Annotated in this window: 57 protein-coding genes and 1 pseudogene (1 of these 58 cut by a window edge); 27 read left to right on the top strand and 31 right to left on the bottom strand. The window is 74.0% G+C overall.

Translation table 11 applies throughout. The features are described from left to right. From dnaE to AB0637_RS06795, 3 genes are all read right to left on the bottom strand, one after another. Positions 1 to 1335 carry the 5' portion of a DNA polymerase III subunit alpha gene (dnaE, locus tag AB0637_RS06805; protein ID WP_366170636.1) on the bottom strand. The gene continues 2679 nt to the left of window position 1, outside the view, so 1335 of the gene's 4014 nt are visible here — the first part of the coding sequence; its start codon is at positions 1333 to 1335; its stop codon lies beyond the left edge, outside the window. Positions 1336 to 1427: 92 nt separating this feature from the next. Continuing rightward, a complete protein-coding gene (locus AB0637_RS06800) occupies positions 1428 to 1865 on the bottom strand; it encodes an SAV_6107 family HEPN domain-containing protein (protein ID WP_366170634.1) in 438 nt (145 codons plus the stop codon). A 46-nt stretch (positions 1866 to 1911) separates the two neighbouring features. Next, a complete protein-coding gene (locus AB0637_RS06795; RefSeq protein WP_366170632.1) occupies positions 1912 to 2328 on the bottom strand; it encodes a DUF6504 family protein in 417 nt (138 codons plus the stop codon). Between the two features lie 358 nt (positions 2329 to 2686). On the opposite strand from AB0637_RS06795, the gene AB0637_RS06790 reads away from it, so the two are divergent. The 8 genes from AB0637_RS06790 to crtI (AB0637_RS06755) all read left to right on the top strand — a co-directional run bounded on the left by AB0637_RS06790 (position 2687) and on the right by crtI (AB0637_RS06755) (position 9861). Then, complete coding sequence (locus tag AB0637_RS06790; RefSeq protein WP_366170630.1) at positions 2687 to 3343, top strand: DUF6318 family protein; 657 nt, start codon at positions 2687 to 2689, stop codon at positions 3341 to 3343. 344 nt (positions 3344 to 3687) lie between these two features. Then, positions 3688 to 4185 carry a PKD domain-containing protein gene (locus AB0637_RS06785; protein WP_366170628.1) on the top strand — a complete coding sequence of 166 codons (498 nt, stop codon included), beginning with the start codon at positions 3688 to 3690 and terminating at the stop codon, positions 4183 to 4185. Between the two features lie 128 nt (positions 4186 to 4313). Further along, a complete protein-coding gene (locus AB0637_RS06780) occupies positions 4314 to 4865 on the top strand; it encodes a YbaK/EbsC family protein (RefSeq protein ID WP_366170626.1) in 552 nt (183 codons plus the stop codon). Between the two features lie 13 nt (positions 4866 to 4878). Beyond that, positions 4879 to 5694 carry an alpha/beta hydrolase gene (locus AB0637_RS06775; protein ID WP_366170624.1) on the top strand — a complete coding sequence of 272 codons (816 nt, stop codon included), beginning with the start codon at positions 4879 to 4881 and terminating at the stop codon, positions 5692 to 5694. A gap of 9 nt (positions 5695 to 5703) precedes the next feature. Then, positions 5704 to 6396 carry a monooxygenase gene (locus AB0637_RS06770; RefSeq protein ID WP_366170622.1) on the top strand — a complete coding sequence of 231 codons (693 nt, stop codon included), beginning with the start codon at positions 5704 to 5706 and terminating at the stop codon, positions 6394 to 6396. Between the two features lie 98 nt (positions 6397 to 6494). Then, on the top strand, positions 6495 to 7295 hold the full coding sequence (locus AB0637_RS06765) for a carotenoid biosynthesis protein (protein WP_366170620.1): 801 nt from the start codon (positions 6495 to 6497) through the stop codon (positions 7293 to 7295). Further along, complete coding sequence (locus tag AB0637_RS06760; protein WP_366170618.1) at positions 7292 to 8395, top strand: glycosyltransferase family 2 protein; 1104 nt, start codon at positions 7292 to 7294, stop codon at positions 8393 to 8395. The genes AB0637_RS06765 and AB0637_RS06760 overlap by 4 nt, the downstream gene beginning before the upstream one ends. Next, positions 8392 to 9861 carry a phytoene desaturase family protein gene (gene crtI / locus AB0637_RS06755; RefSeq protein WP_366170811.1) on the top strand — a complete coding sequence of 490 codons (1470 nt, stop codon included), beginning with the start codon at positions 8392 to 8394 and terminating at the stop codon, positions 9859 to 9861. The genes AB0637_RS06760 and crtI (AB0637_RS06755) overlap by 4 nt, the downstream gene beginning before the upstream one ends. A gap of 18 nt (positions 9862 to 9879) precedes the next feature. Here the strand turns inward: crtI (AB0637_RS06755) and AB0637_RS06750 are convergent, their stop codons facing one another. After that, the gene (locus AB0637_RS06750; RefSeq protein WP_366170809.1) at positions 9880 to 10524 is read right to left on the bottom strand and encodes a CDP-alcohol phosphatidyltransferase family protein; all 645 of its coding nucleotides are present in this window, start codon (positions 10522 to 10524) and stop codon (positions 9880 to 9882) included. 152 nt (positions 10525 to 10676) lie between these two features. Between AB0637_RS06750 and AB0637_RS06745 the strand changes: the two genes are divergently transcribed. From AB0637_RS06745 to AB0637_RS06735, 3 genes are read left to right on the top strand one after another with little or no spacing between them, the layout of a single operon-like run. After that, complete coding sequence (locus AB0637_RS06745) at positions 10677 to 11762, top strand: polyprenyl synthetase family protein (RefSeq protein ID WP_366170616.1); 1086 nt, start codon at positions 10677 to 10679, stop codon at positions 11760 to 11762. Further along, a complete protein-coding gene (gene crtI / locus AB0637_RS06740; protein WP_366170614.1) occupies positions 11759 to 13306 on the top strand; it encodes a phytoene desaturase family protein in 1548 nt (515 codons plus the stop codon). Before AB0637_RS06745 ends, crtI (AB0637_RS06740) begins: the two co-directional genes overlap by 4 nt. Beyond that, positions 13291 to 14262: a phytoene/squalene synthase family protein gene (locus AB0637_RS06735; RefSeq protein WP_366170612.1), complete on the top strand. Its 972-nt coding sequence runs from the start codon at positions 13291 to 13293 to the stop codon at positions 14260 to 14262. The genes crtI (AB0637_RS06740) and AB0637_RS06735 overlap by 16 nt, the downstream gene beginning before the upstream one ends. A 21-nt stretch (positions 14263 to 14283) precedes the next feature. On the opposite strand, the gene AB0637_RS06730 is transcribed toward AB0637_RS06735, so the two are convergent. Next, the gene (locus AB0637_RS06730) at positions 14284 to 14679 is read right to left on the bottom strand and encodes an Rv2175c family DNA-binding protein (RefSeq protein ID WP_366170610.1); all 396 of its coding nucleotides are present in this window, start codon (positions 14677 to 14679) and stop codon (positions 14284 to 14286) included. A 215-nt stretch (positions 14680 to 14894) separates the two neighbouring features. On the opposite strand from AB0637_RS06730, the gene AB0637_RS06725 reads away from it, so the two are divergent. Next, positions 14895 to 16019, top strand: a complete 1125-nt coding sequence (locus AB0637_RS06725; RefSeq protein ID WP_366170608.1) for a LysM peptidoglycan-binding domain-containing protein — start codon at positions 14895 to 14897, stop codon at positions 16017 to 16019. A gap of 45 nt (positions 16020 to 16064) precedes the next feature. Beyond that, on the top strand, positions 16065 to 17939 hold the full coding sequence (pknB, locus tag AB0637_RS06720; RefSeq protein ID WP_366170606.1) for a Stk1 family PASTA domain-containing Ser/Thr kinase: 1875 nt from the start codon (positions 16065 to 16067) through the stop codon (positions 17937 to 17939). A gap of 60 nt (positions 17940 to 17999) precedes the next feature. Here pknB and AB0637_RS06715 read toward each other — a convergent pair whose 3' ends face one another. The 3 genes from AB0637_RS06715 to AB0637_RS06705 form a co-directional block, all read right to left on the bottom strand. Beyond that, positions 18000 to 19409, bottom strand: coding sequence for a class II 3-deoxy-7-phosphoheptulonate synthase (locus AB0637_RS06715; RefSeq protein ID WP_366170604.1), 1410 nt, complete (start codon positions 19407 to 19409; stop codon positions 18000 to 18002). A gap of 43 nt (positions 19410 to 19452) precedes the next feature. Continuing rightward, positions 19453 to 20484 carry an ATP-dependent 6-phosphofructokinase gene (locus tag AB0637_RS06710; protein WP_366170602.1) on the bottom strand — a complete coding sequence of 344 codons (1032 nt, stop codon included), beginning with the start codon at positions 20482 to 20484 and terminating at the stop codon, positions 19453 to 19455. 82 nt (positions 20485 to 20566) lie between these two features. Beyond that, positions 20567 to 21406: a lysophospholipid acyltransferase family protein gene (locus tag AB0637_RS06705; RefSeq protein ID WP_366170600.1), complete on the bottom strand. Its 840-nt coding sequence runs from the start codon at positions 21404 to 21406 to the stop codon at positions 20567 to 20569. A gap of 89 nt (positions 21407 to 21495) precedes the next feature. Here AB0637_RS06705 and AB0637_RS06700 point away from each other — a divergent pair, with 89 nt between their 5' ends. Then, positions 21496 to 22161 (top strand): hypothetical protein, encoded by a 666-nt coding sequence (locus AB0637_RS06700; protein ID WP_366170598.1) that lies wholly within the window; start codon positions 21496 to 21498, stop codon positions 22159 to 22161. A 4-nt stretch (positions 22162 to 22165) separates the two neighbouring features. Here the strand turns inward: AB0637_RS06700 and AB0637_RS06695 are convergent, their stop codons facing one another. From AB0637_RS06695 to AB0637_RS06680, 4 genes are all read right to left on the bottom strand, one after another. After that, positions 22166 to 22924, bottom strand: a complete 759-nt coding sequence (locus AB0637_RS06695; RefSeq protein ID WP_366170596.1) for an endonuclease/exonuclease/phosphatase family protein — start codon at positions 22922 to 22924, stop codon at positions 22166 to 22168. Continuing rightward, the gene (locus AB0637_RS06690; protein WP_366170594.1) at positions 22921 to 24003 is read right to left on the bottom strand and encodes an ROK family glucokinase; all 1083 of its coding nucleotides are present in this window, start codon (positions 24001 to 24003) and stop codon (positions 22921 to 22923) included. The genes AB0637_RS06695 and AB0637_RS06690 overlap by 4 nt, the downstream gene beginning before the upstream one ends. A 38-nt stretch (positions 24004 to 24041) precedes the next feature. Next, positions 24042 to 25037 (bottom strand): ROK family glucokinase, encoded by a 996-nt coding sequence (locus AB0637_RS06685; protein WP_366170592.1) that lies wholly within the window; start codon positions 25035 to 25037, stop codon positions 24042 to 24044. A gap of 111 nt (positions 25038 to 25148) precedes the next feature. Further along, the gene (locus AB0637_RS06680) at positions 25149 to 25784 is read right to left on the bottom strand and encodes a hypothetical protein (RefSeq protein WP_366170590.1); all 636 of its coding nucleotides are present in this window, start codon (positions 25782 to 25784) and stop codon (positions 25149 to 25151) included. A 235-nt stretch (positions 25785 to 26019) separates the two neighbouring features. Here AB0637_RS06680 and AB0637_RS06675 point away from each other — a divergent pair, with 235 nt between their 5' ends. Next, positions 26020 to 27819, top strand: coding sequence for a long-chain fatty acid--CoA ligase (locus AB0637_RS06675; protein WP_366170588.1), 1800 nt, complete (start codon positions 26020 to 26022; stop codon positions 27817 to 27819). 16 nt (positions 27820 to 27835) lie between these two features. Next, a complete protein-coding gene (locus AB0637_RS06670) occupies positions 27836 to 29215 on the top strand; it encodes a hypothetical protein (RefSeq protein WP_366170586.1) in 1380 nt (459 codons plus the stop codon). On the opposite strand, the gene AB0637_RS06665 is transcribed toward AB0637_RS06670, so the two are convergent. From AB0637_RS06665 to AB0637_RS06635, 7 genes are all read right to left on the bottom strand, one after another. Next, the gene (locus AB0637_RS06665) at positions 29118 to 30299 is read right to left on the bottom strand and encodes a glycosyltransferase family 4 protein (protein WP_366170584.1); all 1182 of its coding nucleotides are present in this window, start codon (positions 30297 to 30299) and stop codon (positions 29118 to 29120) included. The genes AB0637_RS06670 and AB0637_RS06665 overlap by 98 nt on opposite strands. Further along, the gene (locus AB0637_RS06660; protein WP_366170582.1) at positions 30296 to 31462 is read right to left on the bottom strand and encodes a hypothetical protein; all 1167 of its coding nucleotides are present in this window, start codon (positions 31460 to 31462) and stop codon (positions 30296 to 30298) included. Before AB0637_RS06660 ends, AB0637_RS06665 begins: the two co-directional genes overlap by 4 nt. Before the next feature lie 7 nt (positions 31463 to 31469). Continuing rightward, entirely contained in the window at positions 31470 to 31739 is a 270-nt protein-coding gene (locus AB0637_RS06655; RefSeq protein WP_366170580.1) for a hypothetical protein, read from the bottom strand. 357 nt (positions 31740 to 32096) lie between these two features. Then, positions 32097 to 32447, bottom strand: coding sequence for a type II toxin-antitoxin system PemK/MazF family toxin (locus AB0637_RS06650; RefSeq protein ID WP_366170807.1), 351 nt, complete (start codon positions 32445 to 32447; stop codon positions 32097 to 32099). Then, the gene (locus AB0637_RS06645) at positions 32444 to 32662 is read right to left on the bottom strand and encodes a ribbon-helix-helix domain-containing protein (protein WP_366170578.1); all 219 of its coding nucleotides are present in this window, start codon (positions 32660 to 32662) and stop codon (positions 32444 to 32446) included. Before AB0637_RS06645 ends, AB0637_RS06650 begins: the two co-directional genes overlap by 4 nt. A gap of 70 nt (positions 32663 to 32732) precedes the next feature. Next, positions 32733 to 33098 carry a hypothetical protein gene (locus AB0637_RS06640; protein ID WP_366170576.1) on the bottom strand — a complete coding sequence of 122 codons (366 nt, stop codon included), beginning with the start codon at positions 33096 to 33098 and terminating at the stop codon, positions 32733 to 32735. Positions 33099 to 33156: 58 nt separating this feature from the next. Beyond that, the gene (locus AB0637_RS06635) at positions 33157 to 33768 is read right to left on the bottom strand and encodes a DinB family protein (RefSeq protein WP_366170574.1); all 612 of its coding nucleotides are present in this window, start codon (positions 33766 to 33768) and stop codon (positions 33157 to 33159) included. A 143-nt stretch (positions 33769 to 33911) separates the two neighbouring features. Here AB0637_RS06635 and AB0637_RS06630 point away from each other — a divergent pair, with 143 nt between their 5' ends. The 3 genes from AB0637_RS06630 (at position 33912) to AB0637_RS06620 (ending at position 36662) form a co-directional block, all read left to right on the top strand. Continuing rightward, positions 33912 to 34541, top strand: coding sequence for a DUF4328 domain-containing protein (locus AB0637_RS06630; protein WP_366170572.1), 630 nt, complete (start codon positions 33912 to 33914; stop codon positions 34539 to 34541). A 61-nt stretch (positions 34542 to 34602) separates the two neighbouring features. After that, the gene (locus tag AB0637_RS06625) at positions 34603 to 36387 is read left to right on the top strand and encodes a DEDD exonuclease domain-containing protein (protein ID WP_366170570.1); all 1785 of its coding nucleotides are present in this window, start codon (positions 34603 to 34605) and stop codon (positions 36385 to 36387) included. Further along, positions 36384 to 36662, top strand: a complete 279-nt coding sequence (locus AB0637_RS06620) for an Lrp/AsnC ligand binding domain-containing protein (RefSeq protein ID WP_366170568.1) — start codon at positions 36384 to 36386, stop codon at positions 36660 to 36662. The genes AB0637_RS06625 and AB0637_RS06620 overlap by 4 nt, the downstream gene beginning before the upstream one ends. Before the next feature lie 19 nt (positions 36663 to 36681). Here AB0637_RS06620 and trpD read toward each other — a convergent pair whose 3' ends face one another. Then, complete coding sequence (gene trpD / locus AB0637_RS06615) at positions 36682 to 37740, bottom strand: anthranilate phosphoribosyltransferase (protein ID WP_366170566.1); 1059 nt, start codon at positions 37738 to 37740, stop codon at positions 36682 to 36684. A 332-nt stretch (positions 37741 to 38072) separates the two neighbouring features. Between trpD and AB0637_RS06610 the strand changes: the two genes are divergently transcribed. From AB0637_RS06610 to AB0637_RS06590, 5 genes are all read left to right on the top strand, one after another. Beyond that, the gene (locus tag AB0637_RS06610; RefSeq protein WP_366170564.1) at positions 38073 to 38732 is read left to right on the top strand and encodes a heme-copper oxidase subunit III; all 660 of its coding nucleotides are present in this window, start codon (positions 38073 to 38075) and stop codon (positions 38730 to 38732) included. A 112-nt stretch (positions 38733 to 38844) separates the two neighbouring features. Beyond that, a complete protein-coding gene (locus AB0637_RS06605; RefSeq protein WP_366170805.1) occupies positions 38845 to 39639 on the top strand; it encodes a cytochrome c in 795 nt (264 codons plus the stop codon). A gap of 49 nt (positions 39640 to 39688) precedes the next feature. Further along, positions 39689 to 40720 (top strand): Rieske 2Fe-2S domain-containing protein, encoded by a 1032-nt coding sequence (locus AB0637_RS06600; RefSeq protein ID WP_366170562.1) that lies wholly within the window; start codon positions 39689 to 39691, stop codon positions 40718 to 40720. Then, complete coding sequence (locus AB0637_RS06595; RefSeq protein ID WP_366170560.1) at positions 40717 to 42390, top strand: ubiquinol-cytochrome c reductase cytochrome b subunit; 1674 nt, start codon at positions 40717 to 40719, stop codon at positions 42388 to 42390. The genes AB0637_RS06600 and AB0637_RS06595 overlap by 4 nt, the downstream gene beginning before the upstream one ends. 109 nt (positions 42391 to 42499) lie before the next feature. Beyond that, positions 42500 to 43261, top strand: coding sequence for an SDR family oxidoreductase (locus AB0637_RS06590; protein ID WP_366170558.1), 762 nt, complete (start codon positions 42500 to 42502; stop codon positions 43259 to 43261). Between the two features lie 55 nt (positions 43262 to 43316). Here the strand turns inward: AB0637_RS06590 and AB0637_RS06585 are convergent, their stop codons facing one another. The 8 genes from AB0637_RS06585 to AB0637_RS06550 form a co-directional block, all read right to left on the bottom strand. Then, positions 43317 to 44285: a lysylphosphatidylglycerol synthase transmembrane domain-containing protein gene (locus AB0637_RS06585; protein ID WP_366170556.1), complete on the bottom strand. Its 969-nt coding sequence runs from the start codon at positions 44283 to 44285 to the stop codon at positions 43317 to 43319. Next, positions 44255 to 45499, bottom strand: coding sequence for an Ig-like domain-containing protein (locus AB0637_RS06580; protein WP_366170554.1), 1245 nt, complete (start codon positions 45497 to 45499; stop codon positions 44255 to 44257). The genes AB0637_RS06585 and AB0637_RS06580 overlap by 31 nt, the downstream gene beginning before the upstream one ends. Before the next feature lie 226 nt (positions 45500 to 45725). Further along, positions 45726 to 46127 (bottom strand): cytochrome c oxidase subunit 4, encoded by a 402-nt coding sequence (locus tag AB0637_RS06575; protein WP_366170552.1) that lies wholly within the window; start codon positions 46125 to 46127, stop codon positions 45726 to 45728. 3 nt (positions 46128 to 46130) lie between these two features. After that, on the bottom strand, positions 46131 to 47897 hold the full coding sequence (gene ctaD / locus AB0637_RS06570; protein WP_366170550.1) for a cytochrome c oxidase subunit I: 1767 nt from the start codon (positions 47895 to 47897) through the stop codon (positions 46131 to 46133). Then, entirely contained in the window at positions 47897 to 48826 is a 930-nt protein-coding gene (gene coxB / locus AB0637_RS06565) for a cytochrome c oxidase subunit II (RefSeq protein ID WP_366170548.1), read from the bottom strand. Before coxB ends, ctaD begins: the two co-directional genes overlap by 1 nt. Positions 48827 to 48917: 91 nt before the next feature. Continuing rightward, the gene (gene aat / locus AB0637_RS06560; protein WP_366170546.1) at positions 48918 to 49679 is read right to left on the bottom strand and encodes a leucyl/phenylalanyl-tRNA--protein transferase; all 762 of its coding nucleotides are present in this window, start codon (positions 49677 to 49679) and stop codon (positions 48918 to 48920) included. A gap of 55 nt (positions 49680 to 49734) precedes the next feature. Continuing rightward, positions 49735 to 50130, bottom strand: a complete 396-nt coding sequence (locus AB0637_RS06555) for an iron-sulfur cluster assembly accessory protein (RefSeq protein WP_366170544.1) — start codon at positions 50128 to 50130, stop codon at positions 49735 to 49737. 89 nt (positions 50131 to 50219) lie between these two features. Further along, the gene (locus AB0637_RS06550; RefSeq protein WP_366170803.1) at positions 50220 to 51704 is read right to left on the bottom strand and encodes a dipeptidase; all 1485 of its coding nucleotides are present in this window, start codon (positions 51702 to 51704) and stop codon (positions 50220 to 50222) included. Between the two features lie 50 nt (positions 51705 to 51754). Between AB0637_RS06550 and AB0637_RS06545 the strand changes: the two genes are divergently transcribed. The 3 genes from AB0637_RS06545 to AB0637_RS06535 are packed head-to-tail and all read left to right on the top strand — an operon-like array spanning position 51755 to position 54340. Then, positions 51755 to 52348 carry a DUF3043 domain-containing protein gene (locus AB0637_RS06545; protein WP_366170542.1) on the top strand — a complete coding sequence of 198 codons (594 nt, stop codon included), beginning with the start codon at positions 51755 to 51757 and terminating at the stop codon, positions 52346 to 52348. A 16-nt stretch (positions 52349 to 52364) separates the two neighbouring features. Next, on the top strand, positions 52365 to 53276 hold the full coding sequence (locus AB0637_RS06540) for a COX15/CtaA family protein (protein ID WP_366170540.1): 912 nt from the start codon (positions 52365 to 52367) through the stop codon (positions 53274 to 53276). Between the two features lie 53 nt (positions 53277 to 53329). Then, entirely contained in the window at positions 53330 to 54340 is a 1011-nt protein-coding gene (locus AB0637_RS06535; RefSeq protein ID WP_366170538.1) for an aldo/keto reductase family protein, read from the top strand. Positions 54341 to 54432: 92 nt separating this feature from the next. Here the strand turns inward: AB0637_RS06535 and AB0637_RS06530 are convergent, their stop codons facing one another. From AB0637_RS06530 to AB0637_RS06520, 3 genes and pseudogenes are all read right to left on the bottom strand, one after another. After that, positions 54433 to 54642, bottom strand: a complete 210-nt coding sequence (locus tag AB0637_RS06530) for a hypothetical protein (protein WP_366170536.1) — start codon at positions 54640 to 54642, stop codon at positions 54433 to 54435. A gap of 9 nt (positions 54643 to 54651) precedes the next feature. Continuing rightward, entirely contained in the window at positions 54652 to 56253 is a 1602-nt protein-coding gene (locus AB0637_RS06525; RefSeq protein WP_366170534.1) for an MFS transporter, read from the bottom strand. Positions 56254 to 56325: 72 nt separating this feature from the next. Next, positions 56326 to 56527 (bottom strand): annotated as a pseudogene (locus tag AB0637_RS06520) (IS630 family transposase); the annotation flags it as partial.

Below are 56527 nucleotides of genomic sequence, written 5' to 3'. Positions count from 1 at the left end.
GTGCCCGAGGGGTTCGACGTCGGAGATGCGCAGCAGGTGGTTGACGAGGCTGCCGGCGCCGGAGCCACGGGCGGCGACCCGGACGCCCATCCCGCGGGTGAGGTCGCAGACGTCCGCGACGGTGAGGAAGTAGCTGGCGAACCCGACCTTCGCGATGGTGTCGAGCTCCTCGTCGAGGCGGCGCAGGACCTTCGCCTCGAGCTTGAGGTCCGCCCCCGGGTAGCGGCGGGTGACCCCCGCCTCGCAGCGGGCGCGCAGCACGGCGTCCTGGTCGGTGTCCCGGGTCAGCCCCAGCGCCTCGGGGTCGGGCAGGTGGTGACCACCGATGCCGAGGTCGGTGGCCGGGTCCTGCACCGAACGCGCGGCGAGGGCGGCGGTGGTGGTGAGCAGGTCGGCGGCCGCGGACGGGTCGCCGGCGGCGTGGGCGACGTCGGCGGCGGTGCGGACCATGTCGATGGTGGGCAGGAGGTGGCCCTGACCGCTGACCCGGTCGGTGTGCCGGGTGTCGAGCGGCACGAGGCGCCGGACGGCGTCGAGCAGGTCGGCGGTCAGTCCGCCGTCCGGTCCGGCGGACCGGACGGCGGCGGTCAGGACGGCCGGAACCCCTGCGGCACGGGCGAAGGAGAGCATCCGGGCGGCGTGCTCGACGCTGCCGGCCGTCCCCGGCGGGGCGTGGTGGCAGACCACCTCGACGTGCAGGGAGCCGGCCGGCAGCACCTCGCGCCACCGGCGCAGGACCGCGTGGGCGAGGTCGTCCCGGCGGGCCAGCAGCGCGCGGCCGAGCTCGGACCCCGGCCCCAGCAGGACCGCCAGCGTCGGCCGGCCGCCGGTCGGGGTGGTGGCGTGGGCGGCGACGAGGTCGAGGCTGCTGACGGGGGTGCCCCGCTCCCCGCCGAGGTGGGTCGCGCTCACCAGCCGGCACAGCGCCGCCCACCCCCGGCCCGCCCCGGCGTCGTCGGCGCCGAGGGCCAGGACGGTGACGCGGGGCAACCGCGGGTCGACCGCCGCCCCACCGCGGACCGGGGTGCGGGAGGCCTTGCTGCGCAACGCGACCGACGGGTCCGCCCAGGTGGGCAGGCCGTCGGCCAGGCCCGTCGGGGTGGTGGCGAGGTCGACCCCCAGCACGGGCGCCAGACCGGCCTCACCGCAGGCGCGGACGAACTTCACGGCGCCGTACAGGCCGTCGCGGTCGGTCAGGGCCAGGACCGGCATGCCGAGGTCGGCGGCCCGCGCCACGAGGGCGGAGGGGGTGGAGGTGCCGTACCGCAGGGAGTACCCCGAGGCGACGTGCAGGTGCGGGAACGGTGCGGCGAGGGGTGGGGCGAGGGTGGTCATGGGACGTCCTTAGGAACGCGCCCGTGGGGAAGACCGGGTGGTGCGGGGGTGCGGGACCGTGCGGGTGGAGCGGTGGGACGCGCGCGAGCGCGTCAGCCGGCGAGCGGCTGGAGGGCGCTGAGCCCGAGAGTGGCCTCGACGACGCGGTGGAACTGCTCGGCGTGGGCGAGGAGGTCGTCGGCGGCCGCGGCGTCGACGACGCCGGTGCGACCGGCCTCGACCGCCGCCCGGGCGGGCGCCGTCGCGGCGAACCGGTCGGCCCACTCCTGCAGGGCCGGGTCGAGGGCGGGCAGCATCTCCCAGACGCTGCGCGGACCGCCGGTGCGCCGGCCACGGGCGGGGCGGCCGTGCACCGCGACGACCGCCGCCCCCGCGCGCAGGGCGGCGAGGTGGGCGTGGACGTAGCGCTCGGCCACGTCGTCCGTGCGCAGTGCCGTGATCAGTTCGTCCTCGCAGCGGGCGAGGAGGTCGAGGGCGGCCGTCGTCAGCGGGCGCGGGACGCCCGCAGGGACGTCGAAGGTGGTGGTCATCGCGTTCTCCTCCGGTCGTGCGGTCAGGTCTGGTCGGTCGGGGGTGTCAGTCGCTGACGCGCAGCAGCTGCCAGTCCCCCGACGCTTCGGACGAAGAGGTACCAGCGACCTCCGACACGGCCGCCGTCCCCGTGGCGACGGCGCGGGCGAGGTCGTAGACACCTGCGCCGCCGGCCCGGCCCACGCTGGCCTCGACGCGGAAGACCTCGCGTTCGAGGTCGCCGATCTCGAGGACGCGGCGGCGGGCGGGACGGTCACCCGGACCGGTGGCGTCGGAGTCGGTGACGTCACCGTGGACGGCGGCGACGGCCGCGTGCTCCCACCAGGCGCTGCGTTCGCGCCAACGGGAGAGCACCTCGCGGACGACGTAGAGCCGGCCGCGCCAGATGAACTGCACGGGGGTCTCCTCCCCCTCGTCCGCGTCGCCGTAGCGGACGTGCACCGCGTCGGAGAACCGTCGCACCGTGGTCACCCTTCCCCTCACTCGAGCCGGCACCGCGGCAGGAGCGCGCGGTGCGGCGAGCCGGGGGAAGCGGCTCGCGAGCACGCACTCGGGGCGCGGCCCGCGGAGCTTCCCCTCTCCCCGGACCGCGCCTCGAGCGGTCTCATCATGTTCGAACACCGGTTCGAACACATCTCGAAGCTACACCACCGACCTCAGGACGCGTCAACGGCGAACCGGGTTGTCCACAGGACGCAGCGTGGACTTCGCATGACGGAGGGTCACCGCCTCGACGGGGTCACCCGAACGGCCCAGAACTTGTCCACAGCACCCCGTCCGGCGGCTCCGCGCGCCCCGCGCAGGTGCGACCGTGCGGGGCGTGACTCCCGCTCGCCCCCTCCTCGCGACCGCCGCCGGACTCGCCCTCGCGGGCCTGCTGACCAGTTGCTCGCAGGAGGCGCCCTCGGCCCCGGTGCCGGCCGCGACGGCAGCTGCGGCCGCACCCACCACGACGTCGGGCGAGGCACCCCACCACGAGCACGGGGCGGGGTCGCACGAGGAGGTTCCGACCCCCGCGGCGACCGCCACCTCGAGCCCGACGTCGACGCGCGACCTCCCCCGTCCGGAACTGCCCGACCTCGGGAAGACGTTCACGCAGGACGGTGCGAGTTCGTTCGCCGTCTACTTCACACGGGTGATGAATCACGCACGTTCCACTGGCGACTCGACCCTGCTGAGGAGCCTGTCGACGGACGACTGCAGCGGATGCCAGACGTACGCCGACGAGGTCGACATGTACCGGGAGAAGGGCTACGTCAGCACTGGAACGATCTTGCAGTTCGAGGGAACGCACGTCCTGTCCTGGGATCCCGCCTCAGGCGAAACCGACATGGACATCGATCTGTCCCGGCCCGCCCACCAACTACTCGCAGCTGACGGTTCGCTGATCGAAGACGTTCCAGCAGAGTCTGATCTGACTGGGTACCTGTGGCTGAAATGGACCGACGACCACTGGGTCGTGCGGGAGGTCGAATGAGGTCGGCAACAGCAATCCTCGTCATCGCGGTGTCGCTGACGCTGATCGTTAACCCGACGAAGGCATGGGCGCAGGAACCTCACCGGGGATACTCCGATGGTGATGCCGTCACCGTTGAGGCGACCCGGCGGACAGGAGCCTCAGGAAAACGCCCTCAGAACGCCGCCGGAAGACTGAACCAAGACGGGGCTCCCGCCACCGCCGTCGTCCGAACTCCGGCCTGTGGACGCAACGGCCCCGAGGGGAGTTTCGGCGACGACTTCTGCGGCGCGGCGCGGAACACCTGCCCCCCGGGCCAGACGTTCGCGACGACGTGGACCCGCACGGGGGACGACCCGCGGTGGGTGAACCAGGGGTCGCGCTGCACGACGGACCCCACGGACGCGGCACCGGTGGTCCTGCCGACGGTGACGGCCGCGGACCTGCGCCGGGTGGGTTTGCCGGCCAGCCCGGTGCAGCTGCAACCCGACGACGGCCAGGCGCTCCTCGGCGTCCCCCTCGTCCTGCGCACGACGGGCGGGACGGTGGTCCGGGACACGACCGTCCTGGGGTTCCCGGTCCGGATCCGCGCGACCCCGACGAGCTGGACGTGGGACCTGGGCGACGGCACGCGCCTCGGACCCACGGCGGACCCGGGGCGGCCCTACCCGCGGCAGACCCTCACGCACACCTACACGGCCCCCGGCGACCGGACGGTGACGCTGACGACGACGTGGTCCGGGGAGTACACGATCGCCGGGCTCCCCTACCGACCGGTGGAGGGGACGGCGACCACGGTGTCCCCAGGGGTCGGGGTCCACGTGCTCGCGGGCGGCAACGTCCTGACGGCCCCCGACCGCTGACCCACCGCCGACCCGCGCGTCCGTGCGCGCCGTTCCGACACCCGCCGGCGGCCGGCAGGGGTTGGAACGTCACACACCGAGCCCGCTCACCGCGACGTGGGGCGAGAACGGTTCTACGCTGACGGTGCATGAGGTGGATGGTGCGCCAGGAACCCGCTGAGGGCGGTGGGTCCTCGACGACCGGGACCGCCACGCCCTCCCTCTCCGTGCTCACCGTCCCGGCCGTGGAGAGCACGGCCGAGGCCCTGCTGGACCTCGACGCCGCGGGCGAGGTGGTGGAGGTGCCCGCCAGCCTGCAGGGTCCGGAGGACCTCGCGCGGCACCTGGGCGTCCCGCTGCCGGCCGTGGCGGCCACCGCCGTCCTGCGCACCCGGGACGGCCGCCACCTGTTCGTCATCTCCTCCGCGGCGCACCCGCTGTTCGCCCCGGCTCTGGCGGCCGTGCTCTGTGAACCCGAACTCTTCCGCGACGACGACACCGCCGTGCTGCGCCGCACCGGCTCCGTCCTCGGGTCCGCGTCACCGCTGGGCCTGGCCGAGCCGCTGCCGACGTACGTCGACGTCGCTTTGGCCCCCTATCCCCAGGTGTGGGTGCCGGCGGGCCACCCGCACGCCGTCTTCCGCACCCGCTACGACGAGCTCCTCCGCCTGACCGGCGGGCACCCCGTCGAACTGGGATGAGCGTCGAACGGGGATGACCGACCTGCTCGAGGGGTTCGCCCTCCGGCGCGCCGGTTCGACCGATCCCGCCGACCCCCTGCTCGTGCTCGTGCACGGGCTGGGCGGAGCGTCCACGGCGTGGTCGCTCGTCGTGCCCCACCTCGCCGCGGACCACCGCCTCCTCCTGCTCGACCTGCCCGGTCACGGGCAGGCGCCGCCCATCCCCCCGGCCCACATGACCCCACGTGCGCTCGGCGGGCGGTTGCGCCGCCTCGCCGCGGCGCAGGGCGAACCGGTGCACCTCGTGGGCCACTCCCTCGGCGGGTGGGTGACGCTGGAGGCCGCGGCCGGCGAACGCGACGGCGTCGTCGCCGACGTCACGGCCTTCACCCCCGCGGGGTTGTGGACCACCCCGCGCCGCCGGCCACCGCTGCTGCCGACCGGCCAGCAGTTCGCGCGGTGGGCGGGCCGGCTGCCGCCGCAGGTCGTGACGACGCGGATCGGCGTCACGCTCGCCCTGGCGACGACGAGCACGGCGCCGCGCAGCCTGCCCGTCGAGGTGGTCCGGGAGGCGCTGAGCGCCATCGCGACCGCTCCGGGCTACCCCGCCGCCGACGCGGGGATCGCCACGGGTGCCTTCACCCGCGCCGCGGAGGTCCGCGCGCCCGTGACCGTGGTGGCCGGAGGCCGCGACCGCGTCCTGCCCCCGGAGTTCTGCCGCCGCGAGGCCGCCCCGGCGCACACCCGGTGGATCGAGTGGCCGGACAGCGGCCACGTCCCGACGTGGGACCACCCCGCGGAGTGCGCGCAGGTGGTGCGCGAGCAGGTGGGCCGCCCCGACCGCGGATAGCCTCACCGCGTGAGACCCCCCGAACTCGTGACGCTGGACGTCTGGACCGTTGCGGCGCAGGACGTTCCCCGCGCCGTGTGGCGGATGGCGGCGGACCGGCGTGCGCTGCGGCGGCTGCCGGGCGCCGGGTTCGCCAAGCTCCTGGGCACCGGGGACGGCCGAACGTTCACCGTCCGCGACGCCGATCCGCTGCGCTGGGCGGCGCTCGTCGCGTGGGACTCGGCGGCCGACGCCGACCGGTTCGACACCTCCGGCCCGGCCCGGGCGTGGGGGCGGATCGCGCGCGAGCACACGCAGTACCGGCTGGCCCCCGCCGGCAGCCGCGGGAAGTGGTCGGGCCGCGAACCGTTCGGGAGCGGACCGCACCCGCCGCAGGACGGGCCCGTCGCCTCCATCACGCGCGCCCGGCTCCGCCCCACCCGCGCGGCCTCGTTCTGGCGGGCGGTGCCACCGGTGGCCGAGGAGCTGCACACCGTCCCCGGACTGCGGTGCGCCTTCGGCATCGGCGAGGCGCCGCTCGGCTACCAGGGGACGTTCTCCGTGTGGGAGTCGACGGACGCGCTGCGCGAGTTCGCGCACCGCCGCGCCGCGCACCGCGACGTCATGAACCGCACGCCCACCGAGGGCTGGTACGCCGAGGAGCTGTTCGCCCGGTTCGCGGTCGTCGAGGTCCGCGGCCCCCTCGGCGGACGCACCCCCTGAGACCGGGCGCACCCCCCCCGGGACCGGGCGCACCCCCCCGGGACCGGGCGGGCCGCCCCGGAGAGCCCGTGTCCGACCCCGCTCCTAGAGTGCTCGACGTGCCCTCCTCGCTGTCCCGGACGCTCAGCGGCGCCCTCACCGCCGGGGCGGTGCTGACCCAGGTCGCCCACCCCCTGCTGCGCGGGGAGGGGTTGCGCCGGACCACGATCGGGTCGGTGGTCGCGTTCGCCGCGGCGTCCGTCACCGACGCGGCCCGCCGCGGCGGCCCGCGCGCCGCCGCCACCACGCTGGCGGTCGCCGGGGGCCTGGGGCTCGTCGCCGAGGCCGTGGGGACGCGGACGGGTCGGCCGTTCGGCCGCTACCGCTACGCCGGGACGCTCGGCCCTCAGGTCCTGGACGTCCCCGTCGTCGTCCCCCTGGCGTGGACGATGCTGGCCCACCCGGCGGTGCAGCTCGGCCGGCACCTGGCCCGCGACCTGCCCGCCGGCACGCGCGACGTCGTCGCGGTCGGCGCCGCCGCCTGGACCCTGGCTTCCTGGGACCTCTTCCTCGACCCGCAGATGACGACGGCCGGGCACTGGTCCTTCGAGACCCCGCGGCCGCACCTGCCGGGGGTGCCGGGGATCCCGCTGAGCAACTACGCCGGCTGGCTGCTGACAGCCGTGACGATCTGCGGCGCGCTGCACGCCACGACGCGCACCGACGGCGGCGCGACGACCGAGGCCGTGCCCCAGACCGTTCCCGCGGTGCTGCTGGGGTGGACGTGGCTGGGCTCGGCCCTCGGCAACGCCGCGTTCTTCCGGCGGCCGGTCGTCGCCGCCTACGGCGGGGTCGCGATGGGCCTGACCGTCTTGCCGTACCTGCGCTCCGTGCTCGCCGGCCGGGACGTCCGGCCGTGAGGCCGTGGCGCGCCCTGACCTGGGCCGGGACGGCGAGCGCCGTCGCGCTGACCCTGCACTCCCTCGTCAACGCCCGCGGGCTGCGGGTACCGGTCCTGGACCCGCCAACGGTGACCGGTCGGGTGAGCGTCCTGGTGCCCGCGCGCGACGAGGAGGCGACCCTCCCGGAGTGCCTGACGTCGCTGCTGGACCAGGTGGAGGTCCCCGACTACGAGGTCGTCGTCGTCGACGACGCCTCGGGCGACCGGACGGCCGAGCTGGTGGAGGCCGTCGCGGCGGCCGACGCCCGGGTCCGGCTGGTCCGCAGCGCCGGGCCGCCACCGGGTTGGCTGGGCAAGACCGCGGCCTGCGACCTCCTGGCCCGGCACGCCACGGGTGAGGTCCTCGTCTTCGTCGACGCCGACGTCGTCCTGGCCCCGCACGCGGTGGCCGCGGCGGTGGACCTGCTGCGCCGCACGGGTCTGGACGTCGTCTGCCCGTACCCGCGGCAGCTGGCGCTGACGTGGAGCGAACGGCTCGTGCAGCCGCTGCTGCAGTGGTCCTGGCTGACGACGCTGCCGCTGCGGACGGCCGAGGTCTCGCCGCGGCCGTCGCTGGCGGCGGCCAACGGCCAGTTCCTCGTCGTGGACGCGGCGACGTACCACCGGGCGGGGGGCCACGCCGCGGTCCGCGACGCGGTGCTCGACGACCTGGCCCTGCTGCGGGCCGTGAAGGCCGTCGGCGGCCGCGGCGGCGTCGCGGACGGGACGGCGTTGGCGACCTGCCGCATGTACCGGGGCTGGTCGGACGTGCGGAACGGGTACACGAAGTCGCTGTGGTCCGCGTTCGGGTCCGCCCCGGCGGCCGTGGCCGTCGGGGCCGGGCTCGCGATGACGTACCTCGTCCCGCCCGCCGCGGCCCTGGCGGGTTCGCCCGTCGGTGCCGTCGGGTACCTCGCGGGTGTGGTCGGGCGGTACGCCGCGGCCGAGCGGACGGGCGGCCGGTCCGTCCCGGACGCGCTGTGGCACCCGGCGTCGGTGGCGCTGCTGCTGGGGCTGCTCGGGGACTCCTGGCGTCGCCGCCGGCGCGGTGGCCTGGTCTGGAAGGGGCGGTCGCTCTGAGCCGCGTGGTGGTCGTCGGCGCCGGGTTCGGCGGGTTGTCGGTGGCGGCGCGGCTCGCCGCGCAGGGGCACTCGGTCGACGTCTTCGAGCAGGGTCCGGAGGTGGGCGGCAAGCTCGGCTGGTTCAGCCGGGACGGCTTCTCCTTCGACACCGGCCCCTCGTTGCTGACGCTCCCGGCGGTGCAGCGCGACCTCTTCCTCAAGACCGGGGACCCGGTCGAGTCCGTCCTGGACGTCGTGCAGCTGGACCCGGTGGCGCACTACCGGTTCGGGGACGGGACCGAGGTCGACCTGCCCGGCGGCGGGCTGCCGCAGGTCGCCCGCGCCCTCGACGACGCCCTTGGGGCGGGGACGGGGGCGCAGTGGACGGCCTTCCAGCGCCGCGCGGCCGAGATCTGGGACGTCGCCCGCGAACCGTTCCTGGAGTCGGCGCTCGAGGGTCCCCGGACGCTGCTGCGCCTGGCGAAGGACGTCCGCGGGCTGCGGACGGTCGCGCCGTGGTCGTCGCTGCGGGGGGTGGGCCGGCAGTACCTGCAGGACCCGCGGTTGCGGACGCTGCTGGACCGCTACGCGACCTACTCCGGCTCCGATCCCGGCCGCGCACCGGCCGCGCTGGCGACGGTGCCGTTCGTCGAGCAGGCGTTCGGGGCCTGGTACGTCCGGGGTGGTCTGCACCTGCTGGCGCAGGCGGTCGCCGACCGGGCCCGGGAGGGGGGCGCCCGCATCACGACGGACGCCCCCGTCGAGCGGGTGCTGGAGGAGGGCGGCCGCGCCGCGGGGGTCCGGCTGGCCGACGGCACGGAGGTCCGCGCGGACGTCGTCGTCTCGGCCGTGGACGCGGCCCGGCTGTACGGCCACCTGCTGCCCCGCCCCCGGCTGCGCCCACCGCGACGGCTGCGGTCCAGCTCGGGCTTCGTGCTGCTGCTGGCGCTGGAGGGCCGCACCCCGGGCTTGCGGCACCACACGGTCCTGTTCCCCGACGACTACGACGCCGAGTTCGCCGACCTCGCCGCGGGGCGGCCCGTGGCCGACCCGACGGTCTACGTCAGCGCCCCCGACGACCCCGCGCTGCGGCCCGCCGACGACACCGAGGCGTGGTTCGTGCTGGTCAACGCGCCCGTGCACGACCCGGAGGGCGGCGGGACGGACTGGCGCTCGGAGGACCTCGTGCGCCGGCACACCGACGTCGTCCTGGACGCGCTCGCGCGGCGCGGGCTGGACGTGCGGTCCCGGCTGCGCTGGGCGGAGGTCCGGACGCCGGCGGACCTGGAGGAGCGAACGGGCAGCGACGGGGGCGCCATCTACGGCACCGCCAGCAACGGGCCGCGGTCGGCCTTCCTGCGCCCGGCCAACCGCTCCCCCGTGCCCGGGCTGTTCCTCGTGGGCGGGTCGTCGCACCCGGGGGGCGGGCTCCCGCTCGTCGGGCTGTCGGCCCGCATCGTCACCGACCTCGTCGGCCCGGCCTGAGGGGGCTGCGCGGACCCGTCAGAGCCGGCGCACCACGGCGCTCGTCACCTGGACGATCCCGATGAGCCCGAGCACGGCCCAGACCCCGGCGCCGAGCGTCGCCCAGTCGAGCCAGACGACGATCGCCGTGGCGATGGAGCAGCTGGCCGCCAGGGCGAGGCGGACGGGCCGCTCGGCGACCGAGACGACGGTGACGTCGTCGACGCCGAGACCCTGGGCGCGGGCGCGCACGTACTCCTGCAGCTGTGCGAGGCCACCGGCGACGAGGACGAGCCACGCCGGGGCCCCGCACCCCCACAGCACGACCGCGCAGGCGGCGTCGCCCACGCGGTCGACGGCGGCGTCCAGGAGCGCGCCGCGCCGGGAGGTCCGGCCCGTCATGACGGCGACGGCGCCGTCGAGGTTGTCGAAGATCCCGGCCAGGGCCAGCAGGACCCCGGCGCCGACGGCCGCCGCCCCACCCCGTCCCCCGGTGACGGCGAGCGCCGCGGCGCCGACGGCGAGCGCGGCCCCGGCGAGGGTGACGACCCAGGGGGCCGTGCCGGCGGCGGCGAGGGGGCGCGCCAGCGCGTGGGCTCCGCTGAGCCAGCCGCGCACGAGCGCGTTGGCGTGCGTGCCGCCGTGCAGCGCGCTCCAGCGCTGCAGGTACGCCTCCCGGTCCATCACCACGGTTCCCACCGTAGGAGACGACCCCTCGTGATCTGCCCGTGACCAGCGGCGTCACCCCGTCCGTCGTCCGTTCGCCGGTGTCGGTGCTCGTGCTTAGAGTGCCCCCTGTGCCGCCCACCCCCAGTGTCGAGTCAACGGCCGTCGAGATGAGGGCTCCCCTCCGGGCGACGGCTGAACTGCGGACCGCCGTGTCGTCGGTCCTCGAGGATTTCCTGCACGACCAGACCGCCGTCCTGCGCGAGGTGAGCTCGGACTGCGACCCGATCCTCGACGCGATCTCCGCGTTGCTGCGCGGGGGCAAGCGGTTGCGTCCCGCCTTCTGCTTCTGGGGCTACCACGGTGTGGTCGACGGCCCGCAGGACGAGGGGATCGTCACGGCCGCCGCCGCGCTGGAGCTGTTCCAGGCCGCCGCGCTCATCCACGACGACGTCATGGACGACTCCGACACCCGCCGCGGCCAGCCGGCGGTGCACCGCCGCTTCGAGGCGCTGCACCGCGAGCAGGACTGGGAGGGCAGCCGGACGCGCTTCGGGCTCGCCGCCGCCGTCCTCGCCGGTGACCTGTGCCTGGGCTGGAGCGACGAGCTGTTCTCCCGCGCCACCCTGCCCGCCGAGGCCATGCTGCGCGGTCGCCGCGTCTTCAACACGATGCGCACCCAGCTCATGGGCGGTCAGTACCTCGACATGCTGGAGCAGGCGTCCTCGACGCAGCGCGGCACCGACGGGGCCGTGGACCGCGCCCGGCGCGTGCTGACGTTCAAGAGCGCGAAGTACTCCATCGAGCACCCCCTGCTCCTCGGCGGTTCCCTCGCGGGCGCCTCGACGGACCTGCTGGCCGACTACTCCCGGTTCGGGCTCGCACTCGGCGAGGCGTTCCAGCTGCGGGACGACGTGCTCGGCGTCTTCGGCGACCCGACCGAGACGGGCAAACCGGCCGGTGACGACCTGCGCGAGGGCAAGCGCACGGTGCTCGTCGGCCTGGCGGTGCAGAACGCGACCCCCGCGCAGGCCGAGACGGTCCAGCGCCTCCTGGGGGACCCCGACCTGACGACGGAAGGTGTGGACACGTTGCGAGGAGTCCTGACGGACACGGGAGCCCTGGCGGAGGTGGAGGAGCTGATCCGGCAGCAGGTCGAGGTCGCGTGCCGGACCCTCGACCAGGCCGACCTCACCGAGGACGCGCGGGGTGCGCTGCACGCCCTCGTCGTCGCGGCCACGAGCAGGCGCTCGTGAGCGGCCTCGCGAACGCCCTCGACTGGCTGCCGGGCCGGACGCGCCACGTCACGGGTCCCGCCCAGGACGTCGTCGTCGTCGGCGCCGGACTGGCCGGGTTGTCCGCCGCGATGCGGCTCGCCGGGGCCGGCCGCAACGTCACGGTCCTCGAACGTGAGGACGTCCCGGGCGGCCGGGCCGGTCTCGTCGTCAAGGACGGCTACCGCTTCGACACGGGCCCGACCGTCCTGACGATGCCGGACCTCATCGCCGACTGCTTCGACGCGCTCGGCGAGGACATGCACGACTGGCTCGACCTGCACCCGGTGGACCCGCTCTACCGCGGGAACTTCGCCGACGGCACCGCGTTGCACGTGTCCGCGGACGTCGAACGCACGGCGGTCGCGATCGGTGAGCTCTGCGGCGCCTCGGAGGCGGACGGCTACCGGCGCTTCGTCGACCACGTCGCGAACCTCTACCGCTGGGAGATCCGCGACTTCATCGACAGCAACATCGACACCCCGCTGGACCTGCTCAAGCCCAACCTCGTGCGGCTGCTGGCGGCCGGGGGGTTCAAGAAGCTGGCTCCCGAGGTGGGCAAGTTCCTCAAGGACCCGCGCACCCAGCGGATGTTCTCCTTCCAGGCCCTCTACGCCGGGCTGTCCCCGTACGACGCGCTCGCCCTCTACGCGGTCATCGCCTACATGGACTCGGTGGCGGGGGTGTTCTTCCCCAAGGGCGGCATGCACGCCCTGCCCACCGCGATGGCGGCGGCGGCCGAGAAGCACGGTGTGCAGTTCCACTACGGCGCCACCGTCGACCGGGTGGAGCGCCAGGGCGGCCGGGCCACGGCCGTCACGACGACCGACGGACGCCGGTTCCCGGCCGACGTCGTCGTCCTCAACCCGGACCTGCCCGTGGCGCGCGAGGAGCTCCTGGGGCGCCCGGTGCGGCGCACCCTGTCGTACTCCCCCAGCTGCTACCTGCTCCTGGCCGGGTCCTCGAAGGACTACCCGGACCCGGTGCACCACTCGATCCACTTCGGGACCGCGTGGAAGGAGGTGTTCGCCGAGCTGCTCGACGGGCGCCTCATGAGCGACCCGTCGGTGCTCGTCTCGCGCCCGACGGTCTCGGACGGGTCCCTGGCCCCGGCCGGCAAGCACATCTACTACGTCCTCTTCCCGACCCCCTCGTTGTCGGCGGGGTCCTCGCCGCTGGACTGGGACCGGATCGCCCCGCGGTACCGCGAGCACGTCATGCAGACCCTGGAGCAGCGCGGGTACCCGGGCTTCGCCGAGGGTGTCGAGGTCGAGGACGTCACGACCCCGGCGGACTGGGAGCGGCGCGGCATGGCCGACGGCGCACCCTTCGCCGCCGCGCACTCCTTCCGTCAGACGGGGCCGTTCCGCCCGGGCAACCTGTGGGGCGAGAACGTCGTGTTCACGGGGTCGGGCACGCAGCCCGGTGTCGGGGTGCCGATGGTCCTCGTCTCGGGCCGGCTCGCCGCCGAACGCGTCACCGGCCGCGACCGCGCCTACCGTTCCCGCGCGTGGCGGAGCGTGTGATCCCCCGCAGCAGCGCCGTCTGCCTCGACGCCGCCGCGCAGGACGATCCCGCCCTGCTCGACGAGGACCTGCGGGAGGCGTTCGAGACGTGCCGGCAGCTGCACGCCGAGCACGGCAAGACGTACTACCTGGCGACGCTCCTGCTGCCGCCGGCCAAGCGCCCCTACGTGTGGGCGCTGTACGGCTTCGCCCGGTACGCCGACGAGTTCGTGGACTCCCTCACCGACCCGGACCCGGACGCGCTCGTCCGCTGGTCGGACGAGTTCCTCGCCGCGCTCGACGTCCAGGACGCCGCCGAACCCGTCGGCCGGGCCATGGCGGCGACCATGCGCCGCTGGGACCTGCCGCGCGAGCACGTCGAGGCCTTCCTGGAGTCCATGCGGATGGACATCACGGAGAACGGCTACGCCACCTACGAGGACCTGCGGCACTACGTCTACGGTTCGGCGGCCGTCATCGGGCTGGAGATGCTCCCGATCCTCGAGCCGTTGACCCCGGAGGCGACACCGCGCGCCCGCGCGCTCGGCGAGGCGTTCCAGCTGACGAACTTCGTCCGCGACGTGGGTGAGGACCTCGACCGGGGGCGCGTCTACTTCCCCCAGGAGGACCTCGACCGCTTCGGCCTCACCCGGGAGGACCTCTTCGCGGCGCGGGCGGCCGGACAGACGCCGCAGGCGGTGCGGGACCTGCTCGCCTTCGAGGCGGAGCGGACCCGGGAGCTCTACGCCTACGCGGAGCCGGGGCTGGACATGGTCCACCCGACGTCGCGGGACTGCCTGCGGACGGCCTACCTGCTCTACGGCGGCATCCTCGGCGAGGTCGAGGCGGCCGGGTTCGACGTGCTCTCGCGCCGCGTCAAGGTCGGGATGGGTCGACGTCTCGCGGTGGCCGTCCCCGGCCTCGTCCGGGCGCGCCTCGCCCGCTGGGACGAGGCGCGCTGGACGACGGCGTCGTGACGCCGGTCCGGGGACGCGTCCTCAGAAGCTGAGGGCCTGGGCCCGCCGCCGGACCTCGGTCTTGCGGTTGGCCCGCAACGCGTCGATCGGCGTCCCCGGCAGGGTGTCGTCGGGGGTGAAGAGCCAGCTCAGCGCCTCCACGTCGGTGTAGCCCGAGTCGCGCAGCACCGACAGCGTGCCCTTGAGGTGGTTCAGGGGACCCTCGTCGGTGATGAACGCGGCCGGGACCTGGGCCACCGAGCGTTCCCCGCGCCGGACGGCGACGAGTTCACGCTCCTGCAGCCAGCGGCGCACGACGCGCTGGTCCTGGCCGGTCTGCTCGGCGACGTCGGGGACGGTCATCCAGGCGGGGACGAGGGCGTCGAGCTCCTCGGTGCTCTTCTCCCGGGCGATCTCTGCTCTCAGCGGTGCAACCACGGGGCCAGTCTGCCGTGTCCGCAGGGGTCAGCACGAGCGGACTGCCACCGTGCCGCGCCGGAGCGCGGACCCGGACGACTCGCCCGGCCACCTCCCCCGGTCCGCCCCGCTCCTCGGACATCGTGGACAGCGCGGGGACAGGAGGGGTCCGGTAGGTTCACCAGCGCCCCACTGGTGCACTTCCGCACCACCCGTCACGACCAGCGAGGGACGCCATGGCCGACGAGACCACCGACACCCCCACCCCGAGCTCGCGTCGTGGCCGGTGGCTGGCCGCCGCGCTCGTCGGCGCCGCCGCCCCGACCGCCCTCGTCCCCGCCGCGCACGCCGCGGCCGCCCCGGGCGAGACCACCGTGACGGTCCGTCCCGGTGACACCGTCGGCGCCATCGCCGCCGCCCACGGCACGACGGTCGACGCGGTCGTGGCCGCCAACGGCCTCGACGAGGACGCGTTCGTCGTCGAGGGCCAGCAGCTGCGGGTGCCCGGGCCGGAGACCACGTCCACGGGCGGCTCGTACACCGTCCAGGACGGGGACACGCTGTCCCACATCGCCGTCGCGCAGGGCACGACCGTCGGCGCGCTCCGCGACGCCAACGGCCTCACCGCGGACGGCTTCATCCGCGCCGGCCAGGTCCTCACCCTGCCCGGCGGGGCGTCCACCCCGTCCCGACCGGCGGGCGGCACCGCCACGGGCAGCACCAGCGCGGGTGGCGACTACACCGTGCGGGCCGGCGACACCCTCTCCCACATCTCCCAGGCGACCGGCACGAGCGTCGCGGACCTCGTGGCGCTCAACGGTCTGGACGCCACCGGCTTCATCGTCGAGGGGCAGACGCTGCGCACGGGGGGTTCCGCGAAGCCCACGAAGCCCACCCAGCCGACGACCCAGGCCCCGACCGTCTCGGACGCCGTGTCGACCAACCGCGCCCGCATCCAGGCCAGCAAGCAGCCGAGCAAGGCGGAGATGCGCGAGATCATCCGCTCCACCGCCGTGCGCCTGGGCGTGGACCCCTCCCTCGCCCTCGCCATCGGCATGCAGGAGTCCGGGTTCCAGATGAAGGTCGTCTCGGGGGCCAACGCGATCGGCGCCATGCAGGTCATCCCGAGCTCCGGCGAGTGGGCCTCGGACCTGCTCGGTGAGCCCATCGACCTCTTCGACGCCCGCGACAACGCCAAGGCCGGGGTCGCCATCCTCCGCACGCTCGTCGCGAACAACCCGCCGGACGTGGCGATCGCGTCGTACTACCAGGGGCAGGCCTCGGTCCGCTCCCGCGGCATGTACGACGACACGCGCCGGTACGTGGCGAACGTCCAGACCTTGCAGGCCCGCTTCCGCTGAGTCGCTCGCCGGATCGGACGCCGAGTCGACCTAGACTCGCTGACCGTGGACGCGACCCTCTCCGACCCGCTCGTCGGACGACGCCTGGACGGGCGGTACCTCGTCCTGGGCCGCGTCGGACGGGGCGGGATGGGGATCGTCTACCGCGCCGAGGACGAGCGGCTGGACCGGGCCGTCGCGCTGAAGGTGCTGCGGGCCGACCTGGCGCACGACGCGACGGCACGCTCCCGGTTCGTCCGGGAGGCGAAGTCCGCCGCGCGGTTGACGCACCCGGGCATCGTCGCCGTCCTCGACCAGGGCGTCGACCACGAGGGCGGCACGGAGACGGCCTACCTCGTCATGGAGCTCATCGACGGCCGCACCCTGCGCGACGTCGTCCTCGACAAGGGAGCCCTCTCCGCCGGTGAGGCGCTGAGCGTGACGGCGGACGTCCTCGACGCCCTCGCCGAGGCCCACCGCAAGGGCGTCCTGCACCGCGACGTGAAGACGGCCAACGTGCTCGTCGCCCACGACGGGCGCGTGAAGGTCGCCGACTTCGGCCTCGCCCGGGCCGCGTCCCTCGGCGGGCAGAGCACCACCGTCGGCATGGGTGACCTCATGGGCACGGCCGAGTACCTGGCCCCCGAACAGCTCGAGTCCCGCGAGTCCGACGCCCGCAGCGACGTCTACGGCGTCGGCGTCATGCTCTACGAGATGCTCACGGGAGCCCCGCCGTTCACCGGGGACAGCCCGTTCACCATCGCCTACAAGCACGTCCACGAGCCCGTGCCGCCGCCGTCGGTGAAGGCCCCCGGTCTGCCGAAGGCGCTCGACGCGCTCGTGCTCGACGCCCTGGCCAAGGACCCCGACGAACGGCCGGCCGACGCCGGGGAGATGCTCGAACAGCTGCGGGCCATGAGCTCGTCGCTGTCCCCCGCGCAGCTGGCCACCCGGGCACCGCGCCCCGCGGCGCCGGCCGCGCCGGGCAGCACGACCCGCATCGCGGCCGTGGCCGCGAAGGACGAGGCGGACCCCACGCCGTCCTCGGAGGGTCACCGGTCCCGCCGGGGTCTGCTCGTGGGCCTCGTCCTGCTCGTCCTCGCCGTCGGTGCGGGCATCTCCTGGTACCTGCTCGCCGGGCCGGGGGCCTACACGACGACCCCGGCGGTCGCCGGCAAGTCACCGCAGGAGGCCACGGCGGTCCTGCGGGCCGCCGGTCTCGGCGTGCAGGAACAGCAGGGCTACAGCGACACCGTGGCCGCGGGCCTCGTCGCCTCCAGCGACCCCCGTGACGGGGACCGCGTCCGCAAGGACGGCACCGTCACCATCGTCGTGAGCCGCGGGATCCAGCAGTTCGCCGTCCCGGACGTCGTCAAGGCCTCGCAGTCCGACGCCGAGGACCAGCTCCGCGAGACGGGGCTGGCCGTGGGCGCCGTCAGCCAGGAGTTCAGCGAGGACGTGCCGGAGGGGGCCGTCGTCCGCACCGACCCGGCCGTGGGTCAGGTCGTCGACCACGACACCCCGGTCGCCCTCGTCGTGTCCAAGGGCCGCGAGCCGATCGACGTGCCGAACGTCGTCGACCAGCCCCAGGACGCGGCGCAGAAGGCCATCACCGACCGCGGGCTCGCCGTCGGCGAGGTCGACCAGCAGGTCAGCGAGACGGTGCCGAAGGGCCAGGTCATCTCGCAGACCCCGGCCGACGGGACGCTGTTCCGCGGCGACGCGGTCCAGCTCGTCGTCTCCTCCGGCCCGCCGCTCGTGCCGGTCCCGGACGTGCAGGGCAAGAACGTCGACGCCGTGACGCAGCAGCTGCAGGCCCTCGGGTTCAAGGTGGCGCGCGACAACTTCCTCGGCGGGGTCTTCGGCACGGTCCGCAGCAGCGACCCCGCCGCCGGTCAGAGCGTCCCCAAGGGGTCGACGATCACGCTGACGGTCGTCTGAGACCCACCGCACGCACGAAGGGCCCGTGACCGCGAGGTCCCGGGCCCTTCGTCGTACCGGTCAGCGCTGGGAGAGCATCTCCGCCGCGAGGAACGCGAGCTCCAGGGACTGCTGGTGGTTCAGGCGCGGGTCGCACAGCGACTCGTACCGGGTCGCGAGCGCTGCGTCGTCGATGTCGAACGCGCCGCCGAGGCACTCGGTGACGTCGTCACCCGTGAGCTCGACGTGCAGGCCGCCGGGCACCGTGCCCAGCGCGCGGTGCACCTCGAAGAACCCGCGCACCTCGTCCACGACGTCGTCGAACCGGCGGGTCTTGTACCCGCTGGTCGAGGTGATCGTGTTGCCGTGCATGGGGTCGCAGACCCACGTGACCTGGGCCCCGGCGCGGGTCACGCCCTCGACGAGCGCGGGCAGCGCCTCTCGGATCGTCGAGGCGCCCATGCGCGTGATGAAGGTCAGCCGGCCCGGTTCGCGGTACGGGTCGACCCTCTCCACGAGCGCGAGCGCGTCCTCGACCGAGGTCTTCGGCCCCAGCTTGATGCCAATGGGGTTGCGGATCTTCGAGGCGAAGTCCACGTGCGCACCGTCGAGCTGACGGGTGCGCTCCCCGATCCACACCATGTGGCCCGAGACGTCGTACGGACCGCCTTGGCGCACGTCGGTGCCGACGGGACCGCTGAGCGGCGGCTCCTCGTCCAGCGTGCGCGTCAGCGGCCGCTCGTAGTCGAGCAGCAGCGCCTCGTGGCTGGCGAAGAAGTCGACCGACTTGAGGGCGTCGAAGTCCGACCCGCAGGCGATCATGAACTTCATGGCCTTGTCGATGTCGCGGGCCAGGGCCTCGTACTTCTGGTTGGCCGCGGTGGCCGCGAAGCCCCGGTTCCACTCGTGCACCTTGCGCAGGTCGGCGTAGCCGCCGGTCGTGAAGGCGCGGATGAGGTTCAGCGTCGCCGAGGACGTGTGGTACGCCCGGAGCAGGCGCTGCGGGTCCGGGGTGCGCGACTGCGGCGTGAACGCGTAGTCGTTGACGGCGTCCCCGCGGTAGGCGGGCAGGGTGACGCCGTCGCGGGTCTCGTCGTTGCTCGAACGCGGTTTGGAGAACTGCCCGGCCATCCGGCCGACCTTGATGACCGGCAGGCTCGCGCCGTAGGTCAGGACGGCCGACATCTGCAGCATCGTCTTGAGCCGGCGGCGGATGCCGTCGGCCGTCGCGCCGGCGAACGTCTCGGCGCAGTCCCCGCCCTGGAGCAGGAACGCCTCGCCGCGGGCCGCCTGGGCCAGCTGCGCGCGCAGCTGGTCGGCCTCCCCGGCGAACACGAGCGGCGGATACGACGCGAGCTCCGCCTGCACCTCGGCCAGCGCGGCGGCGTCCGGCCACTGCGGCTGCTGGGCGGCGGGCAGGTCCGGCCAGCTGGTGCTGGACGGACCCGGGGTCGTGCTCGAGTCGGTCGTCGCGGTCGTGTGCGTGCTCACGCGGGCCAGTGTGGCACCCCGAGGCACCTCGGGGCGCCGGAGTTCACCAGCGCAGCCCTGCGGTCTCGGCCCGCCGGCTCTCGGGAACCGTTCGCAGGACGCCGGTCGCGTCGGCGAGCGGGACCTGCACCACGTCCACCCCGCGCAGCGAGGCCATGGTCCCCAGGTCCCCCGCCGCGAGCGCCTCGATCGCGCTCAGGCCGAACCGGGTGGCGAGGATCCGGTCGGCCGCCGACGGCGTCCCGCCGCGCAGGAGGTGGCCCAGGACCGTGACGCGGGTCGACAGCCCGGGCACCCGGGCGACGACCTCGTGCTCCAGCGCGTCACCCGCGCCGCCGAGCTGGACGTGCCCGAACGCGTCCCGCGGGGCGTTCTTCACCGCCTCGGCGCCGTGCACCTTGGCGCCCTCGCTGACGACGAGGAGGGGCGCCTCACCCCGGGCCAGGACCTCGCGGACGGTCGCTCCGACGGCGTCGAGGTCGATCTCCTCCTCGGGCAGCAGCGTCACGTGCGCCCCCGCTGCCATGCCGGTGTGCAGGGCGATCCAACCGGCGTGCCGGCCCATCACCTCGACGATCATCGCGCGGTGGTGGCTTGCACCGGTGGTGCGCAGGCGGTCGCAGGCGTCGACGGCGGTCTGGACGGCGGTGTCGAAGCCGAAGGTCGCGTCGGTCGCCGACAGGTCGTCGTCGATGGTCTTCGGCGCCCCCACGACGGGGATGCCCGCCTCGTGCAGCGCGGTGGCCACGCCGAGCGTGTCCTCCCCGCCGATGGCCAGCAGCGCGTCGACGCCCTGCGCCGCCAGCTGCTCGCGGACGCGCGCGACGCCCTGCTCCAGCCCGTCCTTGAGCGGGTTGGTCCGCGAGGACCCGAGCACCGTCCCGCCGACCGTCAGCAGCGGTCGCACGGTGGCCTCGTCGAGGGGGACGGTCTCGCCGTCGAGCACCCCTCGCCAGCCGTCGAGGAACCCGACGAACTCCATGCCGTGCCGTTGCGTGCCGGCGAGGACCGCCGCCCGCACCACCGCGTTCAGACCGGGGCAGTCGCCGCCCCCGGTGAGGATCCCGACCCGCATCCTGGACTCCACTCCCCGGCGCCCTCGCCGACGTGCCACACCCTTGGACGACCCTCGACGGCAGCACTCTGCCACCGCGCGATCACCGGGGCGCGTCGCCCCCGCCCGGCGCGTCGCGGCTCCTCTCGCCCGGGTCGTCGGGACGGGGTGCCGGACCCGTCGGGGCGGCGCGCCCACCCGGCCCCCCGGACGACGGCGTCGTCGGCTCCGGGACCCCGGTCCGCTGCGACAGCTCCGTGCGCAGCCGGCTGCGCTCGGCGTAGGCGTCGACGTACTCCTGGTGCGAGAGCGCCTGGATGGCCGCCATCACCTCGTCGGTGACGGACCGGACGACGAGCTGGTCGTCGGCGCGGCCGGCGTAGCGGGAGAAGTCCAGCGGGGCGCCGATGACGACGCCCACGCGGCGCACCTTGGGCAGCTTGCGCCCGGTCGGTAGCAGGTCCTCGGTGCCGACCATCGCCACGGGCAGCACGGGCGCCCCCGAGGCCAGCGCGATGCGGGCGACCCCCGTGCGGCCCCGGTACAGGCGCCCGTCCGGCGACCGGGTGCCCTCGGGGTAGATGCCGAACAGCTCCCCGTCCCGCAGGACACCGACGGCGCTGTCGATCGCGGCCGACGAGGCGCGGCCGCCGGAGCGGTCCACCGGAAGCTGCCCGATGCCGTGCATGAGGCCCGCCGTCAGCCTCCCCTTGACGCCGCCACCCCGGAACAGGTCGGCCTTGGCGATGAACGTGACACGCCGGTCCACCACGGTCGGCAGCAGCACGGTGTCCGCGGCGGACAGGTGGTTGCTGGCGAGGATCGCCGGTCCGGACGCCGGGACGTGCTCCAGCCCGCGCACCCACGGCCGGAAGACGGCGGTGACCAGCGGTTCGGCGACGAACAGCTTGATCGGCCAGTACAGGACCGGGAACCGAGGCACCTCCGGAACGCTACCTGTGAGCACTCCCACCACACGTCGAGACCGCGTCGACCTCGACCGGTCCGGGCCCGGCGTGACACGATGAACGCGTGTCCCGCACCCCGGACGACGGCTCCGGCCCCCTCGACGTCGACGCGGCGTTCGCCGAGATCGTCGCGCACTGGGGGGACGACGTCACGGCACCGGACCGGACCGCCGACGCCCGCCGGGACTCCCCCGAGGACGGGTCCACGACGACGGACGCGACCGCCGCCGGCACGGCCGACACCGCACCGGAGACCGGCGAAGTCACCGACGGCGAGCGGGACGAGGCGGACGACGAGGTCGGTGACCTCGGCGCCCGCGGGCCCCGGCACCGCGCCCCGGAGGAGGCCGCCGACGCGGAGGACCGCAGCCGCCTCGTGCGGCCCGCGACCCCGCTGCCGCCGCCCCCGCGCGAGGACGTCCCGTCCCCGGAGTGGTTCGCCACCCCGCGCCAGCGCGACGACGAACCGGCCGAGTTGCGCGCGTTGGGCGAGGAGACCTTCGTCCCGGCCGATCCCGCCCCCCTGCCGCGCGACCTCGTGGGCTGGGCGGCCTGGACCGCCGTCGTCGGCGCACCCCTGTTCCTGCTCGTCGTCGCGCTGGGCTGGAACGACGTCCCCCAGCTCATGACGGCGATCACCGCGGCCGTCTTCGTGGCCGGGTTCGCGACCCTCGTCATCCGGCTGCCCAGCAGCCGCGACGACGACGATGACGACGGGGCCGTCGTCTGAGCCCTCAGCTCGGACCGGCGGGGACGACCAGGTCGGCGACGACGGGCAGGTGGTCGCTCGCCCCCGGGTGCGCGGTGGGGACGTGGACCGCGACGACGCTGAGCTGACGGTCGGCGAGCAGCAGGTCCAGCCGGCGCCGCGGCGCGCGCGCCGGGAAGGTCGGCTCGGTCGAGCCCGCGGCCGCCGCCACGTCGACGAGCACGGTGCAGAGCCGCTGGTGCACGGGTCCGCCGGGCTCCTCGTTGAGGTCGCCGCCGAGGACGGTGGGGGCGTCGCGCCAGGGTCCGAACGCCGCGTCGACGGCACAGCCCGGCGTGAGCCGGGACAGGTGCTCGTACCGCTCCCCCGCGTCGAGCCCGAGGTGGACGCTGCGCACGAGGACCTCCGCCGACCACCCCTGCTCCAGCGGCACCCGGACGACGGCCTCGGCCGTGCCGCGCCGGCGGACGGCCTTCCACCCGCGGCGGCGCGGGGTGGGCAGGGCCCGCACCCCGGCGGCGCGGACGTCGACGCGTGTCGAGGTCAGGACGGCCGTCCCCGCACCCGCCGGGCCGGACGCGGCGACCCAGAGCCCGGTGTCGGCGGCCAGGACGCCGAGGCGGTGCCGGGCCAGGACGTGCGTGGGCACCTCCTGCAGGCACACGACGTCGGGGGCCACCTCGCGCAGCACCTCGCGGACGGCGACCGTGTCGTCCAGCAGCTCGCGGACGTTGAAGGTCGCGACCCGCAACGAGGCCGTCCGCCCGGCCGCGGGCAGGCTCACCCCCAGCCGCGCGAGAGGTCCGCGGCCCCCACGAGTCCCGCTGCGGGCCCCAGGCTGGCGCGCGCGATGGTCAGCTCGGGCCGGAACCCGCGGCCGGTGAGGGTGCGGCGGTAGGCGTCCCGGCACGGGCCGAGCAGCAGCTCGTCGGCGTCGGAGACCCCGCCGCCGATGACGACCGTCCCGGGGTCGAACGCGGCCGCCAGGTTGGCGACGCCGATCCCGAGCCAGCGTCCGACGTCCTCGAAGAGCTCGACGGCCGCGGGGTCCCCGGCGCGGGCGGCGTCGGTGACCATGGGGCCGCTGATGGCCTCGGGGTTGCCCCCGGCGAGGTCGAGGAGGTGGTGGGCCACGGGCGAGTTGGACCGGGCCAGCTCCCGCGCCTCGCGCACGAGCGCGTTGCCGGAGGCGTACTGCTCCCAGCAGCCCCGGTTCCCGCACTCGCAGCGGTGCCCGCCGGGGACGACGATCATGTGCCCGAACTCGCCGGCGATGCCGTACCGGCCGCGCACGACCCGTCCCTGCGTCACGATCCCGCCGCCGATGCCGGTGCCCATCGTCACGCAGACGAGGCGGGACTCCCCCCGGCCAGCACCGAAGCGGTACTCGGCCCAGGCGGCGGCGTTGGCGTCGTTCTCCACGACGGTGCGCCGGCCCACGCGCCGGCCCAGCCGCGTCCGCACCCGCCGCTCGACGGCTTCGCGCAGCGGCTCGTTGCGCCACGCCAGGTGCGGGGCGAAGAGGACGTTGGCGCGCTCGGCGTCGACGAACCCCGCGGCCCCGATCCCGACGGAGACGATGTCGTGGTGGGCGGCGAGCTCCTCGACGACCTCGGCGATGGTGTCCTCGACACCCTGCGGGCTCGTCGTCGGCGTCTCGCGGCGCAGCTGCATGACGACGCGGCCCTCGCCGTCGACGACACCCGCGGCGACCTTGGTGCCGCCGATGTCCACCCCCACGGCGGGACCGTCACCGATGAAGACGCGGCGCGTCTGCTGCCGCAGCCGCTGCTGCAGCGCCACCCGCCGCGGGTCGGGCGCACGGCGGGGTCGCGGGGTGCGGGGTGCGCGAGGAACGGCCATGCGGTCTCCCGGGTCGGGGGTCGTGGGGTGCTCCGGGCTCAGACGCGCGCGAGGTCGGCGGCGCCGATGATCCCGGCGTCGTTGCCCTTGGTGGCGGTGCGCAGCGGCGGCGGGGCGCGGTGGGTCCGGCCGGACAGGTTCTCGGCCAGACTGACCCGCGCCGGGCCCAGGAGGAGGTCACCGGCGCTCGACACGCCGCCGCCGATGACGACGACCTCGGGGTCGAGCATGGCGACGAAGCTCGCGACGGCCTCGCCGAGCCAGCGGCCGACGTCGGCGAGCAGCCGGGCGCAGCCGGAGTCCCCCGCCTGGGCGAGCTGGGTCACGACCGGACCGGTGACGGCCGCCGGGTCGCCGCCGACGGCCGCCAGCAGGGGCCCGCCGTCCGGGTCGCCGGAGCGCAGCAGGTCGCGGGCGTCGCGCACGAGCGCGTTGCCGGCCACGTACTGCTCCCAGCACCCGGAGTTCCCGCACCCGCAGGCGCGGCCGCCGGGGACGGCACGCACGTGGCCGAGTTCGGCCGCGGCCCCGTTGGCGCCGCGCTGCAGGACCCCGCCGGTGATGATCCCGCCGCCCAGGCCAGTCCCGAGGGTCAGCATGACGAGGTCGTCGACGGCGTTGCCGTGCTCGTCGAGGCCGCCGCCGAAGCGGTACTCGGCCCAGGCCGCGGCGTTGGCGTCGTTCTCGACCACGACGGGCGCGTCGATGCGGGCCTCGAGGTGGTCGGCGAGCGGTTCGTCGCGCCAGGCGAGGTTCGGCGCGAAGACGACCTGCCGGCGGGCGGCGTCGACGAACCCGGCGGCCGCGACGCCCACGGGTCCGAAGACGTGGGTGGTGCGCAGTTCGGCGACGGCGTCGGCCACGGCGTCCGCGATGGCGGCGGGGTGGGAGGCGGGGGTCTCGCGCCGGGTCTGGACGAGGATCTCACCGCGGTGGTCGACCACCCCGGCCGCGATCTTCGTCCCGCCGATGTCGACACCGACCGCGTTCTGCACCGGGTGGGGGACGGGGTTCTGGGCTGCCAGCTCGACCATGCCGGTGCGGTTCTCCCTGCGACGTCGGCCCCGCGGCGCAGGGCGGCCACGCAGACGCGGGGCCCGCCCGAGGCTACCGGGTGCCGGGAGCGCGCCCCGCCCCCGGTCGCGTCAGCCCAGGACCGACCCGAGGACGGCCATCCCGCCCAGCAGGAGCGCCGTCAGGCCGGCCGCGCCCCCGGCGGCGACGAGGACCTTGGCGCGGCGGCTGCCCAACCCGCGCAGCCCGCCACCGCCCTCGCGGGACAGCGCACCGAGCATGCGGTCGACCTCGGCCTGGTCGAGGGCGGGCGGTTCGGGCTCGCCGAGGTCCAGGGCGAGCTGGCCGTCGTCGCCCTCCACGACCCGCGCGGCCGCGGGAGCCGTGGAGGCGGCGGGAGCTGCGGGGAGGGCGGGCTCGGGGACGGGAGCGGCGGTGGGCAGCAGCGAGGTGTGGCACAGGGAGCACCACGTCTCCTCGGGGCGGGTGCGCGCCCCGCAGGAGGGGCACCGCTCCGGTGCGGCGGCCGGGGCCGCGGGCGGGACGGGGGGCGCGGGTTCCGCCTCGGGTCCGGCCACCGGGATCCGGCTCACGGGCGGTCCGACCTCGACCTGTCCGAAGGCGGCCGACGTCGTCGTGGCGTGCCGCGGGCCGCGCCGAGGGGCCCACCCGAGCTCGGCGTCGTCCGTGGCGGGGTGCAGCGCGTCGAGGAAGGAGGTGGGCTGCGGCGCGCGGGAGTCCTGGCTCACACCCGGCGTGATCGGCACGACGCAGAGTCACCTTGAGTCGTCCCGCCCCCGGTGCGGGAACCACGGACGCCCGCGGACGTTGGGCCGAACGTGGGACTGCGCGGCGCGCCGGGGGGCAGCTCGTGGCCCGCCGGTAGGGTCGCAGCCACCCGTCGGGTCCTGGCCCCGACGCTCGACGACCGCACGACCACGCACGAACACCGCGCGACCTGAGACCTCGCAGAGTGGCGAGGCCGACCTGGGAGGAACCACCGTGCCGAGCAGCAGCGAGCCCCCGCTCGTCCCCCCTGCCACGACAGGCAACATGACGGACTGCGTCGTCGAGACGGCGCGCGAGGACCCGGGACACGTCTCGGCGAGCCGCAAGCAGGCCGACGGCAGCTGGCGGGACGTGACGGCGGCCGAGTTCCTCGGCGACGTCATGGCGGTGGCGAAGGGGCTGATCGCGGCCGGGATCACGCCGGGCGACAGGGTCGGGATCATGGCCCGCACGAGCTACGAGTGGACCCTCGTCGACGTCGCAGGCTGGTTCGCCGGCGCGGTCACGGTGCCCGTCTACGAGACGAGCTCGCCGGACCAGGTCGAGTGGATCCTGTCCGACTCCGGCGCCGTGGCGTGCTTCGTGGAGACCGGCGCCAACGCGGCCCGGATCGCCTCCGTGCGCGACCGGCTGCCGGTGCTGCGGGACGTCTGGACCCAGGAGGCGGGCGGGCTGGAGGAGCTGCGCGCCGCCGGCCGCGAGGTGCCCGACGCCGAGGTGGACCGCGCCCGCGCGGTGGCCGGGCCGGGCGACCCGATGACCGTCATCTACACCTCCGGGACCACCGGCCGCCCCAAGGGCTGCGTGCTCACCCACGGCAACTTCCTCGACCTGTCCCGCAACGCCGAGGCCGCGATCCCCGAGGTCCTGCGCCGGCCGGACGCCGCGACCCTGCTCTTCATCCCGCTGGCGCACGTCTTCGCCCGGTACATCCAGGCGCTGTGCCTCGTCTGCCGCATCCGCATGGGGCACACTCCCGACGCCAAGGACCTGCTGCCCGACCTCGGCGGGTTCCGGCCGACGTTCATCCTCGCCGTGCCGCGCGTGTTCCAGAAGGTCTACAACGGCGCCGAGCAGAAGGCCGCCGCCGGCGGGAAGCTGCGGGCCCGGATCTTCGAGCAGGCCGCGGCGACGGCGGACGCCTGGTCGCGCTCCCTCGAGAGCGGCGGACCCTCCCCCGCGCTGCGGGTCCGGCACCTCCTCTTCGACCGCCTCGTGTACTCCAAGCTGCGCGCGCTCCTGGGCGGCCGCGTCGAGTACGCCGTCTCCGGCGGCGCCCCGATGGGCGAGCACCTGGCGCACTTCTTCCGCGGCGCCGGGCTCGTCGTCCTCGAGGGCTACGGCCTCACGGAGACGACCGCCCCGCTCACCGTGAACCGCCCGTCGCGGTTGCGGATCGGGACCGTCGGTCCGCCGCTGCCCGGCACCGACGTGCGGCTGGCCGCCGACGGGGAGGTCGAGGCGCGGGGCATCGGCGTCTTCACCGAGTACCGCGGCCGCCCGGAGGAGACGGCCGCGGCCTTCGACGACGGCTGGTTCCGCACGGGCGACCTCGGGTCGTTCGACGACGACGGCCTGCTGCGCATCACGGGGCGCAAGAAGGAGATCATCGTCACCGCCAACGGCAAGAACGTCGTGCCGGCGGCGCTGGAGGACCGGCTGCGCGCCCACCCGCTCATCTCCCAGGCCGTCGTCGTCGGCGACCAGCGCCACTACGTCGGCTGCCTGCTGACCCTCGACGAGGAGGCCCTGCCGTCGTGGGGGGCCAACCACGGCAAGCCGGGGCTCGACCTGACCTCCGCCCGCGCCGACGCCGATGTGCAGGCAGCCCTGCAGGCCGCCGTCGACAAGGCCAACGAGGCGGTGAGCCGCGCCGAGTCCATCCGGAAGTTCCGCGTCCTCGGCGAGGACTTCACGGTCGAGAACGGCTACCTCACCCCGTCGATGAAGGTGAAGCGGAACGAGGTCCTGCGCGACCTCGCCGACGAGGTCGAGGCGCTCTACAGCTCGTGACCAGCCGGAACTTCGGGTGACCCGCCGGGACGCGGCCGCGCTCGCGGCGTGGACGGCGCTGATGGCGCTGGCCACCCACAGCGTCGTGCGGTACCGGTGGTGGATCGTCGTCGGGTACGTCCTCGCCGCGGGTGTCGTCGTCGCGCTGGCGTGGAGGGCCCGCGACGACGCCGACCGCGACGCGCCCCGGACGGGCTCCTGGGTGCCCTCGGCCGTGCTCGCGGTCGTGGGTCTGGTCCACCTGACGCTGACGCCCTTCTCCTACCTCGACGCCCGGGCCCTGTCCGGCGTCCAGCTGACCCTGGGCGTGGCCTCCATCGCCGCGGCCGGGCTGCTGCTGCCGGGACGGGGCGCCTCCCGCGTCCTGGCCGGTGGCGTCGCGCTCGTCGGCGCGGCGGTCAGCGGGGCGTTCGTCGTCGTGGGCGACCCAGCGCCGCACATCGACGTCTGGGTGATCCTGCAGCAGGCCGCGGACGCCACCGCCCGCGGTGAGTCGGTCTACGGCCGGCAGTGGGTGGGCTCCCCCGGCATCTCCGACGCCTTCGCGTACCTGCCGTGGACGGCGGTGCTCTCGGCACCGGGTCGGTGGATCGCCGGCGACGTGCGCTGGGCGATGCTCGCGCTCGTCGTCGTCAGCGCGCTCGCGGTGGCGGCGGTCGGTCGCTGGCGGCGCGGGGCGGTCGCCGCGGCGGCGCTCCTCCTGCTCGCCCCGGGGTCCAGCACGCTCATCGAGCAGGCGTGGACCGAACCGACCGTGCTCGTGGGTCTGGCGCTGTGGGCGTGGCTCGTCCGGGCCGAGCGCTCCTGGTGGGCGGTCGTCCCGCTCGCCGTCGCCCTGGCCAGCAAGCAGCACGTCGTGGCGCTGCTGCCGCTGCTGGCGGTGTGGCCGCGGTTCGGGTGGCGCCGCGCGCTCGTCGCGACCGGGGGCGCGGGAGTGCTCATGGCCCCGTGGATCCTCGCCGACCTCGGGGTGTTCTGGCACGACACCGTCCGCACGATGCTGGGCCTGCCGCCCCTGCGCTTCGCCGACACCCTCTACACGCTGGTGCTCAACGAGACGGGCGTGCAGCTGCCGCTGCCGGTCGTCGGGGTCGTCGTCCTCGGTGTGCTGGTGGCGGCCGTCGTGACGCTGCGCCGGCACCCCGTGGGGCTCGCCGGGCTGCTGACGTGGTGCGCCGCGGTCCTGTTCGCCGCGAACCTCGTCAACAAGCAGGCCTTCTACAACCAGTTCTGGCTGGTGGGCGCGCTGCTGCTGCTGGCGGTCGCCGCCTCGGCCGGGGAGACCCGCGGCGGTCGCCTCACCGGGACGGTCCGGCGGGGTCGGCCGGGACGTCGACCCCGGCCAGCAGGTCGGCCAGCCGCCGCGTCTGCTCCTCCCAGCTCCAGCGCCGGCTGACCCACGCGCGGCCGGCGTCGCCGTACGCCGTCGACCGCACCGGGTCGGTGAGCAGGTCACCCACCTCGCGCGCGACGGCGGCGACGTCCCGGCCGTCCACGACGACGCCGTTCACGCCCGCGCGGACCGCGTCGGGGGCGCCGCCGGAGTCCCCCGCCACGACGGGCAGACCGCACGCGGCCGCTTCGAGGTAGCAGATGCCCAGCGCCTCCGGTTCCAGGCCGCCGAGGCGGGTCCGGGTCGGCATGCAGAAGACGTCACCGGCCGCGTAGTAGGCCGGGGCCTCGTCCCACGGCACCGCCCCGGTGAGGACGACGTGCTCGCGGACGCCCGCGCGGTCGGCGAGCCGTTCGACGGCGGACCGGTGGGGCCCGTCCCCGACGAGGAGCAGCGCCGCGTCCGGCACCCGCTGCCGAAGGGCGGGCAGGGCCCGGACGAGGACGTCCTGCCCCTTGCGGGCCACGAGCCTGGAGACGCACACGACGACGGGACGCTCCCCCAGGCCGTACCGGTCCCGCACCGCCCGCCGGGCCAGCGGGTCCGGGCGGAAGACGTCCGTGTCGACGCCGGGCGTCAGCCGGCGCATGCGGGAGCGGGCCGCCGACGTGAGCGGGCGCTGCACCTGCGAGCGGCACCAGTCCCCCAGGTACGTGACCGTGTCGTTGCCCTCCCCGATCCGGCGCAGCGCCGTGCGCGACCCCGGCAGGCTCGCCCACCACACCTCGTGCCCGTGGGTCGTGGCGACCGTGCGCTCGACCCCGGCGGCGCGCAGGGCGGGGGCCATGAGACCCAGCGGCGCGGCGGCCCCGAACCAGGCGCGGTCGGCGCCGTGCGCGCGTGCCGTGCGCTGGACGCGCCGGACGATGCCGGGGGTGGGGACCATGAGCGGGGACGGGTCGCGCACCACGGTGATCCCCGCGGCGGCGAGCGCCGCGTCGGTGCCGGCGTCCCCGCGCTGGCGGGCCGTGTGGACGACGACGGGACCGCCCCCGTGCTCCGGCAGCCGCCGGACCACCGCGTGGACGAACGACTCGATGCCGCCGGTGCGCGGCGGGAAGTCGTTGGTGACGACGAGGGTGCTCACGGCACCCACCCCACCAGGTCGGACGCGACGTCCCGGCGCCAGGTGGCGACGACGTCGGAGAACGGGCGGCCGAGCCGGGCGGTGCAGGCGGCCTCCAGCCGGGTGCCCGTCCACACGTCCCGGACGAACGCGGTGACCGCGGGCGTCCCGCTGACGCGGGCGGCCGACGTCACGAGCGTCCAGGCGGCCGCGTAGGCGACCTGGACCCGTCCCGCGTCGGCGGTCGTGAACTCGGCGTCGCCGGGGACCTGCGGCTCCCCCGGGGCGTCGAGCAGGGCCGTCGCGAGCGCCGAGGCGGACACGTCCCGCCCCCGCCGGGCCACGTGGTCGGCGTAGCCCTCGGTGAGCCAGCGCGGCACGACGGCACCCGCCGGTCGCGGGGTGGCGCGGGTCGCGACGTGGACGAGCTCGTGGGTGAGGACGACGGAGCGGCCCAGGGGCGTGAGCCCGTCGAACCGCTCGGTGGACAGCACGACGCGCACCCCCGCGGGACGGCCGTCGGCGAGGTCGGCGTCGAGCCCGACGGCGACCGCGTCGAGGTCGCCGGCCGTTCCCGCCATCCGGCTGACGTCGGCGGACCGGGCCAGGACGACGACGGCCGTGCCCCGCGGCCAGCCGGTGCCCCACGCGGCGTCGACACGAGCGGTCGCGTCGGCCAGGTCGGCCGCGACCTCCCGGCCCACGGCCGACGGCTCCCCGACGTGCAGCACGACCCCGCCGGCGACGCGTTGCGCCGAGACGGGGGCGGACAGGTCCCACGGCTGGGGCGTGTCGCCGGCCAGGTGCAGGGCACCGTCCCACCGCGCACGCACGGGCGCGGCGACGGCACGCCCCTCGCCGGCGACCCGCACCCGCAGCAGTCCTGCGACCTCACCTGTCCCGACCGTCCCACCGGCCGGGAGCTCCACGGCCCAGTCGTCCAGCCCCGCGGCGAGGGCTTCGACGTCGCGGGCGCGCTGCGCTGCGCGGTCCCCGACCGGCAGGAGCGCCCCCGCACCGTCGGGGTCCCGGGCGAGGAGGGCGCGCCGCCGGTCCGCCAGGGCGCTCTCGAGCGTCCGCGGGGCATCAGCGGTGTCCGGTGGACCGCACGCGGCGAGCGCCAGGGGCGCGAGGAACGGGGCGAGGACGAGGGACCGCCGCGGGAACGACGGACCGGAGGGCACGGGCTCATCATCCCGCCTGCCGGTCGCCCCGGGCCTCGCCCCGCGGGTCGACCTGGGGGTCCCCCTGCCGGAGGGTGGGGAGGCCGAGGACGCGCGCCACCCGCGGAGCCGTCCGCAGCCGCAGCGGCGGGACCAGCCCGGAGGCGGCCAGCACCTCCACGGCGCCGACCTCGTCGTCGTCGAGCACCCGCGCGTCCGGAGCCCCCAGCAGGACGGAGACGACGCACTCGGAGCAGGCCAGGGGGCGGGCCGTGCAGCTGTCGCAGTCGATGAGCACCGGGAGACCTCCAGCTCGTCAGGACCGGTCACCGCGACCGGTGCTCCGCACTGAAGCACCCACCTCCGACACGAGGGTCGAACAGGGGTTCGAGGGCCTCGGAGGCGGCGGCTACCGGGCGAGCCGTCGGCGGCTCACGCGCCGCTTCGACTTCACGACCACGGTCACGGACATGTCGACGGCCGCGGCGGCACCGCCCGCTGGAGTGGCACGTTCCGACCCACTCATCTCCTCGGGACGGGTTGCAACGCACCACTTCCCGGGTGCGGCACGTTTCGCGTGCCGACCTCGCGGTCATCCGCGGTGCGCGCGCACCACGCGGTCACCCCACGGCCAGGGTCATCCCCGTCGACGGACTCACAGGGCCAGGTGCAGCCGCAAGGCGTCGTCGAGCGCGTCCAACGCTTCCGAGGGCAACCGCCCCAGCGGCGGTCCCAGCCGGTCCACCGACACGGCGCGGACCTGCTCGGCCTGGGCCTTGGAGTCCACGTGCAGGCCGGTGTCCTGGGCGGTGAGGAGCACCTGGAAGGGGAACACCCTGGCGGTGTTGCTGGTCACCGGGACCACGGTGACCACTCCCTGCCCCAGGCGTTCGGCGACCGCGTTGGCCCGGTCGTTGCTGACGACGACCGCGGGCCGGCGCTTGTTCGCCTCGCTGCCCCGGACGGGATCGAAGTCGACCAGGCGGACTTCCCCACGGCGCATCAGCGCAGCCCGTCAGCGGTGGCGCCTTCCCACACCTCACGGTCCCCGGAGGCGTCCCAGTCCTTCCAGGCGGCGGCGTAGTCCTGTTCCAGCTGCTGGTGGGCCAGGGCCCGGATGGCCTGCTGCACCGCCGCGGACCGAGACGGCAATCCGGCCTGGCGGACGTGCTCGTCGAGGGCGGCGACGTCGGCGTCGGACAGGCTGATGCTGAGCTTCACACGCCTGATGCTACCGGGGTAGCACCGGGCATGCGACCGTCCGGTCACCAGGTGATGAGGAGACGTCCCGTCAGGACCGCTCGACCTCGTCGTCACTCCCTCGACCGGACGGTTCAGCGACCCCACCGCCCGTGACCTCGATGTCCACCCAGCCCGCGCGGCTGAGGATGTCGACGAAGCCGGTGAGGACCGACCTGGCCCGCACCTCGACGTCCACGACGGAGCCCGCCGCAGTCGTGAACGCGACCTCCGGCGACCCGGACCAGTCGATCGTGGCGCGGATCGTGTGCCGGCCAGGCGTCGTGGACACCTCCAGCCGGCCGCCCTGCCGGATCCGCCCGACCTCCTCCCCGTCGAGCACGAGGGTGTAGGCGCGCAGGAGGTCCCGCGCGCCTCGTGGCCGGTGGACCACGATCGTCACGCTGTCGTCGGGCATCGCCGCTCCTGTCCTCTGGGCAACGGATCACACCACGCCAGCGGTCAGGACGCCGCACTCACCCCTCGGGGCGTGCGGTGGGCCCTCCGGCCCGCCCCGCCTCGTCCGCGACCTCTTGCAGGCGCGCGCGGTGGGCGGCCCACCAGGCCACGTCCCCCGCCGGCAGGTTCGGCGCCTCCCGCCGGACCCCGGCCTCGCCGTCGACGAGCTCGCGCACGACGTCGGCGTGCCCGGCGTGGCGGTGCGTCTCCGCCACCACGTGGACGAGGATCCGGTGCAGGGTGACGACCCTGGTCCTGGTCCACCAGGGCACCTCGCCACGGGCGTCCAGGTCCAGTGCCTCGATCGTGGCGTCGCTGTGCCTCCAGACCCGGCGGTACAGGTCGACGACGTCGCTGCGCGACTCCGCCACCGTGGCCCACAGGTCCTCGTTGGGCTCCGCGTCGTCACCGGCCCACGGCAGCGGCTCCGGGAACGGGCGCCCGAAGACCTCCCCGAAGTACCCGGCCTCGACACCGGCGAGGTGCTTGACCAGGCCGAGCAGGTTCGTCCCCGTCGGGGTCAGCGGCCGGCGCGCGTCACGTTCGCCGAGCCCCTCCAGCTTCCACAGCACCGCCTCGCGCCCCTCCTGCAGGTAGCTGTGGAGGTCGTGCTTCGCGTCCGAGGCCATGGCGCGAGCCTGGCAGCCGGATCGAGTCGGTCGCCAGCGGGTTGCCGGCACCCGTCCCCGGATGTCCGGTACAGCCCGGGTGGACGCTCCCCGCTGGTTGCGGTGACGCGACGCTCCGCGGGGGCGCCGAGGAGGAGGTCAGGGTGGACGAACAGCAGGCGTCGTGGCAGCAACCGGCCCCGGGGGCGCCCTGGGTCCTCACCCCACCCCCGCCCGGGCCTCTCGAACCCGTCAGCGGTCTGGCCACCGCGGTCCTGGTGCTGTCGGGCGTCGCCGCGGCGGCGGACCTCGTCATCGCGCTCACGGCCTTCGGCGCCGACCCGACGAGCGCGTTCGACGCGACGACCGAGGTCTCCGTCCTGGGGTCGCTCTGCTGGCTCGCCGCCCTCGTCGTCACCTCGGTCTGGCTGCTGCGGGTGCGCCGCAACGCCGAGCGGATGTCGCCGTTCCACCACCACGTCCGCTCGCGCGGATGGGCGTGGGCGGGCTGGATCGTCCCCGTCGTGTCCTGGTGGTTCCCGTTCCAGGTCGTCCGCGACGCCCTGACGGCCTCGGCCGCCGCCCGCCCCGGTCGCCTGCCCCGCCCCCCGCTCGCCCTGTGGTGGGGCACGTGGGTGGCGAGCCAGGTGGTCAGCAACGTCGGCGCCTGGGTGACGAGCGGGGTGGGCCCGGCCGCGGGCGCCGTCCAGCTCCTGGGGGTCGCCGTCCTCGGCGTCGCCCTGGCCGCCTGGATCCGCGTCGTCCGCACGGCCACCGCCCTCCAGACCCCCTGACGAGCGGCCCGCCGCGTGTCGCGGCGCGGTCGTGTCGGACCGCTCGCCTAGCGTCCGGCCCATGCCCGGCACCACCGCACCCGCGAGCTTCCAGGCCAGCTTCGAAGACCTCGGACAGCCGCTGGCGGACGTCACCTTCGTCGTCCTCGACCTCGAGACGACCGGCGGCCCGCCGTCGGGCGCGGAGATCACCGAGGTCGGGGCGGTCAAGGTCCGCGGCGGGCAGGTGCTGGGCGAGTTCCAGACGCTCGTCCGCCCCGCCTCCCCCATCCCCGCCTTCGTCCAGGTCCTCACGGGCATCACCAACCGGATGGTCGCGGGGTCGCCGACGACGGCGCAGGTCCTGCCGAGCTTCCTGGAGTTCGCCGGTTTCGAGCGGGGGGCCGTGCTGGTGGCCCACAACGCGCCGTACGACGTGAGCTTCCTCAAGGCCGCGTGCACGCTCACCGGACGGCCGTGGCCGTCCCCCCGGGTCGTCGACACCGTCGTCCTGGCCCGCCAGCTCGTCGACCGCGACGAGGCGCCCAACCGCAAGCTGGGCACGCTGGCGCGCCTCTTCGGCACGACGACCACCCCGGACCACCGGGCGCTGCACGACGCCCGCGCGACGGTGGACGTCCTGCACGCGCTGCTGGCCCGCGTCGGCAACCGGGGCGTGCACTCCCTGGAGGACCTCGCGGCGTTCACGGCCACGGCGGTCAACCCGGCCCGGCGGGCCAAGAAGCACCTGGCCGTGGGGCTGCCGTCGGCGCCGGGTGTCTACCAGTTCCGCGACGCGGCGGGCCGCGTCCTCTACGTCGGGACGTCGGTGGACGTCCACCGGCGCGTCCGGTCGTACTTCACGGCCTCGGAGAGCCGCCCGCGGATGACCGAGATGGTCCGCGCGGCGACGACGGTGGTGCCCGTCGTGTGCGAGACGCCGCTGGAGGCGCGGGTGCGCGAGCTGCGCCTCATCGCCGAGCACGCCCCGCCCTACAACCGGCGCTCCAAGGCGCCGGAGAAGGTCACGTGGGTCAAGCTCACGGCCGACGCCTGGCCCCGACTGTCCCTCGTCAAGCAGGTCCGCGACGACACCGCCGAGGGGGCGGAGTACCTCGGGCCGTTCCGGTCGGCCCGCACGGCCGAGCTCGCCGTCGCGGCCCTGCACGACGTCCACCCGCTGCGCCAGTGCACCCGGCGCATTCCCCGCGCCCCACGCCCCGACGGGCCCGGGGCGTGCGTGCTGGCCGAGATCGGCCGCTGCGGGGCGCCCTGCCTCGGCACGGCCCGCGGGGGCCAGGACGCGCAGTCCTACGCCGAGGTCGTCGACCAGGTCCGGCGGGCCCTGCGCGAGGACGCGGCCGCCACCGTGGAGCACGGGCACCGCCGGCTGCAGGCGCTGGCCGCCCAGGAGCGCTACGAGGAGGCCGCCGGCACGCGCGACCGCCTCGAGGCCTTCCTGCAGGCCGCCGACCGGTCCCAGCGCCGCGGTCCGGTGGCGGCCAGTCCCGAGATCGTCGCCGCCCGCCGCAGCGCCCCGACGCCGGGCTGGCCCACGGGCGGCTGGGAGGTCGTGCTCATCCGCTACGGCCGCCTGGCCGGGACGTGCCTCACCCCCCGCGGCGCCGACCCCATGCCCCACATCGAGGCGTTGCGCGCCACGGGCGAGGTGGTCGCACCCCCGGCCCCCGGTCGCCCGGGGCTGCTCGTGGAGGAGACGGACGCACTGCTCGGCTGGCTGGAGCAGCCGGGGGTCCGCCTCGTGGACGTGCCGGACGCGGACGCCTCGCCGTGGACCTGCCCAGTGCGCGGGGCGGGCTGGGCGCGGAGCCGGCTGGCGGCGACGGCGGTAGCCTCACCCGGGTGATCACCGCCATCGTCAACGTGGCCTGCGACGGCCGGCGCATCCCCGAGGTCGCCCAGACCCTGGCCGAGCTCGACGGGGTCAGCGAGGTCTACTCGGTGACCGGGGACGTCGACCTCGTCGTCATGGTCCGGGTCCGCGAGCACGAGCACCTCGCGGACGTCATCGCCGGGGGCATCAGCAGAGTCGAAGGCGTCGTGTCGACGACGACGAACATCGCCTTCCGGGCCTACTCCCGCCACGACCTCGAGTCCGCCTTCGCCCTCGGCGTCGACTGACCCGCACCCCGCGGGACGGTCAGGCGGAGGCGCGCACCCAGCGGTCGAGGACGTCCGCGGCGGCACCGGAGTCCAGCGACGCCTCGGCCTGTCGCATGCCCTCCGTGAGGTGGGCCACGAGGCCCTCGGCCAGCCCGGCACCCCCGGGCGCCCGCACGCCGGCCGCCACGAGCGCGGCGGCGGCGTTGAGCACGACGGTCTCGCGGACGGGGCCGCGGGTCCCGGCGAGCAGGTCCCGCACGACACCGGCGTTGTGCGCGGCATCCGCCCCCCGCAGGTCGGCCAGCGTCGTGGGGGCCAGCCCCAGGTCGGCGACGGGGTCCAGGGCGAGCTCGGTGACGCTCCCGTGGTCGACGACCCACACGCGGGCCGGGCCCGTGCTCGTCAGCTCGTCGAGGCCGTCGTCGCCGCGGAACACCACGGCCTGCGTGCCGCGGCCGGCGAAGACGTCCGCGACGAGCGGGGCCGCGCGCCGGTCGGCGACCCCGACGGCGGTGGCACCGGCGCGGGCCGGGTTCGTGAGGGGCCCCAGGACGTTGAAGGCCGTGGGCACCCCGAGGCCACCGCGCACGCGCCCCGCGTGCCGCATGGCCGGGTGGAAGACCTGGGCGAAGCAGAACGTGATGCCGACCTCGACGGCGAGCTCACCGACGCGCCGAGGCGGCAGGTCCAGCCGCACGCCCAGCGCCTCGAGGACGTCCGCGGACCCCGAGGACGACGTCGCCGCCCGGTTGCCGTGCTTGACGACGCGGTGCCCGGCGCCGGCGAGGACGAGCGAGCCCATCGTCGAGATGTTCACGGTGTGGGCGCGGTCCCCACCGGTGCCCACGAGGTCGACGATCGGACCGGGCACGGACAGCGGGAGGGCGTGGGCGAGCATCGCGTCCGCCAACCCCGTGAGCTCCTGGCTCGTCTCGCCCTTGGCCCGCAGCGCCACGAGGAAACCCGCCAGCTGCGCGTCGGCGGCGTCACCGCTCATCACCTGGTCCATGGCCCAGCCGGTCTGCGCCGCCGTCAGGTCGTGACCGGCGAGCAGCTCGGTCAGCAGCCCTGCCCACGTGGGTGCGGCGGTGGTCATGGCGTCCTCGGCTCCCAGCGGGTCGTCGGCAGGTGGATCGTCATCGCCACGGCGTCCCCGCAGCGCTCCGCACCCTACTGACGGCACCCGACGGGCGGGTCGACCGCCCCGTCGCGACGCGTGACGCACACCACCCCCCAGATCGAGACCCTTTCGTGATGCGGCACTGAGGTCTGCCTCACCGACAGGCCCGTCCCCCGCACGGACGCGCCACCTCGACCACCCTGCGCACGACCTCCGCACAGCGTGTGCGGAACCTCCCCCACCCGGCGGAACGGTGGTCTACGACACGTTGTCGGTCCCCGAGCGGCGAACCGCGCCAGGGGTGGGGCATGATTGGCGCCGTGGCGAGTGCACAGGCTGTCCAGAGCAGTACCCCGAGTCCTGCACACGGGTCGGTGAACCGACCCAACATGGTGTCGGTCGGCGTGATCGTGTGGCTGTCCAGCGAGCTGATGTTCTTCGCCGGGCTCTTCGCCATGTACTTCACGATCCGCTCCGTGGCACCGGCGCTGTGGGAGTCCGGACCGGAGCTCCTCAACGTCCCGTTCTCGAGCGTCAACACGACGATCCTCGTGATCTCGTCGTTCTGGTGCCAGTTCGGCGTCTTCGCGGCGGAACGCTTCCAGCCGCGACGCACGGGCGGGCCCCTGCAGTTCTCCAAGTGGGGCATGCAGGAGTGGTTCATCCTCACCTACATCTTCGGCGCCCTGTTCGTCGTGGGCCAGGTCTTCGAGTACGCCGAGCTGGCGCACAAGGGCCTGACGATCGCCACGAACGCCTACGGCTCGGTCTTCATCCTCGCCACCGGCTTCCACGGCATCCACGTCTTCGGCGGTCTCATCGCCTTCCTCATGGTCATCGGCCGCTCCTACGCCTCCAAGCGCTTCGGCCACCAGGAGGCGACGAGCGCCATCGTCATCTCGTACTACTGGCACTTCGTCGACGTCGTGTGGATCGGCCTCTTCACGGTCATCTACGTCCTCAAGTGACGAGCAGGACCTCGACGACGTTCCCCTGCAGTTCCGATCGCCCCCGTAGGAAGCGAGCACCAGCACCGTGACCAGGACCCTCACCGCACTCAGCTCCCGACGGCGCCACCCCATGGCCGTCGTCGTCCTGATCGCGCTGGCGCTGCTCCTCGTCGGGGGCCTGTACGCGGCCCTGTCTCCCCGCGAGGCCCAGGCGACCACCGCGACGGCCTCGGCCGACGACATCGAGACCGGCAAGAAGCTCTTCCTCGCCAACTGCTCCACCTGCCACGGCATCAACGCCCAGGGCGGCGGCGTGGTCGAGGGCAAGAACCCCGGCCCCTCCCTCATCGGCGTGGGCGCGGCCTCGGTCGACTTCCAGGTCGGCACCGGGCGCATGCCGCTGGCCCAGTCGGGTGCGCAGGCCCCCGAGGTCGACAAGATCCGCTTCTCGCAGGAGCAGATCGACCAGATGGCGGCCTACATCGCCTCTCTGGCCCCGGGCCCGGCCATCCCGACCGAGGAGCAGCTCGACACGAGCGGCGTCTCGAACGAGGAGGTGGCCCGCGGTGCGGCGATCTTCCGGACGAACTGCGCCATGTGCCACAACTCCCAGGGCAAGGGCGGCGCGCTGACCGCCGGCAAGTACGCCCCGGACCTGACGGGCGTCTCGGCCAAGCACATCTACGAGGCGATGCAGACCGGGCCGCAGTCGATGCCGGTCTTCAACGACAACAACATCAGCCCCGAGGACAAGACGGCGATCATCGCCTGGCTGACCGACCGCGGCGGCGAGAACACCCGCGTCGACCCGGGCGGGCTGACCCTCGGGTCGCTCGGCCCGGTCTCCGAGGGCCTCGTGGCGTGGATCGCGGGCATCGGCGCCCTCATCGGCGTCTCGGTCTGGCTGGGGATGAAGTCCTCCTGATGAGCACCTCCTCCAAGAGCAACGTGAAGGAACCGGACGGGCAGGGAGCATGAGCGACATCGAACGCGCCGACGAGGCGCACGGGCAGCCGGGGACCACCCTGGCCAAGCCCGAGGGCGGCGTTCCCGACCGCTTCGAGAACCCGGGGCTGCCGGAGCACCGCCACCGCATGGGCGACACCGACCCGGCGGCCGCCAAGCGCGCCGAGCGTCAGGTCGCCTTCTTCCTGGTGCTGTCGATCCTCGGGTCGATCGGGATCATCGTCTCGATCATCGCCATCAAGTACGACGGCAGCTTCGACCGCGTGAGCATGTCGACGAAGGCCATCGGCCTGTCGATGTTCGTCTCCCTGTTCGCGCTGGGTGTCGGCGCCGTGCACTGGGCCAAGACCCTCATGCCCGACGACGAGCGCATCGACATGCGCCACCGCCAGCGCGGCACCACGGCCGAGCGCGAGGAGGCCGTGTCCATCCTCAAGGAGGGTGCGTCCGAGGCCGGCCTCGGCCGTCGCCCCCTCATCCGGAACACCCTCATCGGTGCCCTGGCGCTCTTCCCGATCCCCGCGGTCTTCTTCTTCCGCGACACCGGGCCGCTGCCGGGCAACGACCTCTCCACCACGATGTGGAAGGCGGGGATCCACCTCACCAAGGACCCCGAGGGCGGGCGCATCCGCGCTGCGGACGTCACCCTCGGCTCGGTCGTCCACGTGCTGCCGGAAGGCATCGAAGAGGTTGACCACCCCCTGAACGAGAAGGCCAAGTCCGCCGTGCTGATCATGCGGCTGGAGCAGGACCTCCTGAGCGCGAAGCAGAACGAGTGGGGCGTCGACGGAACCGTCGCCTACTCGAAGATCTGCACCCACATGGGCTGCCCGGTGGCCCTGTACGAACAGCAGACCCACCACCTGCTGTGCCCCTGCCACCAGTCGACCTTCGACTTGACGCAGGACTGCAAGGTGATCTTCGGCCCCGCCAAGCGGCCCCTCCCCCAGCTGCCCATCGCAGTGGACGACGAGGGATACCTGGTGGCGACGAGCGGCTTCCACGAAGCCGTGGGCCCGAGCTTCTGGGAGCGCGGATGAGCACCATCGACAAGGCGGCGGGTGGCGTCGCCAACTTCGCCGACGACACCGTCGGCGCGAGCAAGGTCGTCAACGGGTTCGCCCGCAAGATCTTCCCCGACCACTGGTCGTTCATGCTCGGCGAGATCACGCTGTACAGCTTCGTGATCCTGCTCCTCACGGGGACGTTCCTGACGTTCTTCTACGAGCCGAGCGCCGCCGAGACGACCTACATGGGGAACTACATCCCCCTGGTCGGCCAGCACGTCTCCGAGGCGTACGAGTCCTCCCTGCGGTTGTCGTTCGACATCCGCGGCGGTCTGCTCATGCGCCAGGTCCACCACTGGGCGGCGCTGGTCTTCGTGGCCGCGACGATCGTCCACATGGCGCGCGTCTTCTTCACCGGCGCGTTCCGCAAGCCGCGCGAGGTCAACTGGGTCATCGGCTCGATCCTCGCGATCCTCGCCGTGTTCGAGGGCTTCACCGGCTACTCGCTCCCCGACGACCTGCTGTCGGGCACCGGGATCCGCATCGCTCAGGCGATCATCCTGGCCGTGCCGGTCGTCGGCAGCTACGTCAGCTTCTTCCTGTTCGGCGGCGAGTTCCCCGGGACCGACTTCATCCCGCGGTTCTTCACGATCCACATCCTGCTGCTGCCGGCGGTCATCCTGGCCCTCATCGCCGTCCACCTCATGCTGGTCGTCGTGCACAAGCACACCCAGTACCCCGGCCCCGGCCGGACCGAGGACAACGTCGTGGGCTTCCCGCTCTTCCCCGTGTACATGGCGAAGGCCGGTGGGTTCTTCTTCATCGTCTTCGGTGTCATCGCGGCGCTGGGTGCGCTGGTGCAGATCAACGCGATCTGGGCCTACGGCGCCTACGACCCCTCCCCCGTGACCGCCGGTTCGCAGCCGGACTGGTACATGGGCTGGCTCGACGGTGCGGTCCGCCTCATGCCGGGGTGGTTCGAGTTCGACCTGTGGGGCTTCACGTTCTCGATGAACATCTTCATCCCCACCACCGTGACGATCCTGTTCACGATGGGCGCGATGATCCTGTACCCGTGGATCGAGCAGGCCGCGACGGGCGACCGTCGTGAGCACCACCTGCTGGACCGTCCGCGCAACCAGCCGACCCGCACCGGGCTCGGCGTCATGGCGCTGACGTTCTACATCCTGCTCTGGATCTCCGGCGGGAACGACATCATCGCCCACATGATGAGCCTGTCGATCAACGACATCACGCGGTCGCTGCGCGTCCTCGTGTTCGCGTTGCCGGCGCTGGCCTTCGTCGTCACCAAGCGCATCTGCCTCGGGCTGCAGCGCAAGGACCGCGAGAAGGCCCTGCACGGTCGCGAGACCGGGCGCATCGTCCGGCTGCCGCACGGCGAGTTCATCGAGGTCCACGCTCCCCTCACGGACCTCGAGCGCTGGACCCTCGTCCAGCACGACTCGCTGCGTCCGATGGAGATCGAGGACCGCGTCGATGCCGGGAACCCGGACACGCTGATCGGCAAGGTCCAGCGCCGCCTCTCGAAGTTCTACTTCGAGGACCGCGTCGAGCCGGTGACCCCGGCCGAGCTGGCCGCGGCGCACGGCGACCACCACGGCGAGCTCGGCGCGGCGCACGCCGACGAGCTCGACCGGGCTGACAACCCGGCCATCGGGACGTCGCAGACGACCCACGGCTGACGCACCACCTGAAGGGCCCCGAGCCACCGGCTCGGGGCCCTTCTGCGTGGGCGGCCCCGTCGCTCGCGCACCCCGAGCACCGTCCGACGAACAGTTAGGCTCCTCCCCCGTGACCAACCCCCTCGCCCCCGGCAGCCTCTCCGGCCAGCGCGTCCTCATCACCGGTTCCTCCCGCGGCATCGGCGCCCAGACCGCGACGTACGTCGCCGAGGCGGGCGCCTCCGTCGTCGTGAACTACCGGAACAAGGCGGCCCGCGCGGACAAGCTCGTCGCCACGCTGACCGCCGGTGGCGCGACCGCCGTGGCGGTCGCGGCCGACCTCACGGACCCGGCATCGGTCCAGGCGATGTTCGACCGCGTGCAGACCGAGCTCGGCGGGCTCGACGTGCTCGTGCTCAACGCCTCCGGCGGCATGGAGCAGGGCGTCGCCGAGGACTACGCGATGCAGCTGAACCGGGACGCCCAGGTCAACGCCCTGACGACCGCCCTGCCGCTGCTGGCGCCCGGGTCGCGCATCGTCTTCGTGACGAGCCACCAGGCGCACTTCATCCACACGACCCCGACGATGCCGGAGTACGAACCGGTCGCGCGGAGCAAGCGCGCCGGCGAGGACGCGCTGCGCGCGCTCATCCCCACCGTCGAGGAAGCAGGCGTCGAGTTCGTCGTCGTCTCCGGCGACATGATCGAGGGCACCATCACCGCCACCCTGCTCGAGCGGTCCAACCCCGGTGCCCTCGCCACCCGCAAGGAGGCCGCCGGCAAGCTCTACGACGTCGCCGAGTTCGCCGCCGAGGTGGCCCTCGCGGTCGTCGAGCCGGTCCCCGCCGACCACACCCGCTACGTCGGGGACATCTCCTCCTTCACGGCCTGAGACCCGGCCCGAGCGAGACGACGCCGGGGCACCCGCGCGGGTGCCCCGGCGGGCCTCAGACGGCGTGCCGCTGCCGCAACCACAGCAGCGCGACCCAGGCCGGCGGGACGCGCACCCAGAACGTGAGCGCCCGGTGCAGCAGGGCCGCCGACAGCGCCGCCTCGGCGCCCAGCCCGCAGGCGACGAGTCCCGCCGTGAGCGCGGCCTCGGAGGCGCCGATGCCCCCCGGCACCGGGACGGCCGCCGTCACCGCGGAACTGCCCACGACGACCAGCACCAGGAGCAGCAGCGGTGCTGCTCCCCCGACGGCGCGCGCCGAGCACGCCAGGGTCGCGGCGAAGCCGAGCGGGACGGCCAGGTGCCCGAGCACCGCCACGGCGACGCGTCCGGGGTGCGTGAGGACCCGGCGCAGGGCCGGCCACTCCGCGCGCACGGGCGCCACGACCCGCGCGCGGGTCCACCGGCGCGCCCGGGGGTGCAGGCGCACCACGAGGACGGCGACCGCGAGGGCGGCCGCACCTCCCCCCAGGACGGGCCACGGGACGCTGACGGCAGACTCCGCCGACCGCCCCGCCCCCAGCAGGGCTGCCAGGACGAGCCCCCCGGTGACGAGGAACGACGTCGACTGGACGATGCCGATGGTCGTGACGGCGACGGCAAGCGGCAACGGGCGTCGCTGCAGGTAACGGACCGTGAGGGCCACCCCGCCCGTGCTCGAAGGCGTCACGAGGTTCACGAAGGACGTCGCGAGCCAGACGACCGTCGTGCGCCCCACGGGCAGTGGGACGGGCGACAGAGCCGTCATGGACGCGACGTTGCCGAACAGCGGCAGGAGCGAACAGGCGGCCGCGGCCAGCACCCAGGTCGGGTCCGCCGACCGCAACCGCTCCCCCAGGTCGGCCGCCTCGAGCCGTCGGGCGAGGACGCAGACGGCCACGACGGTGGCGACGACGAGGGCGACCCGCCAGACCCGGCGGGCCGCCACCCGCCGGCTCAGGCGTGCAGCGCCGAACCCTGCTGCCACTGCTGGTAGGTCTCGTTCCACACGGTGAAGCCGTTGCCCGGCTCGATGCCGCGGTTGCTGCCCGTGTAGACGACGACGTCCCCGACCTTGGAGTTGTCGAACATCCACTTGGCGTTCTCGGTGCTCATGCCGGTGCAGCCGTGGCTCACGTTCGCCCGGCCCTGCGAGGAGACCGACCAGGGCGCCGCGTGCAGGAACTCACCGGAGTTGGTGACGCGCAGCGCGTACTTCACGTTGACGTCGTAGTAGTTCGGGTCGTCCTGGCCGATGCCCGTCGTCTCCGAGTTCATCTGCCGGGACGCCTCGAGGCTCATGATGACCTTGGTCCCGCTGCGCGTGACGAACTTGCCACCGCTGCCGGACTGCCCGAGCGTCACGGGAATGGTCTTCACGACCTGCCCGTCGCGGGTCACCGTGAGGGTGTGCGCGGCGATGTCGACCGTGCTGACCATGGCCGAGCCGATGGTGAAGTCGATGTCGCGGGTCTTGCCCCACACCCCCGGGGCCACCTCGACGGTGCCGAGGTCGATGTCGACGTGCACCTGGGAGTGCGCGGGCCAGTACTGCTCGGGGCGGTACTCGACCTTCGTGCTGGACTGCCAGCTCCAGGACCCCGGCACCGCGGTGGGGGTCACGGTGACGTGCAGGTTCTCCTCCACGAGGCGGCGGCGGTCGTCCGCGACGGGCGAGTCGAAGGTGACGATGACCGGCATCCCGACGCCGACCTCGCGGCCGGACAGCGGCGCCACGGCAGGGAAGGCCGTCGCGGCGGGCGTCAGCGTCGTCAGGGTGCTGTCGTGGGTGGTCGGCGTGCCGGACGCGCCCGCGGCGACGGCGTGGACCGTGTAGGCCGTCCCCAGCGCGAGCGCGCCCTGGGAGGTCCAGGTCGTGCCGGCGGCGTCGAGCGCGCCGGTCAGGGGGGTGCCGTCGGGGGCGGTCACGGTGACGTCCGTGAGCTTGCCGTCGGCGACGGTGACGGTGACGGGGGCGTCGGGCCGGACGTCGACCGCGGCGTTCGCCGGGGTCACCGTGACGGTGGGTGGTGTCGCGGACGGCGAGGCCGCCGGCGACGCGCCCTGGCCCGTGCCGGCGGCAACGCCCGACCCGTCCTGACAGGCAGCGACGGCCGGGACCGCAGCGGCGGCCAGCAGGACGCCGACGAGCGTGCGGCGGCGGACCGACGTGGACGGACCAGGACGGTGCTTCGAACTCATCACAGAAAGTGTTCTCCCCCGGGCGCGAACGCCCCTCTCGTGCTTCCCCCGCCGACCATGGTCGCACCTCGGCGGTCTGCTGGAGGGACGCCGCGCGCATCCGCCGCGTTGCACGGAACCGTGTCACGGATCTGTGACACACGGACCCCACCGGTGGCTCCGACGGCGCCGGAACGCCGTAGGGCCCCGCACCGGAACGGTGCGGGGCCCTACGGACCGGACGTGCTCAGTGGGCGTGCTCGCCCTTGTAGTACTCGAAGACCCAGCCCACGATCATCGGCACCGAGATGACGACACCGATGAGCCACAGCCACCAGCCGACGGCCACCCCGAAGAAGGTGATCGCGCCACCGGCAGCCAGGTACAGCGGCCACCAGGAGTGCGGGGAGAAGAAGCCCTGCTCCCCCGCGCCCTCGGAGACGTCGGCCCGCGGGTTGTCCTCGGGACGCTCGTCGATGCGGCGGGCGGTGATCGTCAGGTACGTGCCGACGAGGAGCGCCAGCCCACCGGTGAGCAGGAGGGCGATGAAGCCGACCCACTCGTCCCAGCGGGTGAGCATCCCGTAGACGAAGGCGACGGGGATGAAGAACAGGATCCCGCCGGAGAACAGCCAGGTTTCAGGCTTCATCGGTCACTGCCCTCCGTGGACGTCTTCACGGCCGCGACGGTCGGAGCCGCCGTACACCGCATCGAGAAGATTGCCGCCACCGTCGTGGTTGTCGTGCGCCGCGACCTCGGGGTGGTGCAGGTCGAAGGCAGGACGCTCGGAGCGGATGCGCGGCAGCGAGGTGAAGTTGTGCCGCGGCGGGGGGCAGGACGTCGCCCACTCCAGCGAGGCGCCGTAGCCCCACGGGTCGTCCACGGTGACCTTCTCGCCGAAGCGGGCGGTCCGGTAGACGTTCCACAGGAAGGGCAGGAACGACAGGCCCAGGACGAACGAACCGATCGTGGAGATCTGGTTCATCGTCTCGAAGCCTTCACCCTTGAGGTAGTCGGCGTAGCGGCGCGGCATGCCGGCCGCACCGAGCCAGTGCTGGATGAGGAACGTCGTGTGGAACCCGACGAACAGCAGCCAGAAGTGCAGCTTGCCCCAGCCCTCGTGCAGCATCTTGCCCGTGAGCTTGGGCCACCAGAAGTAGAAGCCCGCGAACATCGCGAACACGACGGTGCCGAAGACGACGTAGTGGAAGTGCGCCACGACGAAGTAGGAGTCGGACAGCTGGAAGTCCAGCGGCGGCGCGGACAGGATGACACCGGTCAGACCACCGAAGAGGAAGGTCACGAGGAACCCGACGGCCCACAGCATGGGCGTGTCGAAGGTCAGCGACCCGCGCCACATCGTGCCGATCCAGTTGAAGAACTTCACGCCCGTCGGGACGGCGATGAGCATCGTCATGAAGGCGAAGAACGGCAGCAGGACCTTGCCGGTCACGTACATGTGGTGCGCCCAGACCGTCACCGAGAGACCGGCGATGGAGATGGTCGCGAAGACCAGGCCCTTGTAGCCGAAGACGGGCTTGCGGCTGAAGACCGGGAAGATCTCCGTCACGATGCCGAAGAAGGGCAACGCGATGATGTAGACCTCCGGGTGCCCGAAGAACCAGAACAGGTGCTGCCACAGGATCGGCCCGCCGTTGGCGGCCTCGAAGACGTGGGCCCCGAGGATGCGGTCCGCGGCCAGCGCCAGCAGCGCGGCGGCCAGCACCGGGAACGCCATGAGGATCAGGACGCTCGTGATGAGCGTGTTCCACGTGAAGATCGGCATCCGGAACATCGTCATGCCGGGCGCGCGCATGCAGATGATCGTGGTGATGAAGTTGACCGCACCGAGGATCGTGCCGAACCCGGAGAAGGCCAGGCCCATGACCCAGAGGTTGCCGCCCAGCCCCGGGGAGTGGACGACGTCGCTCAGCGGCGCGTAGGCGAACCAGCCGAAGCTCGCCGCCCCGCCCGGCGTGACGAAGCCGGCACCGGCGATGAGACCGCCGAAGAGGAACAGCCAGTACGCGAACATGTTCAACCGCGGGAAGGCGACGTCCGGCGCACCGATCTGCAACGGCATGATCGCGTTGGCGAAGGCCGCGAAGAGCGGGGTCGCGAAGAGCAGCAGCATCACCGTGCCGTGCATGGTGAACGCCTGGTTGTACTCGTTCTTGGTGGCGAACACCTGCATGCCGGGCTCGAAGAGCTCGGCGCGGATGAGCAGCGCCATGATCCCGCCGAGCAGGAACCAGATGAACGAGGTGATGAAGTACAGGTTGCCGATGACCTTGTGGTCGGTGCTGGACAACCAGTTGGCGATGACGCGACCGCGCGAGCGCGGCACGACCGCACCGAGCGGCTGGCGCACGGTGACGCGCGCTGCCGCACCGGGCAGTTCGAAGCTCTCAGCAGCCATCAGTTCTCCCCCTCGTTCGAGTGGACCGAGTCGGCCTGGACCCCGGCGAGCTCTTCAGCTCCCGCGAGGGTGGTCGGCAGGGACCCGGTCTGGCCGGCCGCCGCGAGGTCGTCGAGGTGCTGCTGGTACTCGTCCGCCGAGACGACCTTCACGTTGAAGAGCATCTCGGAGTGGTACTCACCGCACAGCTCGGCGCACTTGCCCTGGAAGTCGCCCTCCTTGGTGGGGGTGACCTGGAACTTGTTCGGGCTGCCCGGGATCATGTCCATCTTCATGAGGAAGGCGGGGATCCAGAACGAGTGGATGACGTCGCGCGAGTACAGGTCGAACTGGACCGTCTCGTTGACCGGCAGGTACAGCGTCGGGAGGTTCTCCTCCACGCCCGTGCGGCCCGACAGGTCCGCCTGGCGGCCGGTGTCGTAGACGCCCGGCTGGGAGTTGTTCTCCAGGTAGTTGAAGTCCCACGACCACTTCTTGCCGACGACCTGGACGGTCAGGTCCGGGGTCTTCGACGTGTCGAGGATGGCCTGCTGGTCACGCGCCACGTAGTAGAAGAGGACGCCGACCATCATGACCGGGACGATCGTGTAGAGGATCTCGATCGGCATGTTGTAGCGGACCTGCGCCGGCAGTTCCGGGTCGTTCTTGCGGCGGCGGTAGGCCACGACGCACCAGATCGTCAGGCCCCAGACGAAGACGCCGACCACGAGGGCGGCGATCCAGGACCCGTCCCAGAGCTGGGAGATCCGTGGGGTCATGTCCGTGGCGCCGATGCTGGCGTCGGGGAGGAAGAAGTTGCTCGCCGAAGCGTTCGGCCAGTCCCCCGCACAGCCGGTCAACAGCAGCGCCGCAGCCCCGGTCAGGGCGCCGGCCAGCAGCGCCTTGGGGGGACGGCGACGACGCGTCGCGCCCGAGTCTCGCGTACCCAACGTCGGCCTCTCCACGTGCGAGCAGTGAACGGGGACGTTTCGTGCTCGTGACGCGTTGGTCCTGAGCAGAGTGGCCCCTCGGGAAGAGAGACTACCCCCCGTCGTAGTCGTTCGGCCGATCGGGGCGCGCCGGACCTGCCGGACGCAGGGGCCGGGGCACAGGTCGGGCCAGGGCGGTGCTCAGCGAGGCGAGGTAGTACGCCCGGGGCACCTCCTGCACCCCCAGCGTCGCGAGGTGCTCCGTGCGCCACTGGACGTCGACGAGGCGACCGCTCACCCCGTCCGACGTCATGACCTCCGCCAGCGCCACGACGGCGGCCTTGGAGGCGTCCGTGACCCGGTGGAACTTCGACTCGGCCGCGAAGAGCCCGCCCAGGCTCAGCCCGTACAGGCCTCCGACGAGCTCGCCGTCGCGCCAGACCTCCACGGAGTGCGCCCACCCGAGCCGGTGCAGCCGTCCGTAGGCGCGCGCCACCTCCGCGGTGATCCACGCCCCGGAGCGCGAGGGGTCGGCACAGCCCTCGACGACGGCGTCGAAGGCGGTGTCCAGGCGCACCTCGAACGTGCGCAGCGACCGGCGCAGCGACCGCGAGACGTGGACCTCCTCGGGGACGAGGACGCCCCGCGGGTCCGGGGACCACCAGCCGAGGGGTCCGCGACCGCCCCCGCCGAGCCCCATGGGGAACAGGCCCCGGCGGTAGGCGTCCAGGACGGTGGCCGGCTGCAGGTCGCCGCCGGCGGCGACGAGGTCCTCGCCGTCCTCGGCCGCGAGGTCGCCGAAGGCGAAGCGGGCCGGGCCGACGTCGAACCGCTCGCGACCGACCGGCTCGCGCGGCGGGGCGGCTGCCCACACGCGAGCGGCCCCCGTCCCCGGGGAGGGGGCGGGGGCCGGTCGGCCGCGTGCGGGATCAGCTGAAGGAGTCACCGCAGGCGCAGCTGCTCCCCGCGTTGGGGTTGTCGATGGTGAAGCCCTGCTTCTCGATGGTGTCGGCGAAGTCGATCGTCGCGCCGTCGAGGTACGGGCCGCTCATCTTGTCGACCACGACCCCGACACCGTCGAAGTCGCGCACGGCGTCCCCGTCGAGGGTCCGCTCGTCGAAGTAGAGCTGGTAGATGAGGCCCGAGCAGCCACCGGGCTGCACGGCGATGCGCAGGCGGAGGTCGTCACGACCCTCCTGCTCGAGCAGCGTGCGCACCTTGGTCGCGGCCACGTCGGTCAGCAGGACCCCGTGGGTCGCCGCGTCGGCGGTGGTCTGGGCCGTCGCCTCGGCGGTCGTCACCGGGGTGTCGCTGGTGGTGGTCATGAGCATCGTCTCCGGAAGCGCTCGGGGCGGGCTGTCGGAGGGGACAACCGCCGCGGCGGCCGCCCTGTTCCCCAACGGGTCCGTCCAGGTTACGCCCGCCGACCGCCCGCAGCCCGCGCCGCCAGCCCGTCCAGCAGCAGGACCTCCCCGAGGCAGACCTTGGCGAAGTCGCCCAGGTGCAGGGACTCGTCCGCCCCGTGGGCGCGGGAGTCGGGGTCCTCGACCCCCGTGACGAGGATGGCCGCCTCCGGGTAGACGGCGGAGAGGTCGGCGATGAACGGGATCGACCCGCCCATCCCCATCTCGACCGTGGGGACGCCGAACGCCGTGCCGAAGGCCTCGCGCGCGACGGCGTGGGCGGGGACGGAGGTGTCGGCGGAGAACGCCTGCCCCTCCTCGCCGTCGTCGACGCGCACCCGCGCCCCGAACGGGGCGTTGGCCAGCAGGTGCCGCCGCAATGCCGTCATGGCCGCCGAGGGGTCCTGACCGGGGGCGATGCGCATGCTGATCTTGGCCCGGGCCGAGGGGACGAGCGTGTTGCTCGCGCGGTCGACGGGGGTGGCGTCCAGACCGATGACGGCGATCGCGGGCTTGGTCCACAGGCGGTCGGCCACCGTGCCCGTGCCGGCGAGCCGCACCTCCGGCAGCACGCCGGCGTCGGCGCGGAAGGTGGCCTCGTCGAGGTCGACGACGGGGGCCGCCGAGCTGTGCAGCCCGTCGACGGCCACGTCGCCGTCCGCGTCGTGCAGCGTGGCGAGCAGCCGCGCCAGGCACGTCAGCGCGTCCAGGACCGGACCGCCGTTGACGCCCGAGTGGACGGCGTGGGACAGGACGTCGACGGTGACGTCGCAGTCGACCAGGCCGCGCAGGGTCGTCGTGAGGGCGGGCACCCCGACCCGCCAGTTGCCCGAGTCGGCCACGACGATGACGTCCGCGGCCAGGGCCTGCCGGTGCTGCTCGAGGAAGGCGCCGAAGGTCGGCGAGCCGATCTCCTCCTCGCCCTCCACGAAGACCGTGACGCCCACGCCGTCCTGCGGACCCCAGGTCCGCAGGAGGGTGCGCAGCGCGTGCACGTGCGCCATGACCCCGGCCTTGTCGTCGGCGGCCCCGCGGCCGAAGAGACGGCCCTCGCGCTCGGTCGGCTCGAAGGGCGGGCTGGCCCAGTCCTCGTCGCGCCCGGGCGGCTGGACGTCGTGGTGGGCGTAGAGCAGGACGGTGGGGGCACCGGCGGGGGCGGGTCGGTGGCCGATGACCGCGGGGTGGGACTCCAGGTCCCCGCCGTCGGGCCCCGCACCCGCCGCGCGCGCGGTGACGACGTCCACCTGCGGCAGCCCGGCACCCCGCAGCAGCTCGGCGACGGCCGCGGCGCTCGCGTGCACGTGCGCGGGGTCGAAGGCCCGCGCGGAGACGCTCGGGATCCGCACGAGCGCCTCGAGGTCGGCGCGGGTGGCGGCGTCCTGGGCGGCCGAGGCCGCCCGCAGCCGCGCGACGCGCTCGACGCCGGGACCGGTGGGCTCGTCGGGGCTGACCGAGGCGCTGACCGTGGGATCGCTCACACCGCGGACGCTACACATCACGGTCCGCGACAGGGTCCGGGCCTCCCCCGGTGACGTACCCTTCCCCTGTGTTCGGACGCTCGAAGGACAAGTCGGCCCCCGCGGTCGAGCAGACGCCCGCCGTCGAGCTGACGAAGGTGGGTGGCAAGGGTCGCCCGACCCCCAAGCGCAGCGAGGCGCAGGCCCGCAACCAGCGCCCCCTCGTGCCGGCCGACCGCAAGGCCGCGCAGAAGGCCAACCGCGAGGCCCAGCGCGAGGAGCGCGCCAAGATGCAGGCCGCCCTCATGACGGGCGACGAGCGCTACCTGCCGATCCGCGACCGCGGCCCGCAGCGGCGCTTCGTGCGCGACGTCGTCGACGCGCGCCGCAACGTGGGCGAGTACTTCCTCATCATCGCCGGCGTCTCGCTCGTCCTGTCGATGGTGGCGACCCCCCTGGGGTCCACGACGCTCGTGCTCGCGACGACCCTCGTGATCTACGCCATGCTCGCGATCGTCGTGGTCGACAGCATCCTGCTGGGCCGCAAGGTCAAGCGGGCCCTCGCCGTGAAGTTCGACGCACCCGAGCGCGGTCTCGTCTCCTACGGCGTGACCCGCGCGCTGCAGATCCGCCGCATGCGCCGACCGGTCCCGATGGTGGCCCGCGGCGCCCACCCCGCCTGAGCGCGCTGAGCCCGTCATGAGCCCCGCACCCACGACGCACTCGCGCGCCGTCCGCTGGACGACCACGATCGCCGTCGCCGTCGCCGTCCTCATCATCGTCACCGGCGGCATCGTCCGCGTGACCGGTTCCGGTCTCGGCTGCCCGACGTGGCCGCGCTGCACCGCCGAGTCCTTCACGTCCGCGACCGCCTCGACGGGTCTGCACGGGGCCATCGAGTTCGGCAACCGGATGCTCACGACGGTCATCTGCCTCGCCGTCGGCGCCGTGATCATCGCCTGCCTGCTGCAGCGGCCGCGCCACCGTGCGCTGCTCTTCTCCGCGTGGGGCCAGTTCGTCGGCGTCCTGCTCAACGCCGTCGTCGGCGGCATCACGGTGCTCACGGGCCTGAACCCCTACGTCGTCGCCGCGCACTTCCTGGCCGCGATCGCCCTGCTCGTCTCCACGACCGTCAGCTACGACATCGCCCACCGGGCCCACGTGCCCGCCCCGGCCGAGCGCACCCGCCGGCTCGCGCGCTGGCTCGTCGTGGTGACGGGCGTCGTGGTCGTCATCGGCACGGTCGTGACCGGCGCCGGGCCGCACCCCGGCGACAGCACCGAGGTGCACCGCATCCCGGTGCACTGGGCGAGCGTGACCGTCGTCCACGGCGTCTTCGCCGTCGCGGCGCTCGTGCTGTCGGCCGTCGTCGTCGTGGTCGCGAAGCGGTCCGGCGACGAGCTCGTCCGCCGTCGCGCGACGATCCTGCTCGTGCTGTTCGTCGCGCAGGCCGCGCTCGGCACGTTCCAGAGCCTCGACGGTCTGCCCGGTCTCGCCGTCGTCCTGCACCTCGGCGGTGCGGCGCTCACCGCGGCCGGCGCGACGCGCGTCCTGCTCGCCGCCCGGTCCACGACCGTCGACCGGCGCGCCCCGGAGGCCCTCGTCGTCTGAGGACGGCGAACCCGACCCTCGCCCTGGGCGGGGCATCGGGTTAGGTTCGCGGCATGGAGTTCCGACACCTGGGCCGCAGTGGCCTCAAAGTCTCCGAGATCACCTACGGCAACTGGCTCACCCACGGTTCCCAAGTCGAGAACGAGGCGGCCGTCGCGTGCGTGCACGCCGCCCTCGACGCCGGCATCTCGACCTTCGACACGGCGGACGTCTACGCCAACACGGCCGCCGAGACGGTCCTCGGCACGGCCCTGAAGGGTCAGCGCCGCGAGAGCCTGGAGATCCTCACCAAGGTCTACTTCCCGACCGGCCCCAAGGGGCACAACGACTCCGGTCTGTCCCGCAAGCACGTGCTGGAGTCGATCGACGGGTCGCTGCGCCGCCTCGGCACCGACCACGTCGACGTCTACCAGGCCCACCGCTGGGACGTCTCGACGCCGGTCGAGGAGACGATGCAGGCCTTCGCCGACGTGGTCCGCGCGGGGAAGGCGCTCTACATCGGCGTCAGCGAGTGGACGGCCGACCAACTGCGGCAGGGCCACGAACTGGCCGACGACCTGGGCTTCCAGCTCATCTCGAACCAGCCGCAGTACTCCGCGCTCTACCGCGTCATCGAGGCCGAGGTCGTGCCGACCTCCCGCGAGGTCGGCATCTCGCAGATCGTGTTCTCCCCCGTCGCCCAGGGCGTCCTCACCGGGAAGTACACCCCGGGCGGTGCGCCACCGGAGGGCAGCCGCGCCACGGACGAGAAGGGCGGCAAGCAGATGATCAGCCGCTGGATGCGCGACGACGTGCTGTCGCGGGTCCAGGAGCTGAAGTCGGTCGCGCGCGAGCTCGAGTTGTCGATGGCCCAGCTCGCCGTGGCGTGGGTGCTGCAGAACGACAACGTGGCGTCCGCGATCATCGGCGCCTCCCGCCCCGAGCAGGTGCGCGAGAACGTCAAGGCCTCCGGCGTGAGGATCCCGGCCGAACTGCTCCAGCGCATCGACGCCGTCCTCGGTGACGTGGTCGAGCGCGACCCGGCGCGCACCGCCGCGACCTCCCCCACCGAACGCCCCTCCTGACCCCTCCGCGGGTCCCGGGGGAGGGGATCGTTGACGCATCCGGCTCGTAGGTCGAGCCGGATGCGTCGACGAGGACTCCCCCGGAGGGACGGTCAGTCAGCGGGGCGCAGCGACAGCGGCCCGTGGACCTTCGCGCCGTCGGCCCAGAGCTGGACGTTCTCGACGCCCTGCTCGCGCAGCCCGCGCCACGACTCACCGATCCAGACCTCGGCGTCGGCCTGCGTCGGGAACACGGTGCTGTCCCCCGCGACCGCCCGGCCCTCGGCGTCCTCGTACGTCCACGTCCACTGCGTCGGTCTCACGGGGCGACGCTACCCGGCGCGGTGCTTGGCCACCGAGGCGTCGTGCGCCCCGTGGTGTCGGTGGTGGTGTCCGGAACCGTGCCCCGGGCCGTCACCGTCGTCGCCGTGCTGGCGCCGCCGCTGGTCGACGACGGCGAGCACGAGCGCGAGGAGCACGAGGCCGAGGGACACCCGCAGACCGTGGGACAGCGCCTGGCCGAACACGTCCTGCACCTGCGGCGGCGTCCCCTGCCCCGACCCGGCGGCCCGCGCCTGACCGCCGAGCCCGGCGCCGGCGACGGTGGAGAAGAAGATCGCGGTCGTCGCCGCGACCCCCACCGCCGAGCCGACGCGCTGCCCCGTCTGCAGGACACCGCCGGCGACCCCGGCCACGCGCGGTGGGACGTCGGCCAGGGCGAGGGTCTGGTTCGGGGAGATGACGAGGCCCGACCCGGCCCCGGCCACGGCGAGGCAGGCGGACAGGGCGATCGCGCCCGCCGTCCCCTGCACCGAGGCGGCGACGAGGTCGGCCGCCAGAAGCCCGACGGCGACGACGGCGAGGCCGACGACGACGATCGTCCGCCCGCGGGTGGAGACCTTCCGGCCACCGACCTGGGCGAAGATCCCGGACATGACGGCGAAGGGCGTCTGCACCAGCCCCGCCTGCCACGGGGCGAGCCCCAGGCCGGACTGCAGGTACAGCGTCACCACGAGGAAGATGCCGGTGAACCCGGCGAAGTAGGCGATGCCGACGAGGGCCCCGACGCTGTACGAGGGGGTCTTCACCAGGGCGGCGTCGACGACGGGTTCGCGACCGTGCCGGCCCTCCCACCGCTCCCAGGCCACGAACGCCCCGAGCAGCGCCGCCCCCGGGACGAGGAACAACCAGCGCAGGGGCGAGTCGCCCTGACCGGTCGTCAGGACGAAGGGCAGCATCCCGAACACGGTGGCGGCGGCCAGCAGGAGCAACCCGGGCACGTCGAGGTGCAACCGCCCCGGTGCCCGGTCGGGATCCCTGCCGGGCAACCACTTCCAGGCCAGTGGGATGAGGACGAGCCCGATGGGGACGTTGACGAGGAACACCCCGCGCCAGCCCTCCTGCTCGCCGAAGACGGCGAGGATGGCCCCGCCGAGCAGCGGGCCCACGGCCGTCGAGAGCCCGATGGTCGTGCCGAACGCGCCGAAGGCGCGGCCCCGCTCGGCGCCGGTGAACAGCTGCTGGATGAGGGCGAGGACCTGCGGGTTCACGAGGCCTGCGCTGATCCCCTGGGCGAGCCGGACGAGCGCGAGGGCGGTGGCGGACTGGACGAGACCGGCGGCCGCGCTCGTCAGCACGAACCCGGAGAGGCCGAGGACGAACATCAGCCGGCGCGAGTACAGGTCGCCGATGCGGCCCGCGGGGACGAGGACGAGTCCGAACGCGAGGGCGTACCCCGCGACGATCCACTGGACCTGCGCGGAGCCCGCCCCGAGGGAGGACTCGATGGAGGGCAGGGCGACGTTCACGATGGAGACGTCGAGCAGGGTCATGAAGCCGACCACAAGGCACACCGCGAGGGCGCGCCAGCGGTTGGGGTCAGGGGTCCCGGTGGTGCTCGGGTCGCCGCTGGGGCGCCGGGCCGTGTCGGTCACGGGTCTCCTCGGGGTGTTTCGCTGGGCAACCGTCGAAGCGTCACCCGCGCGGACCGACCGCACAACTCGGGACTAGTGTCGTGAGTCGATGATTCGTTGGCAGTAGTCGCCGAGCGACTCCAGGATCTGCTCGGCGGTCTTGACCCAGACGTAGGGACGAGGGTTCTCGTTCCACGTCGTGATCCAGGACCGGATGTCGGCGTTCAGTGCCCGGACCGAGCGATGGGTGGAGCGCTGCAGCTTCTTGGTGGTCAGCTCGGCGAACCAGCGCTCG

It is taken from the genome of Kineococcus sp. NPDC059986 (assembly GCF_040702905.1).
Lineage (GTDB): Bacteria > Actinomycetota > Actinomycetes > Actinomycetales > Kineococcaceae > Kineococcus.
Note: the sequence above shows the minus strand (reverse complement) of the source record. Positions and strands in the feature narration are given on the sequence as shown.

What these genes read in the sequence shown, in the direction of transcription:
- AB0637_RS06800 (WP_366170634.1), bottom strand. Translation starts at nt 1,865, where the DNA reads ATGACCACCACCTTCGACGTCCCTGCGGGCGTCCCGCGCCCGCTGACG.
- AB0637_RS06780 (WP_366170626.1), top strand. Translation starts at nt 4,314, where the DNA reads ATGAGGTGGATGGTGCGCCAGGAACCCGCTGAGGGCGGTGGGTCCTCG.
- AB0637_RS06775 (WP_366170624.1), top strand. Translation starts at nt 4,879, where the DNA reads ATGACCGACCTGCTCGAGGGGTTCGCCCTCCGGCGCGCCGGTTCGACC.
- AB0637_RS06750 (WP_366170809.1), bottom strand. Translation starts at nt 10,524, where the DNA reads ATGGACCGGGAGGCGTACCTGCAGCGCTGGAGCGCGCTGCACGGCGGC.
- AB0637_RS06745 (WP_366170616.1), top strand. Translation starts at nt 10,677, where the DNA reads ATGAGGGCTCCCCTCCGGGCGACGGCTGAACTGCGGACCGCCGTGTCG.
- AB0637_RS06725 (WP_366170608.1), top strand. Translation starts at nt 14,895, where the DNA reads ATGGCCGACGAGACCACCGACACCCCCACCCCGAGCTCGCGTCGTGGC.
- AB0637_RS06710 (WP_366170602.1), bottom strand. Translation starts at nt 20,484, where the DNA reads ATGCGGGTCGGGATCCTCACCGGGGGCGGCGACTGCCCCGGTCTGAAC.
- AB0637_RS06690 (WP_366170594.1), bottom strand. Translation starts at nt 24,003, where the DNA reads ATGGCCGTTCCTCGCGCACCCCGCACCCCGCGACCCCGCCGTGCGCCC.
- AB0637_RS06685 (WP_366170592.1), bottom strand. Translation starts at nt 25,037, where the DNA reads ATGGTCGAGCTGGCAGCCCAGAACCCCGTCCCCCACCCGGTGCAGAAC.
- AB0637_RS06640 (WP_366170576.1), bottom strand. Translation starts at nt 33,098, where the DNA reads ATGCCCGACGACAGCGTGACGATCGTGGTCCACCGGCCACGAGGCGCG.
- AB0637_RS06635 (WP_366170574.1), bottom strand. Translation starts at nt 33,768, where the DNA reads ATGGCCTCGGACGCGAAGCACGACCTCCACAGCTACCTGCAGGAGGGG.
- AB0637_RS06625 (WP_366170570.1), top strand. Translation starts at nt 34,603, where the DNA reads ATGCCCGGCACCACCGCACCCGCGAGCTTCCAGGCCAGCTTCGAAGAC.
- trpD (WP_366170566.1), bottom strand. Translation starts at nt 37,740, where the DNA reads ATGACCACCGCCGCACCCACGTGGGCAGGGCTGCTGACCGAGCTGCTC.
- AB0637_RS06610 (WP_366170564.1), top strand. Translation starts at nt 38,073, where the DNA reads ATGATTGGCGCCGTGGCGAGTGCACAGGCTGTCCAGAGCAGTACCCCG.
- AB0637_RS06605 (WP_366170805.1), top strand. Translation starts at nt 38,845, where the DNA reads ATGGCCGTCGTCGTCCTGATCGCGCTGGCGCTGCTCCTCGTCGGGGGC.
- AB0637_RS06600 (WP_366170562.1), top strand. Translation starts at nt 39,689, where the DNA reads ATGAGCGACATCGAACGCGCCGACGAGGCGCACGGGCAGCCGGGGACC.
- AB0637_RS06595 (WP_366170560.1), top strand. Translation starts at nt 40,717, where the DNA reads ATGAGCACCATCGACAAGGCGGCGGGTGGCGTCGCCAACTTCGCCGAC.
- AB0637_RS06580 (WP_366170554.1), bottom strand. Translation starts at nt 45,499, where the DNA reads ATGAGTTCGAAGCACCGTCCTGGTCCGTCCACGTCGGTCCGCCGCCGC.
- AB0637_RS06575 (WP_366170552.1), bottom strand. Translation starts at nt 46,127, where the DNA reads ATGAAGCCTGAAACCTGGCTGTTCTCCGGCGGGATCCTGTTCTTCATC.
- ctaD (WP_366170550.1), bottom strand. Translation starts at nt 47,897, where the DNA reads ATGGCTGCTGAGAGCTTCGAACTGCCCGGTGCGGCAGCGCGCGTCACC.
- AB0637_RS06555 (WP_366170544.1), bottom strand. Translation starts at nt 50,130, where the DNA reads ATGACCACCACCAGCGACACCCCGGTGACGACCGCCGAGGCGACGGCC.
- AB0637_RS06550 (WP_366170803.1), bottom strand. Translation starts at nt 51,704, where the DNA reads ATGTGTAGCGTCCGCGGTGTGAGCGATCCCACGGTCAGCGCCTCGGTC.
- AB0637_RS06540 (WP_366170540.1), top strand. Translation starts at nt 52,365, where the DNA reads ATGAGCCCCGCACCCACGACGCACTCGCGCGCCGTCCGCTGGACGACC.
- AB0637_RS06535 (WP_366170538.1), top strand. Translation starts at nt 53,330, where the DNA reads ATGGAGTTCCGACACCTGGGCCGCAGTGGCCTCAAAGTCTCCGAGATC.